The 51,372-nt window shown below is 71.6% G+C and carries 50 protein-coding genes, 1 rRNA gene, 1 pseudogene and 1 riboswitch; of the genes and pseudogenes, 33 read left to right on the top strand and 19 right to left on the bottom strand.

Translation table 11 applies throughout. From position 1 onward, the window contains the following. The 11 genes from rrf to ACWGIS_RS31490 form a co-directional block, all read left to right on the top strand. Positions 1-90: ribosomal RNA gene (gene rrf, locus ACWGIS_RS31540) — 5S ribosomal RNA — on the top strand; the annotation flags it as partial. 150 nt (positions 91-240) lie between these two features. Beyond that, entirely contained in the window at positions 241-849 is a 609-nt protein-coding gene (locus tag ACWGIS_RS31535) for a CDP-alcohol phosphatidyltransferase family protein (RefSeq protein ID WP_453365900.1), read from the top strand. 111 nt (positions 850-960) lie between these two features. Then, on the top strand, positions 961-3,456 hold the full coding sequence (locus ACWGIS_RS31530) for a sugar phosphate nucleotidyltransferase (RefSeq protein ID WP_453365899.1): 2,496 nt from the start codon (positions 961-963) through the stop codon (positions 3,454-3,456). Positions 3,457-3,555: 99 nt separating this feature from the next. Beyond that, positions 3,556-4,449, top strand: coding sequence for a DUF881 domain-containing protein (locus ACWGIS_RS31525; protein ID WP_453365898.1), 894 nt, complete (start codon positions 3,556-3,558; stop codon positions 4,447-4,449). Further along, entirely contained in the window at positions 4,446-4,778 is a 333-nt protein-coding gene (locus ACWGIS_RS31520; protein ID WP_003988855.1) for a small basic family protein, read from the top strand. The genes ACWGIS_RS31525 and ACWGIS_RS31520 overlap by 4 nt, the downstream gene beginning before the upstream one ends. A gap of 5 nt (positions 4,779-4,783) precedes the next feature. Further along, on the top strand, positions 4,784-5,659 hold the full coding sequence (locus ACWGIS_RS31515) for a DUF881 domain-containing protein (protein ID WP_453365897.1): 876 nt from the start codon (positions 4,784-4,786) through the stop codon (positions 5,657-5,659). A 61-nt stretch (positions 5,660-5,720) separates the two neighbouring features. After that, positions 5,721-6,692, top strand: a complete 972-nt coding sequence (locus tag ACWGIS_RS31510) for an FHA domain-containing protein (protein ID WP_453365896.1) — start codon at positions 5,721-5,723, stop codon at positions 6,690-6,692. 38 nt (positions 6,693-6,730) lie between these two features. After that, positions 6,731-7,486, top strand: coding sequence for a transcriptional regulator FtsR (gene ftsR, locus ACWGIS_RS31505; RefSeq protein WP_453365895.1), 756 nt, complete (start codon positions 6,731-6,733; stop codon positions 7,484-7,486). Between the two features lie 84 nt (positions 7,487-7,570). Then, positions 7,571-8,044 (top strand): bifunctional nuclease family protein, encoded by a 474-nt coding sequence (locus ACWGIS_RS31500; protein WP_006123076.1) that lies wholly within the window; start codon positions 7,571-7,573, stop codon positions 8,042-8,044. 215 nt (positions 8,045-8,259) lie between these two features. Beyond that, positions 8,260-8,892, top strand: a complete 633-nt coding sequence (locus tag ACWGIS_RS31495; protein ID WP_453365894.1) for a MerR family transcriptional regulator — start codon at positions 8,260-8,262, stop codon at positions 8,890-8,892. 88 nt (positions 8,893-8,980) lie between these two features. Beyond that, positions 8,981-10,504 (top strand): DNA polymerase IV, encoded by a 1,524-nt coding sequence (locus ACWGIS_RS31490; protein WP_453365893.1) that lies wholly within the window; start codon positions 8,981-8,983, stop codon positions 10,502-10,504. On the opposite strand, the gene ACWGIS_RS31485 is transcribed toward ACWGIS_RS31490, so the two are convergent. Continuing rightward, positions 10,420-10,797 (bottom strand): PRC-barrel domain-containing protein, encoded by a 378-nt coding sequence (locus ACWGIS_RS31485; RefSeq protein ID WP_453365892.1) that lies wholly within the window; start codon positions 10,795-10,797, stop codon positions 10,420-10,422. The two genes, ACWGIS_RS31490 and ACWGIS_RS31485, sit on opposite strands and share 85 nt — an antisense overlap. Positions 10,798-10,913: 116 nt before the next feature. Further along, a riboswitch (glycine riboswitch) is annotated at positions 10,914-11,009 on the top strand. Between the two features lie 183 nt (positions 11,010-11,192). On the opposite strand from ACWGIS_RS31485, the gene gcvP reads away from it, so the two are divergent. After that, the gene (gene gcvP / locus ACWGIS_RS31480) at positions 11,193-14,078 is read left to right on the top strand and encodes an aminomethyl-transferring glycine dehydrogenase (protein WP_453365891.1); all 2,886 of its coding nucleotides are present in this window, start codon (positions 11,193-11,195) and stop codon (positions 14,076-14,078) included. A 98-nt stretch (positions 14,079-14,176) separates the two neighbouring features. Here gcvP and ACWGIS_RS31475 read toward each other — a convergent pair whose 3' ends face one another. Continuing rightward, on the bottom strand, positions 14,177-14,383 hold the full coding sequence (locus ACWGIS_RS31475) for a DUF5999 family protein (RefSeq protein ID WP_453365890.1): 207 nt from the start codon (positions 14,381-14,383) through the stop codon (positions 14,177-14,179). Positions 14,384-14,769: 386 nt separating this feature from the next. Continuing rightward, positions 14,770-15,354, bottom strand: a complete 585-nt coding sequence (locus tag ACWGIS_RS31470) for a hypothetical protein (RefSeq protein WP_453365889.1) — start codon at positions 15,352-15,354, stop codon at positions 14,770-14,772. Between the two features lie 492 nt (positions 15,355-15,846). Between ACWGIS_RS31470 and ACWGIS_RS31465 the strand changes: the two genes are divergently transcribed. Beyond that, positions 15,847-17,364 (top strand): glutamate--cysteine ligase, encoded by a 1,518-nt coding sequence (locus ACWGIS_RS31465; RefSeq protein WP_453365888.1) that lies wholly within the window; start codon positions 15,847-15,849, stop codon positions 17,362-17,364. Positions 17,365-17,440: 76 nt separating this feature from the next. On the opposite strand, the gene ACWGIS_RS31460 is transcribed toward ACWGIS_RS31465, so the two are convergent. Further along, positions 17,441-17,650 (bottom strand): hypothetical protein, encoded by a 210-nt coding sequence (locus tag ACWGIS_RS31460; protein ID WP_453365887.1) that lies wholly within the window; start codon positions 17,648-17,650, stop codon positions 17,441-17,443. A 177-nt stretch (positions 17,651-17,827) separates the two neighbouring features. Here ACWGIS_RS31460 and ACWGIS_RS31455 point away from each other — a divergent pair, with 177 nt between their 5' ends. Beyond that, a complete protein-coding gene (locus ACWGIS_RS31455; RefSeq protein WP_453365886.1) occupies positions 17,828-18,628 on the top strand; it encodes a CPBP family intramembrane glutamic endopeptidase in 801 nt (266 codons plus the stop codon). 114 nt (positions 18,629-18,742) lie between these two features. Here the strand turns inward: ACWGIS_RS31455 and ACWGIS_RS31450 are convergent, their stop codons facing one another. Together ACWGIS_RS31450 and ACWGIS_RS31445 are read right to left on the bottom strand one after the other, a co-directional pair. Then, complete coding sequence (locus ACWGIS_RS31450; RefSeq protein WP_453365885.1) at positions 18,743-19,552, bottom strand: PhzF family phenazine biosynthesis protein; 810 nt, start codon at positions 19,550-19,552, stop codon at positions 18,743-18,745. A gap of 249 nt (positions 19,553-19,801) precedes the next feature. Then, positions 19,802-20,167 (bottom strand): nuclear transport factor 2 family protein, encoded by a 366-nt coding sequence (locus ACWGIS_RS31445; RefSeq protein WP_453365884.1) that lies wholly within the window; start codon positions 20,165-20,167, stop codon positions 19,802-19,804. A 70-nt stretch (positions 20,168-20,237) separates the two neighbouring features. On the opposite strand from ACWGIS_RS31445, the gene ACWGIS_RS31440 reads away from it, so the two are divergent. Both ACWGIS_RS31440 and ACWGIS_RS31435 read left to right on the top strand, forming a co-directional pair. Continuing rightward, positions 20,238-21,113, top strand: coding sequence for a LysR family transcriptional regulator (locus ACWGIS_RS31440; RefSeq protein WP_453365883.1), 876 nt, complete (start codon positions 20,238-20,240; stop codon positions 21,111-21,113). Between the two features lie 308 nt (positions 21,114-21,421). Beyond that, positions 21,422-22,060, top strand: coding sequence for a PadR family transcriptional regulator (locus tag ACWGIS_RS31435; RefSeq protein WP_453365882.1), 639 nt, complete (start codon positions 21,422-21,424; stop codon positions 22,058-22,060). Between the two features lie 154 nt (positions 22,061-22,214). Here ACWGIS_RS31435 and ACWGIS_RS31430 read toward each other — a convergent pair whose 3' ends face one another. Together ACWGIS_RS31430 and ACWGIS_RS31425 are read right to left on the bottom strand one after the other, a co-directional pair. Beyond that, entirely contained in the window at positions 22,215-22,643 is a 429-nt protein-coding gene (locus ACWGIS_RS31430; protein WP_453365881.1) for a type II toxin-antitoxin system Rv0910 family toxin, read from the bottom strand. A gap of 147 nt (positions 22,644-22,790) precedes the next feature. Further along, positions 22,791-22,979 carry a hypothetical protein gene (locus tag ACWGIS_RS31425; protein WP_453365901.1) on the bottom strand — a complete coding sequence of 63 codons (189 nt, stop codon included), beginning with the start codon at positions 22,977-22,979 and terminating at the stop codon, positions 22,791-22,793. A gap of 197 nt (positions 22,980-23,176) precedes the next feature. Between ACWGIS_RS31425 and ACWGIS_RS31420 the strand changes: the two genes are divergently transcribed. The 3 genes from ACWGIS_RS31420 (at position 23,177) to ACWGIS_RS31410 (ending at position 26,347) form a co-directional block, all read left to right on the top strand. Continuing rightward, entirely contained in the window at positions 23,177-23,731 is a 555-nt protein-coding gene (locus tag ACWGIS_RS31420; RefSeq protein WP_453365880.1) for a Clp protease N-terminal domain-containing protein, read from the top strand. A 422-nt stretch (positions 23,732-24,153) separates the two neighbouring features. After that, on the top strand, positions 24,154-25,164 hold the full coding sequence (locus ACWGIS_RS31415; protein WP_453365879.1) for an EamA family transporter: 1,011 nt from the start codon (positions 24,154-24,156) through the stop codon (positions 25,162-25,164). A 220-nt stretch (positions 25,165-25,384) separates the two neighbouring features. Then, positions 25,385-26,347: a DMT family transporter gene (locus ACWGIS_RS31410; protein WP_453365878.1), complete on the top strand. Its 963-nt coding sequence runs from the start codon at positions 25,385-25,387 to the stop codon at positions 26,345-26,347. A 65-nt stretch (positions 26,348-26,412) separates the two neighbouring features. On the opposite strand, the gene ACWGIS_RS31405 is transcribed toward ACWGIS_RS31410, so the two are convergent. Next, a complete protein-coding gene (locus tag ACWGIS_RS31405) occupies positions 26,413-27,102 on the bottom strand; it encodes a pyridoxamine 5'-phosphate oxidase family protein (RefSeq protein ID WP_453365877.1) in 690 nt (229 codons plus the stop codon). A 36-nt stretch (positions 27,103-27,138) separates the two neighbouring features. Between ACWGIS_RS31405 and ACWGIS_RS31400 the strand changes: the two genes are divergently transcribed. After that, on the top strand, positions 27,139-28,470 hold the full coding sequence (locus ACWGIS_RS31400) for an aminotransferase class I/II-fold pyridoxal phosphate-dependent enzyme (protein WP_453365876.1): 1,332 nt from the start codon (positions 27,139-27,141) through the stop codon (positions 28,468-28,470). Positions 28,471-28,734: 264 nt separating this feature from the next. On the opposite strand, the gene ACWGIS_RS31395 is transcribed toward ACWGIS_RS31400, so the two are convergent. Then, on the bottom strand, positions 28,735-29,673 hold the full coding sequence (locus ACWGIS_RS31395) for a DMT family transporter (RefSeq protein ID WP_453365875.1): 939 nt from the start codon (positions 29,671-29,673) through the stop codon (positions 28,735-28,737). A gap of 74 nt (positions 29,674-29,747) precedes the next feature. On the opposite strand from ACWGIS_RS31395, the gene ACWGIS_RS31390 reads away from it, so the two are divergent. Then, positions 29,748-30,653, top strand: coding sequence for a LysR family transcriptional regulator (locus tag ACWGIS_RS31390; protein ID WP_453365874.1), 906 nt, complete (start codon positions 29,748-29,750; stop codon positions 30,651-30,653). Between the two features lie 247 nt (positions 30,654-30,900). On the opposite strand, the gene ACWGIS_RS31385 is transcribed toward ACWGIS_RS31390, so the two are convergent. Continuing rightward, complete coding sequence (locus ACWGIS_RS31385) at positions 30,901-31,368, bottom strand: pyridoxamine 5'-phosphate oxidase family protein (protein ID WP_453365873.1); 468 nt, start codon at positions 31,366-31,368, stop codon at positions 30,901-30,903. A 133-nt stretch (positions 31,369-31,501) separates the two neighbouring features. On the opposite strand from ACWGIS_RS31385, the gene ACWGIS_RS31380 reads away from it, so the two are divergent. Beyond that, positions 31,502-32,152, top strand: coding sequence for a cysteine hydrolase (locus ACWGIS_RS31380; protein WP_453365872.1), 651 nt, complete (start codon positions 31,502-31,504; stop codon positions 32,150-32,152). Between the two features lie 39 nt (positions 32,153-32,191). Here ACWGIS_RS31380 and ACWGIS_RS31375 read toward each other — a convergent pair whose 3' ends face one another. After that, positions 32,192-32,665 (bottom strand): Rieske (2Fe-2S) protein, encoded by a 474-nt coding sequence (locus tag ACWGIS_RS31375; protein ID WP_453365871.1) that lies wholly within the window; start codon positions 32,663-32,665, stop codon positions 32,192-32,194. 157 nt (positions 32,666-32,822) lie between these two features. Here ACWGIS_RS31375 and ACWGIS_RS31370 point away from each other — a divergent pair, with 157 nt between their 5' ends. The 7 genes and pseudogenes from ACWGIS_RS31370 to ACWGIS_RS31340 form a co-directional block, all read left to right on the top strand. Then, a complete protein-coding gene (locus ACWGIS_RS31370) occupies positions 32,823-33,578 on the top strand; it encodes a HipA family kinase (protein WP_453365870.1) in 756 nt (251 codons plus the stop codon). After that, the gene (locus tag ACWGIS_RS31365; protein ID WP_453365869.1) at positions 33,575-33,958 is read left to right on the top strand and encodes a DUF3037 domain-containing protein; all 384 of its coding nucleotides are present in this window, start codon (positions 33,575-33,577) and stop codon (positions 33,956-33,958) included. Before ACWGIS_RS31370 ends, ACWGIS_RS31365 begins: the two co-directional genes overlap by 4 nt. A 206-nt stretch (positions 33,959-34,164) precedes the next feature. Next, a complete protein-coding gene (gene fabG, locus ACWGIS_RS31360; protein WP_453365868.1) occupies positions 34,165-34,926 on the top strand; it encodes a 3-oxoacyl-ACP reductase FabG in 762 nt (253 codons plus the stop codon). 17 nt (positions 34,927-34,943) lie between these two features. After that, positions 34,944-35,705 carry an SDR family oxidoreductase gene (locus tag ACWGIS_RS31355; protein WP_453365867.1) on the top strand — a complete coding sequence of 254 codons (762 nt, stop codon included), beginning with the start codon at positions 34,944-34,946 and terminating at the stop codon, positions 35,703-35,705. Positions 35,706-35,885: 180 nt separating this feature from the next. Continuing rightward, positions 35,886-37,475, top strand: coding sequence for an ABC transporter substrate-binding protein (locus ACWGIS_RS31350; protein WP_453365866.1), 1,590 nt, complete (start codon positions 35,886-35,888; stop codon positions 37,473-37,475). A gap of 83 nt (positions 37,476-37,558) precedes the next feature. Next, positions 37,559-38,242: a uracil-DNA glycosylase gene (ung, locus tag ACWGIS_RS31345; protein WP_453365865.1), complete on the top strand. Its 684-nt coding sequence runs from the start codon at positions 37,559-37,561 to the stop codon at positions 38,240-38,242. A 166-nt stretch (positions 38,243-38,408) separates the two neighbouring features. Beyond that, a pseudogene (locus tag ACWGIS_RS31340) lies at positions 38,409-38,927 on the top strand (hypothetical protein); the annotation flags it as partial. 949 nt (positions 38,928-39,876) lie between these two features. On the opposite strand, the gene ACWGIS_RS31335 reads toward ACWGIS_RS31340, so the two are convergent. Further along, positions 39,877-40,389 carry a DinB family protein gene (locus tag ACWGIS_RS31335; RefSeq protein WP_453365864.1) on the bottom strand — a complete coding sequence of 171 codons (513 nt, stop codon included), beginning with the start codon at positions 40,387-40,389 and terminating at the stop codon, positions 39,877-39,879. Between the two features lie 90 nt (positions 40,390-40,479). Beyond that, the gene (locus ACWGIS_RS31330; protein ID WP_453365863.1) at positions 40,480-41,070 is read right to left on the bottom strand and encodes a TetR/AcrR family transcriptional regulator; all 591 of its coding nucleotides are present in this window, start codon (positions 41,068-41,070) and stop codon (positions 40,480-40,482) included. 135 nt (positions 41,071-41,205) lie between these two features. On the opposite strand from ACWGIS_RS31330, the gene ACWGIS_RS31325 reads away from it, so the two are divergent. Together ACWGIS_RS31325 and ACWGIS_RS31320 are read left to right on the top strand one after the other, a co-directional pair. Continuing rightward, positions 41,206-42,465 carry an FAD-dependent monooxygenase gene (locus ACWGIS_RS31325; protein WP_453365862.1) on the top strand — a complete coding sequence of 420 codons (1,260 nt, stop codon included), beginning with the start codon at positions 41,206-41,208 and terminating at the stop codon, positions 42,463-42,465. After that, positions 42,462-43,367: a Gfo/Idh/MocA family protein gene (locus ACWGIS_RS31320; RefSeq protein WP_453365861.1), complete on the top strand. Its 906-nt coding sequence runs from the start codon at positions 42,462-42,464 to the stop codon at positions 43,365-43,367. The genes ACWGIS_RS31325 and ACWGIS_RS31320 overlap by 4 nt, the downstream gene beginning before the upstream one ends. Here the strand turns inward: ACWGIS_RS31320 and lnt are convergent. Further along, complete coding sequence (gene lnt, locus ACWGIS_RS31315; RefSeq protein ID WP_453365860.1) at positions 43,291-44,865, bottom strand: apolipoprotein N-acyltransferase; 1,575 nt, start codon at positions 44,863-44,865, stop codon at positions 43,291-43,293. The two genes, ACWGIS_RS31320 and lnt, sit on opposite strands and share 77 nt — an antisense overlap. A 316-nt stretch (positions 44,866-45,181) precedes the next feature. Then, positions 45,182-45,706, bottom strand: a complete 525-nt coding sequence (locus ACWGIS_RS31310) for a nuclear transport factor 2 family protein (RefSeq protein ID WP_453365859.1) — start codon at positions 45,704-45,706, stop codon at positions 45,182-45,184. A 195-nt stretch (positions 45,707-45,901) separates the two neighbouring features. Between ACWGIS_RS31310 and ACWGIS_RS31305 the strand changes: the two genes are divergently transcribed. After that, positions 45,902-46,165 carry a hypothetical protein gene (locus tag ACWGIS_RS31305; protein ID WP_453365858.1) on the top strand — a complete coding sequence of 88 codons (264 nt, stop codon included), beginning with the start codon at positions 45,902-45,904 and terminating at the stop codon, positions 46,163-46,165. A gap of 96 nt (positions 46,166-46,261) precedes the next feature. Here ACWGIS_RS31305 and ACWGIS_RS31300 read toward each other — a convergent pair whose 3' ends face one another. After that, the gene (locus ACWGIS_RS31300; RefSeq protein WP_453365857.1) at positions 46,262-48,322 is read right to left on the bottom strand and encodes a restriction endonuclease; all 2,061 of its coding nucleotides are present in this window, start codon (positions 48,320-48,322) and stop codon (positions 46,262-46,264) included. A gap of 369 nt (positions 48,323-48,691) precedes the next feature. On the opposite strand from ACWGIS_RS31300, the gene ACWGIS_RS31295 reads away from it, so the two are divergent. Beyond that, positions 48,692-49,303 carry a DUF4291 domain-containing protein gene (locus ACWGIS_RS31295; RefSeq protein ID WP_453365856.1) on the top strand — a complete coding sequence of 204 codons (612 nt, stop codon included), beginning with the start codon at positions 48,692-48,694 and terminating at the stop codon, positions 49,301-49,303. A 259-nt stretch (positions 49,304-49,562) separates the two neighbouring features. Here ACWGIS_RS31295 and ACWGIS_RS31290 read toward each other — a convergent pair whose 3' ends face one another. Together ACWGIS_RS31290 and ACWGIS_RS31285 are read right to left on the bottom strand one after the other, a co-directional pair. After that, entirely contained in the window at positions 49,563-49,742 is a 180-nt protein-coding gene (locus ACWGIS_RS31290) for a hypothetical protein (protein WP_453365855.1), read from the bottom strand. A 208-nt stretch (positions 49,743-49,950) separates the two neighbouring features. Next, positions 49,951-50,826: an undecaprenyl-diphosphate phosphatase gene (locus ACWGIS_RS31285; RefSeq protein WP_453365854.1), complete on the bottom strand. Its 876-nt coding sequence runs from the start codon at positions 50,824-50,826 to the stop codon at positions 49,951-49,953. Positions 50,827-51,372 lie beyond the last annotated feature (546 nt).

Raw genomic sequence — 51,372 nt, 5'->3', positions numbered from 1 at the left:
CCCGGTTACATTCCGAACCCGGAAGCTAAGCCTTACAGCGCCGATGGTACTGCAGGGGGGACCCTGTGGGAGAGTAGGACGCCGCCGAACAAATTTTATAGCTCCGGCTCTTGGGCATTTCGCCCGAGAGCCGGAGCTTTTTGTTTTCCGGCGGCGCCGACACCCCTCCGCCTCGCTGTGTGAAGGCTGCGGGTAAGGTCAGGGGGCATCGTCGGCTCGTTTCCCACAGGAGGCCCCCGGGTGGAGGTCCAGGAGACCCGCGTCCAGACAGACCGGGTCCTCACCATCCCGAACATCCTCAGCATGGCGCGTCTCGTCGGTGTGCCCGTATTCCTGTGGCTGATCCTCTGGCCGGAGTTCGGCGGCCCCAAGAGCGACGGCTGGGCCCTTCTGGTGCTCATGCTCAGCGGCATCAGCGACTACCTGGACGGAAAGCTCGCCAGGCGCTGGAACCAGATCAGCAGCCTCGGCCGGCTGCTCGACCCCGCGGCCGACCGCCTCTACATCCTCTCCACCCTGGTCGGCCTCACCTGGCGGGAGATTCTTCCGCTCTGGCTGACCGGCGTCCTGCTGGCGCGCGAACTGGTCCTGCTGGTGATGGTGGGCATCCTCCGCCGGCACGGTTATCCGCCGCCCCAGGTGAACTTCCTGGGCAAGGCGGCCACCTTCAACCTGATGTACGCCTTCCCGTTGCTGCTGCTCAGCGACGCGAGCGGCTGGATCGCGTCAGCCGGAGCGATTTTCGGATGGGCGTTCGCAGGGTGGGGTACAACCCTGTACTGGTGGGCAGGAGTCCTCTACGTGGTTCAGGTCCGCCGTCTTGTCACGGCGGACACCATGGCCGATTGAGCTCGCCCATCGGGGCGCTGTAGTGGCTCGTTGGCCCGCCGACGAAATGTGCGGGACAATCTGGACGGGTGAAGTCGGCTAGTCAGTCTCTTCAAGGAGGACGCTTCCGACATGAAGGCCGTCGTGATGGCCGGAGGCGAAGGCACGCGCCTTCGCCCTATGACCTCGAGCATGCCCAAGCCGCTCCTGCCCGTGGCGAACCGCCCGATCATGGAGCACGTGCTACGGCTGCTCAAAAGGCATGGGCTCAATGAGACCGTCGTTACCGTGCAGTTCCTGGCCTCGCTGGTCAAGAACTACTTCGGGGACGGCGAGGAGCTCGGTATGGAGCTCACCTATGCCAATGAGGAGAAGCCACTCGGTACCGCCGGGAGCGTCAAGAACGCCGAGGAAGCGCTCAAGGACGACACCTTCCTCGTCATCTCCGGCGATGCGCTGACCGACTTCGACCTCACCGACCTCATCAATTTCCACAAGGAAAAGGGTGGCCTGGTCACCGTCTGCCTGACCCGTGTTCCGAACCCGCTGGAGTTCGGCATCACCATCGTGGACGAGGAGGGCAAGGTCGAGCGCTTCCTGGAGAAGCCGACCTGGGGCCAGGTCTTCTCCGACACGGTGAACACGGGTATCTACGTGATGGAGCCCGAGGTCTTCGACTACGTCGAGGCCGACGTCTCCGTCGACTGGTCCGGTGACGTCTTCCCTCAGCTGATGAAGGAAGGCAAGCCCATCTACGGCTACGTCGCCGAGGGCTACTGGGAGGACGTCGGCACGCACGAGAGCTACGTCAAGGCGCAGGCCGACGTCCTGGAGCGCAAGGTCGACGTCGAGATCGACGGCTTCGAGATCTCCCCGGGCGTCTGGATCGCCGAGGGTGCCGAGGTGCACTCCGACGCCGTGCTCCGGGGACCGCTCTACATCGGCGACTACGCCAAGGTGGAAGCGGACGCCGAGATCCGGGAGCACACCGTCGTGGGCTCCAATGTCGTCGTCAAGAGCGGCGCCTTCCTGCACAGAGCCGTCGTGCACGACAACGTGTACATCGGCCAGCACAGCAATCTGCGCGGCTGCGTGGTCGGCAAGAACACCGACATCATGCGCGCCGCCCGGATCGAGGACGGCGCCGTCATCGGTGACGAGTGCCTGGTCGGTGAAGAATCGATCATTCAGGGGAACGTACGCGTCTACCCCTTCAAGACCATCGAGGCCGGCGCCTTCGTCAACACCTCGGTGATCTGGGAGTCGCGCGGACAGGCGCATCTGTTCGGCGCCCGCGGCGTCTCCGGAATCCTCAACGTGGAGATCACCCCCGAGCTGGCCGTACGCCTCGCGGGGGCGTACGCGACCACGCTGAAGAAGGGCTCCACGGTCACGACGGCCCGTGACCACTCGCGTGGTGCCCGCGCACTGAAGCGCGCGGTCATCTCGGCGCTGCAGGCCAGCGCCATCGACGTACGCGACCTGGAGAACGTGCCGCTGCCGGTCGCCCGGCAGCAGACGGCCCGGGGCAGCGCCGGCGGCATCATGCTCAGGACGACGCCCGGTGTACCGGACTCGGTCGACATCATGTTCTTCGACGGGGACGGCGCCGACCTCTCGCAGGGGAGCCAGCGCAAGCTGGACCGCGTGTTCGCCCGTCAGGAGTACCGGCGTGCGTTCCCCGGCGAGATCGGCGACCTGCACTTCCCGGCCAGCGTCTACGACTCGTACACGGGCTCTCTGCTGCGCAATGTCGACACGACCGGGATCGCCGAGTCCGGGCTCAAGGTCGTCGTGGACGCCTCCAACGGCAGCGCCGGTCTCGTGCTGCCCAGCCTGCTCGGCAAGCTCGGTGTCGACGCGCTCACCATCAACCCCGGTCTCGACGAGTCGAGGCCCACGGAGACGGCGGACGCGCGCCGCTCGGGTCTGGTGCGGCTCGGCGAGATCGTCGCGTCCGCGCGGGCCGCGTTCGGTGTGCGCTTCGACCCGGTCGGTGAGCGGCTGTCGCTCGTCGACGAGAAGGGGCGCATCGTCGAGGACGACCGGGCCCTGCTCGTGCTGCTCGACCTGGTGGCCGCGGAGCGGCGCAGCGGGCGGGTGGCGCTGCCGGTGACCACCACCCGGATCGCCGAGCAGGTGGCGGCGTACCACGGGACCCAGGTCGAGTGGACGACGACGTCGCCCGACGACCTGACCCGCGTGGGCCGCGACGAGTCGACCATCTTCGGTGGCGACGGCCGCGGTGGCTTCATCATCCCGGAGTTCAGCAGTGTCTTCGACGGCACGGCGGCCTTCGTACGGCTCATCGGGCTGGTGGCGCGGACGCAGCTCACCCTGAGCCAGATCGACGCGCGGATCCCGCGGGCGCACGTGCTCAAGCGTGACCTGGCGACTCCGTGGGCGGTCAAGGGTCTCGTCATGCGGCGGGTCGTGGAGGCGGCCGGCGACCGTTCCGTCGACACGACCGACGGTGTGCGGGTCGTGGAGGCCGACGGCCGCTGGGTGATGGTCCTTCCCGACCCCGCGGAGGCGGTGACGCATCTGTGGGCCGAGGGTCCGGACGACGCGTCCGCCCAGGCCCTGCTCGACGAGTGGGCGGCGATCGTGGACAGCGCCGGCCGCTGAGCAAGCGGCGTGCCGGACAAGTGCCCCTCAAGGGGGCCTGTCCGGCACGCCGGTGGGGCCATTCGGAGGTAGCACCGGCGACGTGGCACGATGTGCGGCATGCCGCAGCCCCCCGTTCGGAGCACCCCCACGCGACCAGCGCGCCCGGACGCCTCCATGTCGCTGCTCAACAACGTCATGGACCACAGTCTCGACGACGGGTATGCCGAGGCGGCCGCGCGCAAGAAGTCCGAGGGTGCCGGCGGACTGCCGAAGACGCTCCGGGCGAAGCTGGGTCTCGCCGCCGGTCTGGTGCTGGCGGGGCTGGTGGTGACGGTGGGAGCGGCGCAGGCGCGTGTCGCGGCCCCCGTGGTCGCCAAGGAGCGCCAGGAGCTCATCGACCGCATCGAGAGCGAGACCAGGACCGCGGACAAGCTGGAGAGCGCCGTCGACACCCTTCGGGACGACGTGAGCGCCCGGCAGCGCGAGGCGCTGAAGCATGACGGGGGCGGTGACCGGGCCGAGCTGGTGGGCATCCTGTCGGGTGCCGTGGCGGTGCACGGGCCCGGCGTGAGGCTGGTCGTCGACGACGCCAAGGACGCCTCCTCGGGAGGCAACGGCGATCCGCGCGAGACCTCCGACTTCTCCGACACGGGACGCGTGCGCGACCGGGACATGCAGCGCGTCGTCAACGGGCTCTGGCAGTCCGGCGCCGAGGCCGTCACGATCAACGGGCAGCGGCTGACCGCCCTGTCGGCGATCCGGGCCGCGGGTGACGCGATACTGGTCGACAACAAGCCGCTGGTGCCGCCGTACACGGTGCTCGCGGTGGGGGACGGCAAGCGGCTGAGCACCCGGTTCCAGAACAGCGCCGACGGGCAGTACCTGCACGCGCTGCACGAGAACTTCGACATCCGGACCAGCATCTTCGTGGAGGACGACGTCCGGCTGCCCGCCGCACCGAGTGTGATCGTACGAACAGCAGAGCCGAGCACAGAGAAGGGCACATCGTGATCGCCGTACTGGGCCTCGTCGTGGGAGTCGTGGCGGGATTGTTGGTCCGGCCCGAGGTCCCGGCCGTCGTCGAGCCGTACCTTCCGATCGCCGTGGTGGCGGCGCTCGACGCCGTCTTCGGAGGTCTGCGCGCGATGCTGGACGGCATCTTCGACGACAAGGTCTTCGTGGTGTCGTTCCTGTCGAACGTGGTCGTCGCCGCGCTCATCGTCTTCCTGGGCGACAAGCTGGGCGTCGGAGCCCAGCTCTCCACGGGTGTGGTGGTCGTGCTCGGCATCCGGATCTTCTCCAACGCCGCGGCCATCCGCCGGCACGTCTTCCGGGCGTGAGACCGATGAGCGACGAGGACAAGACACCCAAGGGCTCCGGGACACCCGCCGGTTCGGAGCACCGCCTGCGCAGGGAACTCCCCGAGGAGGTCCCGGCCGCGCCGTCGGCCTCCGGGCCGGAGCCCGTGCAGGCAGAACAGGGAGAGGGCGAGCCCTCGCTGACCGGCCGTCAGAGGCTGGCGAAGGGACTGTGGCCGCCCCGGGTGACCCGCGCCCAACTGATCGTCGCGCTGCTGCTGTTCGGCCTCGGGTTCGGCCTCGCCGTCCAGGTGGCCTCGAACAGCGACAGCGGCAGCGCCCTGCGGGGTGCCCGCCAGGAGGATCTTGTCCGCATCCTCGATGAACTCGACGACCGTACTCAGCGTCTTGAGGACGAGAAGCAGGGTCTCGAGGACCAGCGCACCGAGTTGCGGAACAGCTCGAACCAGGCCGAGGAGGCCCGCAAACAGACGGTCGAGAAGGAGAAGCAACTCGGCATTCTGGCGGGCACGGTGGCGGCGCAGGGACCCGGCATCACGGTGACCATCGACGACACGAAGGGGACGGTCCAGGCGGACATGCTGCTCGACGCGATCCAGGAGCTGCGCGCGGCCGGGGCCGAGGCGATCCAGGTCAACGGGGTCCGGGTGGTCGCCGACACCTATCTGACGGACTCCGGTGCCGGAGTGAGCGTCGACGGGAACAAGATCACCCAGCCGTATCGTTTCAAGGTCATCGGCAAGCCGCAGGATCTGGAGCCGGCGCTCAACATCCCCGGAGGTGTGGTGCAGACGCTGGAGAAGGAGCAGGCCACCGTCACGGTGGACCGCTCGGCGAAGATCGTCGTGGATGCCTTGCGAGCGGCGAAGCGGCCTGACTACGCTCGGTCGTCCTCCCCGTGAGGCGCGGGCGCATGGCGGCCGCCGGGCCAGGGCATGAGGTTGCGGGGGGTCGGCGCACCGAATGGGTGGTGCGTGGTGGAAACTGTCAGGTGGATACGGACGTTGTGAGGATGTCCGGGTCGACCGGTGTGTTCAATCAGGGTTCGTCCTGCCCCACGGGCGGGTCTGTTTCGGTCAAGGGGAATCGCCCGTGAAGTTGTTTGCGAAGTTGTTCGGCAAGAGCGCACGAGAGGGCAACGAGAACGCGACTGCCCGCCACCGTGCACCGCGCCCCGGGGACGGGGAGGGACAGGGCGACCGCCCGCTGTTCCGGGACCAGGTCGCTGGTCCGGGCGGTGACATTCCCGGTGGTCAGGGCGCGCCGTCTGTTGACCCTGCCGCGTCCGGGCGCATAGGTTTCGGGGATCCGTCGACCTCGGGTGCGGGCGGGGGGTACACCTCCGGTCCGTACGCGTCCCAAGCCCCTGGGGGGCAGCCGCGGCAGGAGGATCCGTCCATGTCGGCCCTGGTATGCACGAGGTGCGGCAACCGCAACGCGGAGAACAGCCGCTTCTGCTCCAACTGCGGCGCGCCGCTTCGGGGCGGAGCGGTGCCGGAGCGCCCGTCGGAGACGACGTCCACGATCTCCATCTCCGGCCTGGAGGCCTACGACTCCGAGGTGACGGGCCAGACGCCGTCGCCGGCGCTCTCCCCGGAGGCGCAGGCCGCCGTCGACGCGCTGCCCCTCGGATCGGCGCTCCTGGTGGTGCGCCGCGGTCCCAACTCGGGCAGCCGGTTCCTGCTGGACGGCGAGCTGACCACGGCGGGACGTCATCCGCAGAGCGACATCTTCCTGGACGACGTGACGGTGTCGCGTCGCCACGTGGAGTTCCGTCGCGCGGCGGACGGCTCGTTCACGGTCGCCGATGTCGGCAGCCTGAACGGCACCTACGTCAACCGGGAGCGGATCGACCAGGTCGCCCTGTCGAACGGCGACGAGGTGCAGATCGGCAAGTACCGGCTGGTCTTCTACGCGAGCCAGCGGGGCGTCTGACCACCCGAACTCCGTCCGGGGGGACCCAGGGAAGGTCCATGCTTCAAACACCGAGCGGCGGTGCCGGCAGCGGCACCGCCGCCGCGGACAGTGGGCTGATGAGCATCGGCACGGTGCTCAACGCGCTGCGCGACGAGTTCCCCGAAGTGACCATCTCCAAGATCAGGTTCCTGGAGGCCGAGGGGCTCATCGAGCCCCGGCGGACGCCTTCGGGCTATCGCAAGTTCAGCGCGCAAGACGTCGAGCGCCTCGGCCACGTCCTGCGGATACAGCGCGACCACTACCTGCCGCTCAAGGTCATCCGGGAGCACCTGGACGCCCTGGAGCGGGGTGACGACGTGCGGCTGCCCACGCTGGGACGCCAGCGCGACGCCGGGGACGGTGAGCGCCTGGGCGACCTCTTCGGGGAGCCGGAGGCGCCCACCGCGGCCCGTATCGGCCGCGACGAGCTGCTGGCCGCCGCCGGGATCGACGAGCGGGAGCTCGCGGAGTGGGAGTCGTACGGGCTCGTCACTCAACTGCCGGACGGGGGCTACGACGCCGAGACGGTCACCGTGGCCGCCCTCGTGGTCGAGCTGGGCCGGTTCGGGATCGAGCCCAGGCACCTGCGCGCCATGAAGGCCGCCGCGGACCGCGAGGCCGGTCTCGTGGAGCAGGTGGTGGCCCCGCTGCGCCGCCACCGCAACCCGCAGACCAGGGCTCATGCCGAGGCCCGCGCGAAGGAGCTGGCGGGGCTCACGGTCAAGCTGCACGCGGCTCTGGTGCAGACGGCGCTGGGTGTCCGGCTGCCCTGAACGAGGGTGTTCGCCGGTGGCGGATCGTCCACCCGTTCTGTGCCCGACTACCCAAACGTCCCGAGCACGGCCTAGGGTTGCTGTGTGAACGAGCTCGATGTCGTAGGTGTCCGGGTCGAAATGCCCTCCAACCAACCGATCGTGCTCCTGCGCGAAGTGGGAGGCGACCGTTACCTCCCCATCTGGATCGGCCCGGGGGAGGCGACGGCGATCGCCTTCGCCCAGCAGGGCATGGCCCCCGCACGGCCGCTGACCCACGACCTGTTCAAGGACGTGCTGGAGGCCGTCGGCCAGGAGCTGACCGAAGTACGCATCACGGATCTGCGTGAGGGCGTCTTCTACGCGGAGCTGGTCTTCGCCAGCGGGGTCGAGGTGAGCGCCCGGCCGTCCGACGCCATAGCGCTCGCGCTGCGCACCGGGACGCCGATCTACGGCAGCGACGGGGTGCTCGACGACGCGGGGATCGCGATTCCGGACGAGCAGGAGGACGAGGTGGAGAAGTTCCGCGAGTTCCTCGACCAGATCTCCCCCGAGGACTTCGGGACCAACAGTCAGTGACGTCCCCGCGCCCGCGGATCCGACCGGCACATGCCGGAGGCCAGTGAGGCGTGTTACGGCCCGCGCGGAGAGCATTCGGCTAGCCTTTCCCCGCGGTGGGGCACGGGAAACCACTCCTAGGGTGATTATCACTCGGCGTGCCGAGTGTGGCGATCGTTGACGCACCCCTGGCGACTGCCTACCGTCGAGAAGGCAGTTCAAGGACGGAGGTCGGCGTGAGAAGCAGCGGCGACGGTACGGCTGGGGGTGCCCACGGACGCAGTCCGGGGGAGAGCGGCCCGTACCCGCTTCACGGCAACGCGGCCGGCCCCGCTCCACAGCGGCCGACAGCGGTGCCGGACGAAGAGGCGGTGTCCGAGGAGATCGGCTACCGCGGTCCCACGGCCTGTGCGGCGGCGGGCATCACCTACCGCCAGCTGGACTACTGGGCGCGCACCGGTCTCGTCGAGCCGAGCGTGAGACCGGCCCACGGATCGGGGACGCAGCGTCTCTACAGCTTCCGCGACGTGGTGGTCCTCAAGATCGTCAAGCGGTTCCTCGACACGGGGGTGTCGCTGCAGAACATCCGCACCGCGGTCCAGCACCTGCGCGAGCGGGGTTTCGCGGATCTGGAGCGGATGACGCTGATGAGCGACGGGGCGACGGTCTACGAGTGCTCCTCGCCCGACGAGGTCCACGCCCTGCTCCAGGGCGGCCAGGGGGTCTTCGGTATCGCGGTGGGGGTCGTCTGGCAGGACGTGGAGGGAGCGCTCTCCCAGCTGCACGGGGAGCGGGTCGACACCGGCGAGACCCTGATCGGGCAGAACCCCACCGACGAGCTGGCCCGGCGCCGCAACCGCGCCGTCTGACCCCGGTGGCGCCCACGTCTCACGTGCGGCGTCACGGGGGCACGCGGCCGGCAGGGCATTGTCAGTGGCGTAGGGCAGCATCGGACCTGTGAGAACCGCGCCCACGATCCTGCATCTCGACATGGATGCCTTCTTCGCCTCGGCGGAGCAGGCCGCCAAGCCGAGCCTGCGCGGCAAGGCCGTGGTGGTGGGTGGGCTCGGGGTGCGCGGCGTGGTCGCCACCGCCTCCTACGAGGCCCGCGTGTTCGGGGTGCACTCGGCGATGCCCATGGCGCAGGCACGCCGGCTGGCTCCGAACGCCGCTTACCTCGTACCGCGCTTCCAGCTCTACCGCGACGTCAGTGAGCAGGTCATGGGTCTGCTGCGTGAGCTGTCGCCGCTCGTGGAGCCGCTGAGCCTGGACGAGGCGTTCGTCGACCTGGAGGCCGGCGGGACGGCCTGGGACGAGACCTCGGCGCGGCTGGTGGGCGCGAAGCTGCGGGCCGACATACGGGCCGTCACGGGACTGACCGGCTCGGTCGGGCTCGCCGCCTCCAAGATGATCGCCAAGATCGCCTCCGAGCAGGCCAAGCCCGACGGGCTGGTGCTGATCGAGCCGGGGACCGAGCGCGCCCTGCTCGGGCCGATGTCGGTGCGGACCCTGCCCGGTGTGGGTCCCGCGACCGGCGACCACCTGCGGCGCGCCGGTATCACCACGGTCGAGGAGATCGCCGAGGCGGGCGAGGACGAGCTGGTGCGGCTGGTGGGCAAGGCCCACGGACACGGCCTGTACGCGATGGCCCTGGCGCACGACGAGCGGCCCGTGGTCGCCGAGCGCGAGTCCAAGTCGGTGTCGGTCGAGGACACCTATGAGGTCGACATCCACGACCGGCTGCGGGTCGCCGCGGAGGTCCAGCGGCTCGCCGACCGGTGCGTGGCGCGGCTGCGGAAGGCCGGGCGCTCGGGCCGGACCGTGGTGCTCAAGGTGCGGCGGTACGACTTCTCCACGCTGACCCGGTCCGAGACCCTGCGGGGGCCCACGGACGACCCCTCGGTGGTGCGCGAGGCCGCCGCCCGGCTGCTGGACTCGGTGGACACGACCGGCGGGGTCCGGCTGCTGGGCGTCGGCGTCACCGGCCTCGCCGACTACACGCAGGAGGACCTGTTCGCGCAGGCCCAGGCCGCCGCGGGCGAACTCCTGGCACAGGAGCAGGCCGAGGACGAGGGCGTGCGGGAGGCGGTCACGGAGGCGGAGGCGCCCGCCGAGCGGCGCTGGCCCGCTGGGCACGACGTGCGGCACGCCGAGTACGGGCACGGCTGGGTTCAGGGGAGCGGCCTCGGGCGGGTGACCGTGCGGTTCGAGACGCCGTACTCGCCGCCCGGGCGCGTCCGCACGTTCCGCACCGACGATCCCGCGCTGGAGCCGGCGGACCCGCTGCCCCTGGTCACGGCGGTCCCGGGGGCCGGCGGTGCGGCGGAGGGCGCGGGGACGGCGGCCGGGACAGCGGCGGTGACGGATGCGGAGGAGGGCGACGGGGGGCGGGGCGGTCAGGCCGGGCCGGGCTCTTCCGTGCCGGCGAGCCGGCCGAAGTCGCGGTCCGGAGGGACGGGCGACGCCAGGTCGAGCCCGTAGTGGTGGTAGAGCTGGAGTTCCTGCTCGGGGGAGAGGTGGCGGCCGACACCGAAATCGGGCGCGTCCTTGATGAGAGCGCGGTCGAAGGGCACCCGCAGGGTCCCCTCCACGACCTCGCTGGGCTCCAGCGGGACGAAGGCGTCCCGGCTGAACAGGCCCGTGCGTATGGCCGCCCACTCGGGCACTCCGGTGGCGTCGTCGAGATACACCTCGTCCACCGTGCCGATCCTGGTGCCCTTGCGGTCGAACGCCTTGCGGCCGATCAGGTTGCGCGGATCGATGTCGGTCTGCACGGTCCCTCCTCTTGGTCGCAAAACTCATCCGTAAGCACTACGAAAGAGCACATTCAGGAAGGCGGCCACTCGAAAGTCCGTGCGTTGTCCTCGCTGGTAGGCTGGCAGACGGCTGCTGACCCCGTGCGGGAGAGTCCTCCGGCGAGATCCGGAGGCGCCGAAGGAGCAAATCCTCCCCGGAATCTCTCAGGCACACGTACCGCTCGGACGAGGTCACTCTGGAAAGCAGGGCGGGTGCGTCGTCGGCTCCCGTCCTCACCGACGGTGAAAGCCGGTCCGTCCGCTGCTGGACGGCCCGGTGAAGCTCTCAGGTTGAGATGACAGAGGGGGAGGCCGTCGGGGTACCCGCGTCGTGGTACCCCCCGAAGGTCGTGTCAGACCAGGAGGCCTCCGCAATGACCGCCCATCGCATTCCGCTCTCCGAGCTCGAACAGGGCATCCCCTTCGAGCAGCGCCACATCGGGCCCGACCACGAGGCCCAGGCCAAGATGCTCGCGCAGGTCGGATACGGCTCGCTCGACGAGCTCACCGCCGCCGCGGTCCCGGACGTCATCAAGAACGCCGACGCGCTGGACCTCCCCGGCGCGCGCACCGAGGCCGAGGTCCTGGCCGAGCTGCGCTCCCTCGCGGACCGCAACCAGGTGCTCGACCCCATGATCGGCCTCGGGTACTACGGCACCTTCACGCCGCCGGTGATCCTGCGCAACGTCATGGAGAACCCGGCCTGGTACACCGCGTACACGCCGTACCAGCCGGAGATCTCGCAGGGCCGCCTGGAGGCGCTGCTCAACTTCCAGACCGTGGTCGCGGAGCTGACCGGCCTGCCGACGTCCGGCGCCTCGCTGCTGGACGAGGGGACCGCCGCCGCCGAGGCGATGGCGCTGTCCCGGCGGATGGGCAAGAACAAGAAGGGCCTCTTCCTGGTCGACGCGGACGCGCTGCCGCAGACCATCGCCGTCATCCGGACCCGCGCCGAGCCGACCGGCGTCGAGGTCGTGGTCGCCGACCTGAGCGAGGGCATCCCGGCCGACGTCGCGGGCCGCGACATCAACGGCGTGCTGCTGCAGTACCCGGGCGCCTCCGGTGCCGTACGCGACATCAAGCCCGTCATCGAGCAGGCGCACGAGCTCGGCGCCGTCGTGACGGTCGCCGCCGACCTGCTCGCCCTGACGCTGCTCACCGCGCCCGGCGACCTCGGCGCCGACATCGCCGTCGGCACCACCCAGCGATTCGGTGTGCCGATGGGCTTCGGCGGGCCGCACGCCGGTTACATGGCGGTCCGCGAGACCTTCGCGCGGAGCCTGCCGGGCCGCCTCGTGGGCGTCTCCGTGGACGCCGACGGGCACAAGGCGTACCGCCTCGCCCTGCAGACCCGCGAGCAGCACATCCGGCGTGAGAAGGCCACCAGCAACATCTGCACCGCGCAGGTGCTGCTCGCGGTGATGGCCGGCATGTACGCCGTCTACCACGGTCCCGAGGGCCTGCGGACGATCGCCCGCCGCACGCACCGGTACGCCACGGTCCTCGCCGCGGGCCTGGAGGCCGGCGGCGTCGAGATCGTCCACGGCGCCTACTTCGACACGCTGACCGCGCGGGTCCCCGGCCGGGCCGCCGCGGTCGTGGCCGCCGCCCGCGAGAACGGGGTCAACCTGCACCTCGTCGACGCCGACCACGTGTCGGTCGCCTGCGACGAGACCACCGGGCGCAAGCAGCTCGGCGCCGTGTGGACCGCCTTCGGCGTCGAGGGCGACATCGAGGCGCTGGACGTGTCGGCCGTCGACACCCTGCCCGAGGCGCTGCTGCGCACCGACGACTACCTGGCGCACCCGGTCTTCCACCAGTACCGCTCCGAGACCGCGATGCTGCGCTACCTGCGCAGGCTCTCGGACCGCGACTACGCGCTCGACCGCGGCATGATCCCGCTGGGCTCCTGCACGATGAAGCTCAACGCGACCACCGAGATGGAGCCGGTCACCTGGCCCGAGTTCGGCCAGCTGCACCCCTTCGCGCCCGCCGAGCAGGCGCAGGGCTACCTCACGCTCATCCGTGAGCTGGAGGAGCGGCTCGCCGAGGTCACGGGCTACGACAACGTGTCGCTGCAGCCCAACGCCGGTTCCCAGGGCGAGCTGGCGGGTCTGCTCGCGGTGCGCGGATACCACCGGGCCAACGGCGACGAGCAGCGCACCGTCTGCCTCATCCCGTCCTCCGCCCACGGCACCAACGCGGCCAGCGCCGTGATGGCCGGCATGAAGGTCGTCGTCGTGAAGACCGCCGGGGACGGCGAGATCGACGTCGAGGACCTGCGGGCCAAGATCGAGCGGTACCGCGACGAGCTGTCGGTGCTGATGATCACGTACCCCTCCACGCACGGCGTGTTCGAGGAGCACGTGGCCGACATCTGCGCCCAGGTCCACGAGGCGGGCGGCCAGGTCTACGTCGACGGCGCCAACCTGAACGCGCTGGTGGGTCTCGCCAAGCCGGGTCACTTCGGCGGCGACGTCTCGCACCTGAACCTGCACAAGACGTTCTGCATCCCGCACGGTGGCGGCGGTCCCGGCGTCGGCCCGGTCGGCGTGCGCGCCCACCTCGCGCCGTACCTGCCGAACCACCCGTTGCAGCCCGCGGCCGGTCCGAAGACGGGCGTCGGCCCGATCTCCGCGGCGCCCTGGGGCTCCGCCGGAATCCTGCCGATCTCCTGGGCGTACGTCCGGCTCATGGGCGGCGAGGGCCTCAAGCGGGCCACGCAGGTCGCGGTGCTGTCCGCGAACTACATCGCCAAGCGGCTGGAGCCGCACTACCCGGTGCTTTACACCGGTCCCGGCGGCCTCGTCGCGCACGAGTGCATCATCGACCTGCGCGCGCTGACCAAGGCGACCGGCGTCAGCGTGGACGACATCGCCAAGCGGCTGATCGACTACGGCTTCCACGCGCCGACCATGTCGTTCCCGGTCGCGGGGACGCTGATGATCGAGCCGACCGAGTCCGAGGACCTGGTGGAGCTGGACCGGTTCTGCGAGGCGATGATCGCCATCCGCGCCGAGATCGAGAAGGTCGGTTCGGGCGAGTGGCCGGCGGAGGACAACCCGCTGCGCGGGGCTCCGCACACGGCCGCGGCGCTGGGCGGCGACTGGGAGCACGCGTACAGCCGTGCCGAGGCGGTCTTCCCGGCCGGTGTCTCGGCGGCGGACAAGTACTGGCCGCCGGTGCGCCGCATCGACCAGGCGTACGGCGACCGCAATCTCGTCTGTTCCTGCCCGCCGCTGGACGCTTACGACGAGTAGTCACCAGGGGGCATACGTCGGGGCCGGTTCGGAGAGTGCGTCTCCGGGCCGGCCCCTCTGGTGCGCGGGCGGCTGTCACAGCCGCCCGGTGGTGCGGCTCAGGCGGCCGTCATCACCTGTCCCGTGCCCATCGGGCGGTGCGGAGCGATGATCCGGCCGTCGGGCAGGAGCTCACCGGTGTCCTCGAACAGGACGACGCCGTTGCACAGCAGGCTCCATCCCTGCTCCGGGTGGTGCGCCACGTGAAGGGCGGCCTCCCGGTCGGCGGAGTCGGCTGTCGGGCACGGTGGCTGGTGCTGGCACATGGATGGAGTCTTTCGCTGGGTCGTGACGTGTGAGCTGGCTGTCGGAACTGTCTTGCGGCTCGGAACGTCGTTCATGGCCGCCCCCCGTTTGATAAGTCGGTCTGGAACCAGTGTTGCCCTACGGGCGTCGATCCGCAGGGATTTGGCAGCAGCACTTCTCACAGGTTGATGACGCATCACCCGTGCGGGCGGTTCATCCCAACTGCACTGTCCCTTCGGGTGGTTCGGGGTGGTCGGATGGGGCTAGTCCGGACGGGTCGGGAGGGTCTCGCCACTCGTACGAGCGCGGGGTGGCACGGGAGAGCGACGTGCCCCGCAGCCGGTCGACGGCTGCGGGGCACGGGCCTGGAAGGAGAGTCGGCCGCCGGGGCGTGTGCGTGTCGTGCCTAGGCGGGCGAGCCGAGCAGGGGAGCGGGCGTCACCCGGTGGGTGAGCACGGGCAGCAGCTCGGCGACGCGGTGCGGGCGGTGGGCCGCGATGCCGGGCGGTGCGGGCGCCAGCGGCACGAGCAGGTCGGTGGCGGCGGGGTGGCCGTCGGCGCCGTCTGCGGTGCAGTCGCCGTGCAGCCAGAGCGTGAGCATGTACAGCTCGGGTACGGACAGGAGTCTCGGCTGGTAGGGGACCTGCATGTTCTCCGCCTGGCGCAGGGCGCGCTCGGTGGCGGTGACGTAGGGGCCCTCGAAGAAGTGGGAGAAGGCCCAGCCGTCGGGGGTCAGCATCGTCTCGGCGGCGGCCACCGCTCGCTCGCCGCTGCGGATCAGGAAGCGCCAGCCGGCGAGCCGGGTGGCGGAGGCGCCGGCGGGCGTGATCCGGTCGAGGACGTACACGGGCAGGGGAAGTTCGGGGGTCACGGGTCCCTGGGCGTTGCGCAGGGACGGGGTTCGCGCCTCGCGGACAGCGGTGGGGGAACCGAGTGCCGTGAGGACAGAGCGCAGGGCGGGCGCGGGAGCCGGGGGGACATGCAGCGGCATGGTGGGTCGCCTCTCATTCGACAGGCACGGTGGCGCGAGGGCGGGGGCGGACGACACTGTCAGCTCTCGGGGTCAGAGGGGCGTGTGCACTGACGGCGAGCGCCGGCTCTCTGCCTCGTTTGCGGAGTTTATACGACACGTGTTCACACAATGTTTCGTCTAGCTGTTCCGCTGATGAAGAACAAGGACCTATTCGGTCGCCGAAAAATGGCGTTCATCCCCGTTTCGCGCGGGGTGCGCGGGGCTGACCTCGATTTACCGTGCCCGAGCGGTCGGCCGATTCTCGTCGGCGTTTTTCACGAGCGCGCAAAGGAGTGAAACTGCGCGCGGCACCATGCCTGGTGAATGTGCCGGGGGGTACTCGTCGTCCAGGGTAGCGGGCCGGACGCCCGCCCGGGACGTTATGGATCGCGTTGCCGGGGCATCATCCACCGTGACCGTGTACCAGAGCGGCCGGAGCATCGGCCTACCCATCCAAGGAGGGAAACTTCGATGGGAGAGAAGGTCGTGGCGGGGTCGTTCGACCTGTCCGATCGGCAGCGCTACCGCAGCAAGCTCCAGCAGTGCCTGACGGGGCTGGAGAGGCTGCTGGAGGAACAGCGCTTCGAGCGTCCGCGGAATCTGATGGGCCTGGAGATCGAGCTGAATCTGGCGGGGCCGGACGGCTCGCCGCGGATGATGAATGCCGAAGTACTCGACCGGATAGCGAGCCGGGATTTCCAAACAGAACTCGCCATGTTCAATCTCGAAGTGAACATCGCTCCCCACCGATTGGGAGGGCGGGTATTCGACCAGCTCTCCGAGGAGCTGAGCACCTCCCTCGCCTATGCGCACCGCAAAGCGAAGGAGGTCGACGCCGGAATCGTGATGATCGGCATTCTGCCGACGCTAGGCCGGGACGACCTCGTCTCCTCGAACCTGTCGGACGTCGACCGCTACACCCTGCTGAACGACCAGATCGTGGCGGCCCGCGGTGAGGACTTCGCGCTCGACATCGACGGCGTGGAGCGCCTGGTCTGCACGTCCAGGTCCATCGCCCCCGAGGCCGCCTGCACCTCCGTGCAGCTGCACCTCCAGGTCACCCCGGCGCGGTTCGCGGACGTGTGGAACGCCGCCCAGGCGATCGCCGCCGCGCAGGTCGCCGTCGGCGCCAACTCGCCTTTCCTGTTCGGGCACGAGCTGTGGCGCGAATCGCGGCCCCCGCTGTTCCAGCAGTCCACGGACACCCGGCCGCCGGAGCTCCAGGCCCAGGGCGTACGGCCGCGGACCTGGTTCGGGGAGCGGTGGATCTCGTCCGCCCACGACCTCTTCGAGGAGAACCTGCGCTATTTCCCGGCACTGCTGCCGATCTGCGACGACGAGGACCCGCTGAAGGTGCTCGACGGCGGCGGCATCCCCAAGCTCTCCGAGCTGGTCCTGCACAACGGCACGGTCTACCGCTGGAACCGGCCGGTGTACGACATCGCCGACGGGGTGCCGCATCTGCGGGTCGAGAACCGGGTGCTGCCCGCCGGCCCCACGGTCACCGACGTCATCGCCAACACGGCCTTCTACTACGGGCTCGTCCGGGCGCTGGCCGAGGAGACGAAGCCGGTGTGGACCCGGCTGCCGTTCGAGGCGGCCGCCGCCAACTTCGAGACCGCGTGCCGCGACGGGATCGACGCGCGCCTCCAGTGGCCCCGCAGGGGCCGCTCGGGCGGGACCGCGGAGGTGGACGCCGTGGATCTGGTGCGTGACGAGCTGCTGCCGCTGGCCGCGGCCGGCCTCGACGCGTGGGGTGTCGAGCCCGTCGACCGGGACTTCTACCTGGGTGTGATCGAGGAGCGGTGCCGGCTGCGGGTCAACGGCGCGAGCTGGCAGGCGGCCACGTTCCACCAGGCGCTGGAGAAGGGGCTCGGACGGGATGCCGCGCTGGCCGCGACCACGAAGCGGTACTCCGAGCTGATGCACGCCGGGGAACCGGTGCACACGTGGCCGGTGGGGCTGCCGGAGCCGGTGCCGCTCGGCTGAGTGGCGCCGGGTGCGCCGACGCCTCCGCGACCGGGTCTCCGGTGGCGCGGCGCACCCGGCGGGCGGTCCGGCCGGATCAGTGCCGGTTGCCCGCCGCGAGGAAGCCTCCAGAAACGCCGAGCGGACGCGTGAGGTTCGCCGACCCGTGGGCCGAGCCGCCGGTCGCCGCCGCGATGCCTCGGCCCCCCTCGTCCTCGCCGCCGGCGCCCACCTCGCCGCGCCGGGCGCGAAGCCGGGGGTCGGCGCCACCCGCTCCGTACCCGTCGGGCAAGCTGTGACGTCCCATGGCGGTGCGATCCTCCCCGCTGAGCCCCGAGCCGTGATCAGCTGTTCGGCAGGACACGGGGAGGTACGCCTCGACGGTGCCCGTCCCCCCGACGGCCTGTCGCGCACGTCCTTCGCCGCAGCCTTCGAGACCCTGGCGGGGCGAGGATGGGGACGGGTTACCCAACTGGAGGCGGGAGTGCAGGTGGAGGCGGGGCCGGCAGCCGGATCCTTTCCCGAGGAGCGGCTTTCACGAAGGATTTACCGGGACGAGACGCTGCTGGTGCTCGGGCTGTCGCTCGGCGCGAGCGGGGTGTCCGCACTGATCAGCTTCGTCGGATCGGTCACCAAGCCGGGCGGCCTCAAGGACCAGGCGGCCACCCTGAACGCCTCGGCCGCGCCGGGACGTCCCTGGCTCGACCTGGCCTGGCAGCTGTTCGGCATCGCCTCGGCGCTGGTCCCGGTGGCGCTGGTGGCGCACCTGCTGCTGCGTGAGGGGGAGGGGCTGCGCACGCTCGGATTCGACCGTACGAGGCCCTGGCCGGACCTCGGGCGCGGGGCCGCGGTCGCGGCGGTGATCGGCAGCACCGGCATCGCGTTCTACCTGGCGGCGCGCGGCCTCGGCTTCAACCTCACGGTGGTGCCCGAGGCGTTGCCCGACGTGTGGTGGAAGTACCCGGTGCTGATCCTCTCCGCCCTGCAGAACGCGATCCTCGAAGAGGTCATCGTCGTCGGCTATCTGCTGCGGCGCCTCGGGCAGTTGGGCTGGACGCCGGGGACGGCGCTCGTCGCGAGTGCGGTGCTGCGCGGGTCGTACCACCTCTACCAGGGCATCGGCGGGTTCCTCGGCAACCTCGCGATGGGTCTGGTCTTCGCCTACCTCTACCGGCGCTGGGGCCGGGTCGGACCGCTGGTGGTGGCCCATTCCCTGCTCGACATCGGGGCGTTCGTCGGTTACGCGCTGCTGGCGGGCAAGGTGGGGTGGCTGCCGACGGCTTGACCGGGTCGTGCGAGCCGTGGGCGTGCGGCGGCGCGGGCTCGCGGGCCGTACGAGAGGGGCGTACCGAGTGCGGTACGCCCCCTTCCGCTGCCCAGGTGCCGTTGCCGGGCGCCGTCAGGTGAGCAGTTCGCCGTCGATGACGGTGACGGCGTGGCCGGTGAGCAGGGTGCGGTCGCCGCGCAGCCGCGTGCGGACGCGTCCCGAGCGCGGTGACGCCTGCAGGCCGGTCAGGTCGGTGCGGCCGAGGCGTTCGGACCAGAACGGCGCCAGGGCCGTGTGGGCGCTGCCGGTGACCGGGTCCTCGTCGATGCCGACGTTCGGGAAGAAGCAGCGGGAGACGAAGTCGTGGCCCGCGTCGGGGTCTTCGGCGCGGGCGGTGGCGATGATGCCGCGCTGGGAGTACCGCGCGAGGGCGCGCAGGTCGGGGGCGAGACCGAGGACGGTCTTCTCATCGGCCAGTTCGATCAGCAGGTCGCCGATGTCCGGCCCGGTGTCGAAGGCGCTGAGGGGCTGGGCCCCCAGCGCTTCGGCGACGCCGTCCGGGATGGCGGCCGCGGTGAGCGGGGCGGTCGGGAAGTCGAGGGTGAACGATCCGTCGTCCTGGGGCGACGCGATGAGCACACCGCTGCGGGTCGCGAACCGGACCGGCCCCGTGTGGGCGCCCGTGCTGTGCAGGACGTGCGCGGCGGCCAGGGTGGCGTGACCGCACAGCGCGACCTCGGTGACGGGCGTGAACCAGCGCAGGGCCCAGTCCGCGTCGCCGCCCTCGGGAAGGGGGTGGGTGAACGCCGTCTCGGCGTGGTTGACCTCGCGGGCGACGTCCTGGAGCCAGGCGTCCTCCGGGAAGGCGTCGAGGAGCAGGACCCCGGCCGGGTTGCCGGCGAAGGGGCGGTCGGTGAAGGCGTCGACGATTCGAATCCGCATGGCCGTGACGCTAGTCGGCGTCCGGAACGGGGGGCCAAGGCCAATTCGGGAACGGCGGCCCCGTTCGGGACGCCGGGCGGGGGTCCGCCGGGCCGCCCGTCGCCGCTGCCTTCCGCGAGGCGGAGGCGGCTGGGCTGCCACGGTGTGTCTCTCCGCCGGGCTTCGCCATCCGAGGTGACTGCCCTGCGGACGGGCGGTGGGACGCGGCACCGGCCTGTCCCAGCGAACGTGCGCCCGGGTGCTCCTCGGTCAGTTCCGCGCCTCGGACCCCGCCAGGAGTGCCCGGGGGTCGAAGGTCACCCGGATCCGGGTGACCTTCCCGTCCTCCACATGCATCCAGTTCGCCGTCGGGGTGGGCGGCGCGACGCTTGTGCACAGGTCGAACCAGGTGATCACTTCACCGCCTTCCGCCACCCGCACCTTCACGTCGATCTTCTCCAGCACCTGACCGAGCCCCTTCAGCCCGGCGAGCGCCTCCTCCACCCCCGACGCCGTTCCCAGCGCGCCGACGAAGTCGACGTTCTCGGCCAGCACCCCCCGCAAGGTGTCGAAGTCGCCCGCCTCCCAGGCGGTGAAGTAGGTCTCGGCAAGCTCTCGCGCGGTCCTCGTCGTCATGCCTCCATCCTTCAAGCACCCGATCCATACGTCCAACAGATGAATCGGATGGCATCTATCATCGTGGGGTATGGAGATGCACCAGTTGCGCTACTTCGCCGCGATCGTGGACGAGGGCACGTTCACCGCTGCCGCCCATCGCCTGCACGTCAGCCAGTCCGGCATCAGCACCCAAGTGGCCAAGCTGGAGCTGGAGCTGGGTCAGCAACTGCTCGACCGCTCCGGCCGCCGGATCCGCCTCACCCCGGCCGGCGAGGCCGTTCTCCCTCTCGCGAAGAACGTTCTCGCCACTCTCGAGGCCATCAAGCACGCCGCCGCCGAGTTCGCCGAGGCCGTCCGAGGCAGGGTCCGTCTCGGCATGATCATGGGCTGCTCCATCCCGGCGTTCCTCGACACCGTCGCCGACCTCGGCCACACCCATCCCGGCATCGAGGTCAGCCTGCACGAGGGCTACTCCGACGACCTCCAGGCCCAGGTCCTCGCCGGCTCCCTCGACCTCGCCCTGATCGGCTACGCGAGCGGCGTCGCCCCCGGCCTGGAGGAGAGCGTCGTCATCGACGAGCCCATCGCCGCGGCCGTCCCCGCCGGGCACCCCCTCGACCGGCCGGGACTGCGCCTCGGCGACCTACGGGGCGAGAGGATTCTCTGCCTCTCCTCGGGCACCGGCATCCGCGCCGCCTACGACGAGTCCTGCCGAAGGATCGGTCTCGGCCCCCGCGTGGACGTCGACGCCAGTTCTCCGGCCACCCTGCTCCGCCTTGCCGAGCGCGGCGCGGGCGTCGCCGTCCTCAGCGCTTCCTCCACAGAAGGCGCCGGCCTGCGGACCGTCCCGCTCACCGACGCCGCCACGCACGCCCGGCTCGGACTCGTCATCCGCCGAGGCCAGCACTCCCCGGCCGCGCAACTCCTGCGATCGAGACTCCTCACCGCGCTCCAGGCCGCCTAGGTACGCGCGGGTCGAATGGTGATCAAGCTGCGGGACTTCCCCTCCCGTCGCAGTTCGCCCCGGTAGGCCGGGCCGCCTGACGCGAGCCCGAGTCGACGGGTCGGGAGTGCGCGGCGCCATTCACCGCGACGAAGGCCGGGCCAAGGGCAGTCGGCAGGAGCCGCGGCACCGCCCACTGGCAGTCCTGCCGCGGCATGCGGAGAGACCGGGGGAAAGTGCGTCACCTCTGTCGGGGTGTTGTCTTCCGTACTGTTCCGATATATCGTTGACGCATCGCGACCGATCAACGATGGAATGGAGTGATGGCGATGCGTTCCCATGGACAGGAATTCGGCTACGAACACGGCCATGGACACCACGGCGGGCCCGGCCATCACGGTCGGGGTGGCTTCGAGGGGCGGCGCGGGGCCTTCGGGCCCTTCGGTCCCGGTGGTCCCGGCTTCGGTGGACCGGGTTTCGGCCCGGGTCCCTGGGGTGGGCGGGGCGGCCGGGGCGGTCCGCGGGGCAGGGCGCGACGGGGCGACGTACGCGCGTCGATCCTGGCCCTGCTCAAGGACCGGCCCATGCACGGCTACGAGATGATCCAGGAGATCGCCGAGCGCAGCGGCGGGGCGTGGAAGCCCAGCCCGGGTTCGGTCTACCCCACCCTCCAGTTGCTGGAGGACGAGGGCCTGATCATCAGCGAGACCGAGGGCGGCAAGAAGCTGTTCTCCCTCACCGAGGCCGGCCGTTCCGCGGCCGCCGAGGGTCCCGACGCGCCTTGGGAAGAGGCCGGGCGCGGGGTCGACTGGGAGGCGCTGAGCGAGATCCGGCAGGCCGGTTTCGGCCTGATGGAGGCGTTCGGCCAGGTCTGGAAGACCGGCAGCAAGGACCAGCGCGACAAGGCGCTGACCGTCATCAACGACGCCCGCAAGAAGCTGTATCTGATCCTCGCCGACGAGGACTGACGGCCCGTGGTGGTACGCCGCCCTCGGGGGTACGGCGGTCGCCCGGCCTTCCGGTCCGGTGGCCGCCCGCCCCCTCGGCGGCCGGAGGAACGGCGCCCCGTGGAGACTTCTCCGCGGGGCGCCCCTTCGTCGTGGCGGCGGACGGCGGCGGCGCTCAGGTCACGAGCCCGGCCAGCTTGCGCAACGACTCGTGCAGCGCGGCCGTCCCCGAGTCCTTGAGCTTGCCCGCCATTAGCGACACGGCGGCGCCGGTGAACTCGCCGTCGATGCGGACCGTGGTCGCGCCCCCGTCGGGGACGAGCGTGTAGCGGGTTGCCACGACGACGGCCATCGGGCCCTTGCCGCGGATGGCGAGGACGCGGGCCGGTTCCAGCTCCTCGATCGTCCAGTCGACCTCGGCGGGGAAGCCCATGAGCCGCATGTTCTCCGTGAACCCGGCGCCGACCGCCAGGACTTCGGGGCCGCCCTTCGGGAAGCCCGTGTGCGTGGAGTTCCACTCGCCGTAGGAGGAGAAGTCCGTGAGCCGCGCCCAGATCTTCTCGGCCGGCGCCTCGATCCGTGCCTCCGCGCTGACTTCGGCCATGCGGCCACCCCTTCGTCTCGGACGCTGCGCCGGGCGCAGCTGCGGTGTCGCGGAACGTAACCCCGGGGCGCGGAACATTCAATACTGATGAACCGTCAGAAATTCTGCCGACTGATGGACTTGGGCGGTCGGTCGGTCGAGGGTGCCTCAGACGAGTCGCCGTATCTCCGCGGCGTCGAAGACGTCCCAGGCGCGCGGCAGGGCGCTCTCGTCGTGGCAGTGCCACGCCTCCCAGAACAGGTCGGCGAGCAGGGCGTGCTCGGGCGCGTACACCCGGTACACGTACTGCCTGCCGTCGACCGCAGGCAGGGCCACCAGCCAGCCCTCGCTCTCCATGTCCGTATCGGACGTGGTGCGGGGCGGCCCGGTTGCGGGCGGGGCGCGGCGCAAGGCGGCGCGCGCCCCTCGGGGGAGAACGGCGCGATGTCATCCGTAGGGAGGAGGCGCGGGGCGGGGATGCCCACCCTGTGTCGGAGGGCAAGATGCTTCCCATCGGGGATGTCCGGAACCGGGGTGGCTGATGGGGTGAGGGGGTGCCATACGGTCCTCTCCAGCAACCGGCCGCCGAACAAGGGCCGAGCCGTTCCGACCCCGACGCCGGCCTCAGCGCCGAACTGGCGTCGGTGGTCGCCGGCGCGCGCAGAAGGGCGCTGCGGGACGGGGACCGGCAGATCGACACCGCCCATCTGCTGCACACGCTGCTGGAGTCCGACCCCGAGGTGCGCGCCGCCTTCGAGAGCGGTCCGCAGCTCGCGCGGCTGCTCGGTTACCTGGTCCAGCGCAGCATCGGCTACGGGCTGCGCTGGCAGAACTCGGTCGAGGACTCGGGTGCCCTTCCCGTGAGCGGCCCCGAGGCGGCGGGCTGGTCGCCGGTCGCGGCCGGGGCGATGGGCGGTGCCCGTGCCCGCGCCGGCCTGCGCGGGGACGTCGCGGCCCGCGGCCGGGATCTGCTGGCCGCGATCGTCGCCGACCCGGACGCGCGCGCCGTCGAGGTGCTGGGGCGCGCGGGCGTCGATCCGCGGGCGCTGCTGCTGCGCGTCGACGCCGGTGCCGGGTGCGAGGAGTGCGTCGGCGACGGCACTCGCTGAGCGGACGGCACTCGCTGGGCGGGCGGCACTCGCTGGGCGGGCGGTCGCGCCCGCGTCCTGAGCGCGGGTGCCGTGAGCCTCGTTGGTCCCTCGGGTCGGTCGGATCAGTCGGGTCGGTCAGGTTCGTCGGGTTCGCGGGTCGGTCCGGTCCCTCGGGTCGGTCGGGTCCGTCGGGTCGTTGCGTCCGGACCGGTCGGCGTCCGGCCGGATCCGTCCGCGATCGCCTCGACCTGCCGGGACCGGTGCCAGGACGTGCTCGCGGGACCGCGCCGCACTTCCAGGGATCGCCCAACTCCCGCCATGCGAACGAGCCTTGCCATCGCGCCGCGCCCTCCCGCCCCGGAGTTAGCGTGCCGTCGCCGGGTCCAGCGTATGAGACAGGTGTCATCGGGGGTGACGCTCATGACCGCGCCTGTCATCATGTGCCGGTGCGTACGTCTCGGAGCAGTGAGAGTCACCCCGGCAGGGGAGTCGGGCTGGGCCTGGCCCTCGTGTCGGCGGTCGCCTTCGGCGGGTCGGGTGTCGCGGCCAAGCCGCTGATCGAAGCGGGCCTCGACCCGCTCCACGTCGTGTGGCTGCGCGTCGCGGGAGCCGCCCTCGTGATGCTGCCCCTGGCGGTACGCCATCGCGCCCTGGTCCGCCGGCGCCCCGCCCTGCTCGCGGGCTACGGCCTCCTCGCGGTGGCCGGCGTCCAGGCCTGCTACTTCGCCGCGATCTCCCGCATCCCGGTGGGGGTCGCCCTGCTCGTCGAGTACCTCGCGCCGGCCCTGGTGCTGGGCTGGGTGCGCTTCGTGCAGCGCCGCCCCGTGACGCGGGCCGCCGCCCTCGGCGTCGTCCTCGCCGTCGGCGGTCTCGCGTGCGTGGTCGAGGTGTGGTCGGGGCTGAGCTTCGACCTGCTCGGACTGCTGCTCGCGCTGGGCGCGGCCTGCTGCCAGGTCGGCTACTTCGTCCTGTCCGACCAGGGGAGCGACGCCGGCGCCGAGGCCCCGGACCCGCTCGGCGTCATCGCGTACGGGCTGCTCGTCGGCGCCCTCGTCCTGACCGCCGTCGCCCGCCCCTGGACCATGGACTGGTCGGTGCTCGGCGGCGGCGCGGACATGGACGGCACGTCCGTGGCGGCGTGGCTGCTGCTCGGCTGGATCGTGCTGATCGCCACCGTCGTCGCCTACGTCACCGGCGTGGTGTCCGTGCGCAAGCTGTCGCCGCAGGTCGCCGGGGTCGTGGCGTGCCTGGAGGCGGTCATCGCGACGGTGCTCGCCTGGGTCCTGCTCGGCGAGCACCTGTCGGCGCCGCAGATCATCGGGGGTGCCGTCGTGCTGGTCGGTGCGTTCATCGCGCAGTCGTCCGCGCCCGCGAAGGCCCCGCAGGGGCCGGTCGCCGGTGGCGCGGGCGGCGGCGAAAGGGAGTTGTCCGCGCGGGGAACGGCGGCCTAAGGTGCCGATCATGTACGCGCACGCACTCGTTCTGCCGCCTCCCGTCGCCTGAGGCGGGCCCCCGGACCCACGCCCGGCGCACCGCCGGGCGGTGCGGTGCTGCCCGCGGAAGAAGTCCGAGGACCCTTGCGCACGTCCACGCCGTGCCCGCCCGTCCGGGTGGAGCGCCGGTGGCGTCGCAGGTCCTTCCCGAGCTTCTGCGACCTCGCGGAGAGAACACGTGTCGAACGCTTCCATCGGCCTGCCCGTCGGGCGGGGCCTGCTCTATCTGATCGTCGCCGGTGCCGCATGGGGCACCGCGGGCGCGGCCGCCTCACTGGTCTACCAGGTCAGTGACATGGGGCCCGTCGCCCTGTCCTTCTGGCGGTGCGCGGGCGGGCTCGTCCTGCTGCTCGCCGCTCGTCCCCTCCGGCCGCGGGTGACGCCCGCCGTCCGGGAACCGCTCGGCCGCAAGGCGCTGCGGGCCGGTGCCACCGGTCTCGGTCTCGCCGTCTTCCAGACCGCCTACTTCGCGGCCGTCGAGTCCACCGGGCTCGCGGTGGCCACCGTCGTCACGCTCGGCGCCGGTCCGGTACTCATCGCGCTGGGCGCCCGCCTGACCATGGGCGAGCGGCTCGGCCGCGGGGGCGTCGCCGCCGTCGCCGGGGCGCTCGCCGGACTCGCGGTGCTCGTGCTCGGCAGCGGGGGAACGGCCGTACGGCCCTGGGGAGTCGTGCTCGCGGTCCTGTCGGCGGCCGGGTACTCCCTGATGACGCTGCTCACCCGCTGGTGGGGGCGGTCCGGCGAGGTCGACGCGTCCGGGACCACGGTGTGGGCGTTCGCTGTGACGACCGTGTGCCTGCTGCCCTTCGGGCTGGCCGGGGGACTGGTCCCGCAGACCGGCCATCCCGCCCACGTCCTGGCCCTGCTGGTGTACATCGCCGCGGTTCCCACGGCGCTCGCGTACGCCCTGTACTTCGCGGGCGCGGCCGTGGTCCGGTCGGCGACCGTGTCGGTGATCATGCTGCTCGAACCGGTGAGCGCGGCCGTCCTCGCGGTCGCCCTGCTCGGTGAGCACCTCACGACGGCGACCCTCGTCGGCACGCTGGTGATGCTGGCGTCGGTCGCGGCGCTCGCGGTGGCCGAGACACGGGCCGCGAGCCCGGAGGGCCGCCCGGTCCCGGAGGAGACGGCACCGGTCTGACACGGGAGGCGGCCGGGGCCCCGACCAGGCCCCTGCCACCCGTACGCCTCACCGGTCGGCGCGCCTCACAGGGCCGCCAGATAGCCGGGCAGCTCGATGCCCGGGGCGAGGTCGGCGGCCGGGACCGGGGTGTCGTACCCCTTGGCCAGAGGGACCACGCCGGTCCAGTGGGGGAGGTGCAGGTCCTCGGGCTCGTCGCTGGGGCCGCCGGTGCGCAGCTTCGCCGAGACCTCGTTCAGGTCGAGGCGGATCACGGCGGTGGCGGCCAGTTCCTTGGCGTTGGCCGGCCGGGAGTCGCGGGAGCGGCCCGGGACGACGTGGTCCACCAGCGCGTCCAGGGCCTCCCGCTTCTCGTCGGGGTCCGTCACCGTGCGGGCGACGCCGTGCACCACGACGGAGCGGTAGTTCATCGAGTGGTGGAAGGCGGACCGGGCGAGCACCAGGCCGTCGACGTGGGTGACCGTCACGCAGACCGGCAGGCCCGGGTCCGTCCCGCCCGCCATCCGCAGCGGGCGCGAACCGGTCGAGCCGTGCAGGTAGAGCCGCTCGCCGACGCGTCCGTAGAGCGTGGGGAGGACGACGGGGGCGCCGTCGCGGACGAAGCCGAGATGGCAGACGTACCCCTCGTCGAGTATCGAGTGCACCAGCTCGTGGTCGTAGGCCGCGCGCTCCCGGGAGCGGGTCGGGACGGTGCGGTCGGTCGGGGTGTAGGCGGCAGGCTGCGCCGTCCCCGGCTGGGTGCTCGTCTCCGTCATTTGCGGCCTCCATTGCACTAGTGCATAATCAACTTTGTGCTAGGAGAGTATCGGATCGAGGGCCGCCGCGCAGCCGACATCGCCGCCGGTGTGGAGCGCGCGGTGGGTGCCGGCGAGCTGGAGCCGGGTCAACTGCTGCCGCCGATGCGGCAGTTGGCCGCCGATCTCGGCGTCAATCCCAACACCGTGGCGGCCGCCTACCGCACGCTGCGGGAGCGCGGTGTGATCGAGACGGCCGGGCGCCGCGGCAGCCGCGTGCGCTCCAAGCCCGCCACCACCGGACGCGAGCACATCGGGGTCCGCGTGCCGCCGGGCGTGCGGAACGTGGCCGCCGGCAATCCCGACCCGGCGCTGCTGCCGGGCCTCGCGGAGGCGTTCGCGGTGGCCGCCGCCCGCGCGGACCGGGAGCCGGTGATGTACGGCGAGGACGCCGTGGAGCCCGAGCTCGCGCGGCTGGCCCGTGCCGACCTCGACGCGGACGGGGTGCCGGACGGACCCGTGGTCGTGGCCTCCGGGTCGCTCGACGCGATCGAGCGGGTGCTGGCCGCGCACCTGAAGCCGGGGGACGCGGTCGCCGTCGAGGACCCCGGCTGGGGCAGCCTGCTCGACCTCGTGCCCGCGCTCGGGCTGCGCACGGTCCCGGTGCGGGTGGACGACGAAGGCCCGGTCCCCGAGGACGTACGGCGTGCGCTGGAGGGCGGCGCGCGCGCCCTGGTCGTCACGGACCGGGCGCAGAACCCCACCGGCGCCTCGGTGACCGCGGCCCGGGCGCGTGCCCTGCGCTCGGTGCTCCGGGCGCATCCGGGGACGCTGCTGGTCGAGGACGACCACGGCCACCGGATCGTCGACCTGCCGTTGCACCCGCTGGCCGGGGTGACGCACCACTGGGCGTTCGTCCGCTCCGTCGCCAAGGCCTATGGGCCCGACCTGCGGATCGCCGTCCTCACCGGTGACCGGGTCACCGTCGACCGGATGCACGGGCGGCAGCGGCTCGGGCCCGGCTGGGTCAGCCTCCTGCTCCAGCGGGCCGTGGTGCACCTGTGGACCAGTGGCGCGGTGGACGCCCCGGCCGTGGCGGGGGCCTACGGGCGACGCCGTGACGCGCTGATCGCGGCGCTGGCGGAGCGCGGTGTCGAGGCGCACGGGCGCAGCGGGATGAACGTGTGGATTCCCGTCCCGGACGAGACGGGCGTGGTCGCGCGGCTGCTGCACGCGGGCTGGGCCGTCGCGCCCGGAGCGCGCTTCCGGATGAACGCGCCGCCGGGCATCAGGATCACCGTCTCGACGTTCACCCCGGACGACATCGTCCCGGTGGCCGACGCCGTCGCCTCGGCGATCGGCCCGGAGGCGGTGCGGCGGTACGTGTGAGGCGCGGACGGCCGCGTGCCGGGCGCGGTCACGCCGTCAACGCCGGTCGGAGGCCGGTGCGGAGGGGGCCCGGCGTGGGGGTGACGCCGTAGCCGTGCCCTGCGCCGGGCTCATCCGGAACCTTCGCCGAAGTCGGCCGGACGCTGCGACACCTGCGCCGTGCGGAGGGAGCCCGGCGTGCGAGTGGCTCCGTCGCCGTGTGCCCGTGCCGGGCTCGTCGCGAGCCTGCACCGAACCGGCCGGGCGCTGCGGAGTGGGCCGCCGTCACGTCACCCGTCGTGGTCTCGCCTGGGTCAGGGCCGCCCCCGCGAGGACGATCACCGCGCCGACCGGCGTCGACCACGCCAGCGACTCGCCGAGGACGGCGACGCCCGCCGCGGTGGCGATGACCGGGATGAAGTACGTGACCATCTGCGCGGTCGTCGGCCCCACTTCGGCGACCAGGCCGTACTGGATGAGGACGGCGATGCCCGTGCCGAGCGCGCCCAGCGTGGCGATCGCGAGCAGTGGCACCAGCGGGAACCGCGTCGGTAGTGTGGTGAACAGCGGCGTCACGAAGGCGAGTTGAACGGTGGCGAGGAACAACTGCGCCCCCGTCATCGACAGATGCGAGTTCCCCGTACCCGCCAAGGTGCGCCGGACGTAGATCCAGCCGACGGGGTAGCTGAGCGAAGCGGCCAGCGCCATCGCCGTGCCCCCGGCGTCCAGGCCGTTGAAACCCTGCCAGGCGCCGAGCACCGTCAGCACGCCCAGGAAGCCGATGCCCAGTCCGGCGACCCGGACCCGGGTCGGCCGGTCCTCGGAGAGGGCGACCATCGACAGGGCCATGCCCCACAGCGGCGAGGTCGCGTTGCAGATGCCCGCGAGCGTGGACGGGATCGTCAGCTCCGCGTAGGCGAAGAGCGAGAACGGCAGCGCGTTCAACAGGAAGGCGGCGACCGTGAGATGGCCCCAGGTGCGGGCGCCGCGCGGCAGCCGCTCCCGCTTGACCGCCATCGCCGCGGCCAGCACCGCGGTGCCGAACACCAGCCGCCCGAGGGTGACCTGGAACGGTGCGTACCCGTCGGTGCCGACCTTGATCAGGAGGAAGCTGAAGCCCCAGACCAGGGAGAGGGCGCCGAAACGAAGCCGCCAGTCGAGGGCCGCACGGCCGGTGGGCGCGGTGGCGGGGGCGAGGGGGCGCGGGCTGGTGACGCTGCTCATGGAGGCAACGATGGAGCAGACGATCTCGTAGCACAAGCGAGAATTCGCGACCCACATCTCGTAGCATCACTTACATGTTGAACCTGGAGCGCCTGCGCACCCTGGACGCCCTCGCCCGGCACGGTTCGGTCAGCGCCGCCGCCGAGGGGCTGCACGTCACGACCTCGGCGGTCTCCCAGCAGCTGTCCAAGCTGGAGCGCGAGGTGGGACAGCGGCTGCTCGCCAAGAACGGGCGCGGGGTGCGTCTCACGGACGCGGGACGGCTGCTCGCCGACCACGCCGCGCGCATCCTGTCCCAGGTCGAGCTGGCCCAGTCGGACCTGGAGGCGCAGCGCGGGCAGGTGGCCGGTGAACTGCGCCTGTCGGCCTTCCCGACCGCCGCGCGCGGGCTGTTCCCGGCCGCGCTGGCCGCCCTGCGTGCCGGACACCCCGGGCTCAGGGTGCGCTCGTGCGAGCTGGAGCCGGAGGCCGGCGTCGCGGGAGTCGTGCGCGGCGACCTCGACCTCGCGGTGGTCCTCGACTGGTACAACAAGCCGATGCCGCTGCCCGACGGCCTGGTCAAGGCGTCCGTGCTCGACGACCCGGCCGACGTGGCCATCCCGGCCGGGCACCGCTTCGCCGACCGCGCGGAGGTGGACCTCTGCGAGTTCGCCGACGACGAGTGGATCACCTGGGGCCAGGGCGAGTTCTGCCACGAGTGGCTGATGTTCACCCTGCGCTCCAAGGGCGTCGAGCCGCGCATCGGCCACCGCGCCGGGGAGACGCACACCCAGCTCGGCCTGGTCGCCGCGGGCCTCGGCGTCTGCATCGCGCCCCTGCTCGGCCGCCACCCGGTGCCGCGGGGCGTCGTCATGGTCCCGGTGAAGCAGCGGGTGCGGCGGCACGTGTACGTCGTCTGGCGGGCGGACGCCGACCGCCGCCCGTCGATCCGGGCGGCGGTGGAGGCGCTGCGGACGGCGGGCCGGGCCGTCGCCTCCTGAGCGGCCGCAGGCAGCCGCCGGTGGCCTAGGGCCTGTCGTCTGGATCATGCCGGCGTCGCGGGGTCTGGCACGCACATCTGCGGCGTTGTCGTCGGTCGCCGACTCCCCCACTCTCGGCTTCGCTCGAGCGGGGGGACCCCCATCGCGTCGACTCCCTCCTCCGCCTTGCAGCTGCACGCACCAGACCCCGCTCGGGTCGGCCAAGACGAACCGTCCGTCAAGGCCGGCCTGATCCAAACGACAGACCCTAGGGCTGCGCCAGCTTCCGGAAGTCCCAGGACGCGACCGCCTCGGGGGTCAGCCGCATCCACGCGTGCCGGCCGTCGTGCGGCAGCTCGTCGATGCCGAAGTTCTTCCGCGCGAACAGCCGCTCCACCGCGTCCAGTTCGGGACACGGCTCACCCGTGCGCGGCGCCTCGCCGACGAACTCGACGGTGCCGGACAGCTCGGCCCCGCGCAGTTCGCCGTACTCCTCACCGGCGTCCACGACCACCGCGAGCCGCGGGTCCCGGCGCAGATCGGCCCAGCGCCTGCTGCGGGTGAGCGAGTACAGCCAGAGGGAGGTGCCGTCCCAGACGAACCAGAGGGGGCTCACGTGCGGGGCGCCGTCGGCCGACACCGTGGCGACGCGGCAGGTGCGCCGGACGGCCAGGAACTCGTCCAGTTCCTCCGGTGTCATCATGATCCTCCGGCCCCGGCGCTGAGTGACGGCCATACGGTCCCCTCGTCTCGACGTCCGCGCCCGCCATGGTGGCTGACGGCGCGTCAGGAAAGCATGAGGCGTCTTCCGTCCGCACGCAATGGTCGTTAGTCTCGCCCGCTCCGGCCGTCCGTGACCAGGGGGAGCCATGCCGTCGTACGAACAGCTCAGCGAACTCCTCGATCCCGCCACCACCGTGCTGCTCACCGTCGAATGCCAGCAGGGCGTGGTGGGTCCGGACAGCGCGCTGCCCGAACTGGCCAAGGAGGCTCGCTCGTCGGGGGCGCTCGTGAACGTGGCACGACTGGTCGCCGCAGCGCACGGGAGCGGGGTGCAGGTGATCCACGCGCTCGCCGAACGCCGGCCCGACGGCCGGGGGGCCAACCGCAACGCCCGGCTGTTCCGGGCGGCCGAACGACTGCCCGTGCAGCAGCTCACCGGCACCACCGCCGTGCGCGTCGCGCCGCCCGTGGAGGTGGCCGAGGAGGACATCGTCGTACGACGGCTGCACGGCCTGTCGCCGCTGTCGGGCACCGACGTCGACCCGCTGCTGCGCAACCTCGGCTGCCGCACCCTGGTCGTCACGGGCGTCTCCGCCAACGTGGCGGTGCCCAACGCCGTGTTCGACGCCGTCAACCGCGGCTACACCGCCGTCGTGCCCGCGGACGCGATCGCGGGGGTGCCCGCCGACTACACGCCCGCCATGATCCGCCACACGCTCGCCCTGGTCGCCACGATCACCACCACCGACGACGTGCTCGCCTGCCTCGGAGCGCCGCGCCGCCGGCAGCGCGCCTGACCGGGGCGCGGCCCGCCCCCCGACGGGCCGCGCGCCCGGTCAGACGAGCCTGATCGAGTCCCCTTCCACGGAGATCCGGGCGGCGGGCAGCGGCTTGGTCGCGGGACCCTTCTCGACGCCGCCGTTGGCCGCGGAGAACCGGCTGCCGTGGCAGGGGCAGGCGATCAGGCCGTCCGAGACGTCCTTCACCGCGCACCCGGCGTGGGTGCACTTGGACGAGAACGCCTTGAACGTGCCGGCGACCGGCTGCGTCACCACCACGCCCTGGTCCGCGAAGACCTTGCCGCCGCCCTCCGGGATGTCGGCCGTCCTGGCCAGGACGGGCCCTGTGGCGGCGCCGCCGCCCGATCCGCCGTCCTGGCCGCCGGGCTTCACCTCGGAGGAGCCGGACGACGCGTCCTGCGACCCGCACGCGGTCAGCGCCACGGCGATCCCGGCCGCGCCGACCGCCGCCACGACGGTGCGGCGGGCCGGTCCCGTCACGGGGGCGGGCTCAAGCGATTCGCTGGTCATGCTGACGTTCCCTTCACCGGACACGGCTTCGTTCCACCCAGGGGTACGGGCCGCCGTCGCACCCTGTTCAGCCGGGCGCGTGCCGGAACCGGACGCGGACCCCGCCGCACCCCACGGGCTCGCCCGGCGTCCCGGACCACCCCAGTAGCCTGGGGCGATGCTCAAGGAAGTCATCGCGACCCGCTACATCACGCCCCTGCGTGAGGGCGGCTCGCTCCCGGGGCTCGTCGAGGCCGACGATCTCCGGACGTACGTCATGAAGTTCACCGGCGCCGGCCAGGGGCGCAAGACGCTCGTCGCGGAGGTCGTCTGCGGTGAACTCGCCCGCCGGCTCGGCCTGCGGGTGCCCGGCCTCGTCACCGTCGACCTCGACCCGGTGCTCGGCCTCGGCGAACCCGACCCCGAGGTGCAGGGGCTCCTCAAGTCCAGCGGCGGCCCCAACCTCGGCATGGACTTCCTGTCCCGCGCCCTCGGCTTCGACGCCCTGGCCTTCGAGGTGAGCCCCGGGGAGGCCGGCCGGATCGTCTGGTTCGACGCGCTGGTCAACAACGTCGACCGCTCCTGGCGCAACCCCAACCTGCTGGTCCGCGGGGGCGAGCTGTGGCTCATCGACCACGGCGCCACCATGATCTGGCACCACAACTGGCCCGGCGCCCAAGCCTCCGCGGCCAAGCCCTACGACGCCTCGGACCACGCCCTCGCCCCCTTCCGCCCGGACATCGCCTCCGCCGCGGCGGACCTCGCCCCCCTCGTCACCCAGGACCTGCTCGCCGAGGTGACCGCCGAGATCCCGGACGCCTGGCTGGCCGGGGAACCCGGTTTCGACTCGCCGGACGCCCTGCGCCGCGCCTACGCGGAGCCGCTGCTGGCCCGTGCCGCCGACATCCACGAACGCGTCAAGGGGGACAAGTGAGCGAGCGGGACGTCTTCGAGTACGCGCTGCTGCGCGTGGTGCCGCGCGTGGAGCGCGGCGAGTGCATCAACGCGGGCGTGCTGGTGTACTGCCGCGCCAGGTCCTTCGTCACCGTCCGCACCCATCTGGACGAGGCCAGGCTGCGCGCCCTCGACCCCGAGGCGGACGTGGCCGGTGTGCGGGCGGCGCTGCGTGCCGTCGAGGGGGTCTGCGCCGGCGGGACGTCCGCGGGCCAGGCGGCGCACGACGATGCCGGGCGCCGTTTCCGGTGGCTGATCGCGCCCCGCTCCACCGTCGTGCAGCCGGGCCCGGTGCACACCGGGCTGACCGCCGATCCGGGGGCCGAGGCGGACCGGTTGCTCACCCTGCTGGTGAGGTAATGGATCACATGCGGGCGGTGTGCCGTTGACACCGGGTGCCAGGGCTTCTAGCGTCACGTCTGCTGAGGGTACTAAGCGGTCGCTCACCGGACGGGCGTACCGTGTGAGCCGCAGGCTCCTCAGGACTCCCGAGGCCTCCGCAAGGGTGCCGAGGTTGCCGAGACAGGCATGACGACAGGCTTTTCCAAGGGCGAGGAGAACCAGCAATGTCCACCACTGAGCAGCGCGTCGCCGTGGTCACCGGTGCCGCGCGCGGCATCGGCGCCGCGACCGCCGTACGACTGGCGGCCGAGGGCCGTGCCGTCGCCGTGATCGACCTCGACGAAGCCGCGTGCAAGGACACCGTGGAGAAGATCACCGCCGCCGGTGGCAAGGCCATCGCCGTCGGCTGCGACGTCTCCGACGAGGCCCAGGTCGAGGCCGCCGTCGCGCGCATCGCCGCGGAGCTCGGGGCGCCGACGATCCTGGTGAACAACGCGGGCGTGCTCCGCGACAACCTGCTGTTCAAGATGGACGTGTCCGACTGGGACACCGTCATGAACGTGCACCTGCGCGGCGCCTTCCTGATGTCCAAGGCCTGCCAGAAGCACATGGTGGACGCCAAGTTCGGCCGCATCGTGAACCTGTCGTCCTCCTCCGCGCTCGGCAACCGCGGGCAGGTCAACTACTCGGCCGCCAAGGCCGGTCTGCAGGGCTTCACCAAGACCCTCGCCAAGGAGCTCGGCAAGTTCGGCGTCACCGCCAACGCCGTCGCCCCCGGCTTCATCGTCACCGAGATGACCGCGCAGACCGCCGCGCGCGTGGGCATGGACTTCGACGACTTCCAGGCCGCCGCCGCCACCCAGATCCCGGTGCAGCGCGTCGGCCGCCCGGACGACATCGCCAACGCGATCGCCTTCTTCACGGGCGAGGCGGCCGGGTTCGTCTCCGGCCAGGTCATGTACGTCGCCGGCGGACCCCTCAACTGAAGCCCGGAGACACGGACATGACCACACTTCCCGAACTCTCCGGCAAGGTCGCGCTCATCACCGGCGGCAGCCGCGGCATCGGCTACGGCGTCGCCGAGGCCCTGATCGCGCGCGGCGACCGCGTGTGCATCACGGGCCGCAACGAGGACTCCCTCAAGGAGGCCGTCGAGGCGCTCGGCTCCGACCGCGCCATCGGCGTGGCCGGCAAGGCCCACGACGAGGCGCACCAGGCCGCCGCCGTCGAACGCACCATGGAGGCCTTCGGCCGCGTCGACTACCTCGTCAACAACGCCGGTACGAACCCCGTGTTCGGGCCGATCGCCGAGTTGGACCTGAACGTGGCGCGGAAGGTCTTCGAGACCAACGTCGTCTCCGCCCTCGGCTTCGCCCAGCAGACCTGGAAGGCCTGGCAGAGCGAGAACGGCGGCGCGATCGTCAACATCGCCTCCGTCGCGGGCCTCGCCCCCTCGCCGTTCATCGGCGCGTACGGCATCAGCAAGGCCGCCATGATCAACCTGACCGTGCAGCTCGCGCACGAGTTCGCGCCGAAGGTCCGGGTCAACGCCATCGCCCCGGCCGTCGTCAAGACCAAGTTCGCCCAGGCGCTGTACGAGGGCCGCGAGGCGGAGGCGGCCGCCGCCTACCCGCTCGGACGGCTCGGCGTCCCCTCCGACATCGGCGGCGCCACCGCCTTCCTCACCTCGTCGCAGTCGGACTGGGTGACCGGCCAGACCCTCGTGGTGGACGGCGGTATCTTCCTCAACGCCGGAGTCGCCTGACGGCTCACTCGACGCGGGCGCACTGGACAGAACCAGCGCCCGCGTCGACCTCCGCACCCCGCTCAGCCGGATGACAACGTAGTCACATACGTGCTGATCAAGAGCCCCGCCGCAACCCGGTTCCATCGGCGTGGCTCTGCGGTATCGTCTGCCGACCCTTGGTACGGCAGATCGAGGAGCGTGCGCGTGTTCAACCGGAACCGATTGCTGCGTGAGCTGGCGGCGGTCACGTCCATATCCCTGGTGGCCGGGTGCGGCGTCCTGTCCTCGGACTCGTCCGGCGACCAGGGGCCGATCGTCGTCGGTACCACCAGCGCCCCGAGCACGCTCGACCCCGCCGCCTCCTGGGACGGTTCGTGGGAGCTGTTCCGCAACATCTACCAGACCCTGCTGAGCTACCCCTCGGGAGCGACCGCGCCCGAGCCCGACGCCGCCGAGAGCTGCCGATTCACCGACGACGCCAAACGCGTGTACCGGTGCGTGCTGCGCAAGGACATGAAGTTCTCCGACGGCGACAAGCTCGACGCGCAGGCGGTGAAGTACTCGATCGACCGGATCCGCAAGATCAACGTGCGCGGCGGCCCGGCCGGACTGCTCGGCAGCCTGGAGCGCATCCAGGTACTCAGCGACCGCGAGATCGTCTTCCACCTCAACAAGCCGGACGCCACCTTCCCGTTCGTCCTCGCCACGCCCGCCATGTCGATCGTCGACCCCGACGACTACCCGGCCGACTCGCTCCGCAAGGACGGCAAGGTCTTCGGGTCCGGGCCCTACAGCCTGCGGTCCTACGAGGAGGGCAAGGAGGCCGAGCTGGTCAGGAACGACCACTACGACGGCTTCGCCGAGCGCAAGAACGACGCGGTCACCATCCGCTACTACCAGGACTCCGCCCAGATGGTCGCCGCCCTCCGGGCCGAGAAGATCGACGTCACCTACCGCGGCCTCGCCGCCGAGGACGTCGTCGGCCTCCAGCGGCAGCGGGCCAAGGAGGAGGGCCTCCAGCTGGTGGAGGGCTCGGGAACCGAGATCAGCTACCTGGTCTTCAACCCCAAGGACCCCTGGGCCAAGAAGCCCGCGGTCCGCAAGGCCGTCGCGCAGATCGTCGACCGGGCCGCCATCGCGCACAAGGTCTACAAGGACACCGTCGATCCGCTGTACTCCATGGTCCCCAGGGGCCTGGTCGGGCACACCACGGCCTTCTTCGACGACTTCGGGGACCCCAGCTCCTCCAAGGCCCGCAAGATCCTCGTGGACGCCGGCATCACCGAGCGCGTGCCGCTCACCCTCTGGTACACGACCGACCGCTACGGATCCGAGACGGCACCCGAGTTCCAGGAGCTGAAGAACCAGCTCAACGCCTCAGGCCTCTTCGACGTCACCGTCAAGGGCCGCCCCTGGAAGACGTACGAGGCGGGCTACCGCAAGGGTGAGTACCCCGCGTTCGGACGCGGCTGGTTCCCCGACTTCCCGGACGCCGAGAACTTCATCGCCCCCTTCGTCGGCGAACAGAACGCGCTCGGCACGCCCTACGCGTCGCCCAAGATCACCGGGGTGCTGCTGCCCGAGTCCCGCCGGGAGAGCGACCGCGGGGCCGTGGTCAAGCAGTTCGAGGAGGCGCAGCAGATTCTGGTGGACGACGCGCGGCTGCTGCCCCTGTGGCAGGGCAAGCAGTACGTGGCCGCGAGCGAGGAGATCGCCGGCGGTGAGCGGGCGCTCGACCCGTCGACCATCATGACGATGTGGGAGCTGCACCGGAAGACCAGCTGGTGACGCGTCGGGGGCGCGGGCCGGTTGTCAGTGGTCGCCTGTAGGTTCTGAGACCTGGAAGTGACCGCACATCGGAGGAAGTTGACGTGACCGACATCGCCATGCTGCCCGAGTCCTGGCGCGACGTCCTGGGCGAGCAGCTGCAGCAGCCCTACTTCAAGGAGCTCACCGAGTTCGTTGAGGAGGAGCGCGACCGGGGTCCCGTCTACCCTCCGCGCGAGGAGGTCTTCGCCGCGCTCGACGCGACGCCGTACGAGCGGGTGAAGGTGCTCATCCTGGGCCAGGACCCCTACCACGGCGAGGGCCAGGGCCACGGCCTGTGCTTCTCCGTCCGCCCCGGCGTGCGCACCCCGCCCTCGCTCCGCAACATCTACAAGGAGATGAGGGAGGAGCTGGGCACGCCGGTCCCGGACAACGGCTATCTCATGCCGTGGGCCGAGCAGGGCGTGCTGCTGCTCAACGCGGTGCTCACCGTGCGTGCCGGAGAGGCCAACTCGCACAAGGGCAAGGGCTGGGAGAAGTTCACGGACGCCGTGATCCGCGCCGTGGCCGAGCGTCCCGACCCCGCCGTCTTCGTGCTCTGGGGCAACTACGCGCAGAAGAAGCTGCCCCTGATCGACGAGGAGCGGCACATCGTGGTGAAGGGCGCCCACCCGTCGCCGCTGTCCGCGAAGAAGTTCTTCGGCTCGCGTCCGTTCACGCAGATCAACGCCGCGGTCGCCGCCCAGGGCCACGAGCCGATCGACTGGCGCATCCCCGACCTCGGCTGACGGGGATCCCCGACCTCGGCTGACGGGGGGCGCGCCGGTCGCGCCGGCACGAGCGGTTCCCCGGGCGTCACCGTCGCTGACCGGGTCCGTACGGAGCCGCCTGACCGTGAATGCCGGTGCCTGCGGTTAGCGTCGTGGACGACGGGCGACGAGCTTGGAGGACGCGGTGGCGGAGCAGCAGGAGCAGGCGGCGCCGGACGCCATGATGACCAGGATCGGCCAGGCCGTCATGCTGCATCACGGCGGCGACCGCGAGGAGGCCCGGGGGCGCTTCCTGGACCTGTGGGCGGAGATCGGCGAGGACGGCGACCCGCTCCACCGCTGCACGCTGGCGCACTACATGGCGGACACCCAGGACGACCCCGCGGACGAACTGGCCTGGGACCTCCGGGCGTTGTCGGCGGCCGAGGAGCTCACCGACGGCCGGATCGCCGAGCACCACGAGTCGCTCGCGGTGCGGGCCCTCCGCCCATCGCTGCACCTGAATCTGGCCGCCGACTACGTGAAGCTCGGCCGCTCCGGGCCCGCGCGCGGCCATCTGCGCCGGGCCCGGAGCGCGGCCGAGGTGCTCGGGGACGACCCGTACGGCGACGGGGTGCGGGCGGCGATCGCCCGCCTGGAACTGAGGCTGGGCGAGGAGGGGGAACCGGAGGGCCACCCGGACTCCCCTCCGGACCCCGGCCCCTCCGGGCCCGCCTTCCCGCGTGAGCCCGGTCCCTCACAGGGCTCCGGCCGGCCCCCCGGCACCGGGGCCGCTCCGGGGACCGGCCCTTCCGGCGGTGGCGCGGGGGAGACCTTGGGACCTCCCCGGCGGGAACGGCCGTAGCGCGGAGTCCGCGGCGCCGGGAGCGGGTGGCCCGCTGGATGTGGACGGGTGTCCCGCAGCCACGGCCTGCCCTGGCCCCAGGCTCTGGTGCGTCGGCGATCCACGGGACGGCTCGCCCGCGCGCGGACCCGGTGAGCAGGGGTTCGGCGCGCTCGGTGGCCTCTCGACGGCGGGGCGCGGTGGCGCCCGCCTTCGTCAACGGCCGTACGCTCCCTTGCAGATGACCGCTTGCGGACTGTCCGGTGCCCAGCCGCCGTACGTCCTGCCCAGCGCGCACACGTCGGCGTTCTTCCCGCCGCCGCGAGGAGCGGGCGGGACGGCGGCCCGGGCCTCGGGCCGGTGACGTCGCGGCGCCGGGGCCTCGTGCCGGGGACGCGGAGGTGCGGGCGGCGGTGCCACGGGTGCCGGCGGCGCGGCCGGCCGGTGCGGTGCGGGTGCGGGTGCGGGGTGCCGGGACGGGCCGACGCGTTCCAGCGCCTCCCGGGCCGGAGCCTGCACGACACGTGGATCCGCGCTGCCGTCGGGACGGGGCGCCACCGGTAGGGACGGCGAGGGCGGCGGGCCGGGCGCGGGCGACCGCGGGACCGTCATACAGCCGGCGAGGGCCGAGACGGCCACGGTGACCAGGAGCGTTGCGGTGGTCGTCGTTCGATGCACCCGCGCAACTCTGCTGCGTGCGGACCCGCTTGGGGAGCGGACGGGCGGAGGATGCCCCGCACGGGTGAACGACCGGCCGCCGGGAGGGCAGTCATCCGGTGCGGCACGCTCCGGCTCGACGACCCTCTCCAGGACAGGCAGGCGTGCGGTGTCAGTCGCCGGTGGTGCCGTCGAGGCGTTCCCGGATCAGGTCCGCGTGCCCGTTGTGACGCGCGTACTCCTCGATCATGTGGAGGTAGATCCAGCGCAGGGTGATCGGGGCCTCGGTCAGCCTGCTCCTGCCCTTCGAGACGTCGTCGAGTCCGAGGAGGGCCGCGTTGCGTCCGGCGATGACGATCTCCTCCTGCCAGGTCGCGTGGGCCTCTTCCCAGGTGTCGGCCTCGGTGAGGTGGAACTCGCCGTCGGGGTCCTCGTCGCTGAAGTAGATCGGCCCCGGGTCGTCGGCCACCAGCACCTTGCGGAACCAGATGCGCTCCACCTCCGCCATGTGCCGGACGAGACCGAGCAGGGAGAGGTCGGAGGGGGCCGCCGACGCGGTCCTGAGCTGCGTGTCGCTCAGCCCCTCGCACTTCGCCGCGAGGGTCCGGCGGTGGTACTCCAGCCAGCCTTCGAGCATGGACCGCTCGTCGCCGTCGGTCGCGGGCACGGTGCGCTCGATCGTCATACGGCCATCTTCCCGGACCCCGGACGGAGAGGGCACGCCCTTTTCTCGTGCGCGCCCGGCATCCCACGCCGTGGCCCACGGCGGGACGGCTCAGGCGTCCAGCATCCCGCGCAGCAACTCCCGCAGGCTCGCGCGCAGTTCGTCCTCGGTCGGCACCGACGCGTGGAAGGCGCCCGCCACGCACGAGAACATCAGCCCGTCGCACCAGGCCGCGAGGGACAGCACGTGCCGGGCCGGGTCCGCTGAGCCGGCGTCGGTGACCAGCGCTCTCAGCGGGTCGCGGAAGCGCTGCCCGGCGGCGTCGAAGAACGTCCGCAGCTCGGGGCGCCGGGTGGCCTCCAGCGCCAGCTCGTAGCGGGCGATCAGCAGGTGGTGGTGACGGGTCAGGTACCGGTGCAGGGTGCGGGCCAGTCCGTCGGCGAGGGCGTCCGGACCGCCGCGGGGGTCGGGCAGGTCCTCGGGCCCGAGGACCTGAGCCTCGCGCTCCGCCAGCCTCCGGACGGCGCTCTCCAGCAGGGCCAGCCGGGTGCGGGCGTGGTTCGACGTCGAGCCCTGGGGGAGCCGGGCCGCCTCGTCGACGGCGCGGTGGGTGAGTCCCCGCATGCCGCGCTCGGCGAGGAGCCGGAGCGCGGTGTCGGCGACGAGGTCGGCGCGGGCGGGGCCGGTGCTGCGTACGGACATGGGGTCCAACCTACCCGGCTCACTACATCTGTAGTATCGTCGAGCCGCCCGGTCACTACAGGCGTAGTGACCGGGGGAGTGGCCGGAGTGGTCGAGTCCCGAGGGGTGATGCCCGCGGGGAGTCGAGGAGGAGACATGGCACGGTCCACGCACGCCGTCGTGGTCGGAGGCGGAATCGGGGGTCTCGCCGCCGCGGTGGCCCTGCACCGGCGCGGATGGCGGGTCACCGTGCTCGAACGGGCCGCCTCACTGGCCCCCGTCGGCGCCGGCATCACGCTCGCGCCCAACGCCCTGCGCGCCCTCGACGTGATCGGACTCGGCGAGGAGATCCGCGATCTCGCCGCCTGGCAGGGTGACGGAGGGCTGCGTACGCCCGGTGGCCGCTGGATCTCACGGGTCGACGCCACCGCCCTGGCCGAGCGCTTCGGCGGCCCCCTCGTGGTGCTGCACCGCGCGACCCTCATCACGAGCCTCGCCGCCCGTCTCCCCGAGGGCAGCATCCGGACCGCGTCCGGGGCGACCCTGCTCGACCCCGGCGACAGCGCCGGCGGCCCGGCCCGCATCGGCACCCCGGACGGCGAGCTGGAGGCCGGTCTCGTCGTCGGGGCCGACGGCATCAACTCCGCCGTACGCGGCGCCCTGTTCCCCGGACACCCCGGCCCCGTCTACGCGGGGTTCACCAGCTGGCGCCTGCTCATCCCGGTGCCGGGCCTGCGCTTCGCCTCCCACGAGACCTGGGGCCTTGGGCAGTTGTGGGGCACGCATCCGCTGAAGGACGGCCGGGTCTACGCGTACGCCGCCGCCCTGGCCCCGGCGGGACAGCGCGCCCCCGACGACGAGAAGGCCGGACTCCTGCGCCGGTACCGCGACTGGCACGACCCGATCCCCGCCGTCCTGGACGCCGCGAGCCCCGCCGACGTCCTGCGGCACGACGTCCACCACATCGCCGAGCCCCTGCCCGCCTTCCACCGCGGCCGGGTCGCCCTGCTCGGGGACGCCGCGCACGCGATGCCGCCCACCCTCGGCCAGGGCGGCAACCAGGCCGTCGAGGACGCCGTCGTGCTCGCCCACCACGTCGGAGCGCCCGGCACCGGCTCCGGACGCGAGCTGCCCGGCCTCGCCGCGTACAGCGCGGACCGCGGACCCCGTACGACCGCCATCGCCCGCCAGGCCGTCCGCGTCGCCCGGCTGAACATGACGCGCAACCGCGTCGGCGCCGCCCTCCGAGACACCGCCGTCAGCGCCCTGTCGAAGGCCGCACCCGCGTTCTTCCTGCGCGGCTTCGACGGCATCGCCGACTGGCGGCCGCCGGGGCCGCCGTATGCTTCCGACGACGTGAGGAGCCCCGAACGGACTCCCCGAAACCCCGCACACCCGTCGAGGAGACTCCCGTGAAGGTCGGCTGCATCGGACTCGGTGACATCGCGCGCAAGGCGTATCTGCCGGTGCTGTCCACCCTGCCGGGGATCGAACTGCACCTGCAGACCCGGACGCCCGCGACGCTCGCCGAGATCGGGGACAGCCTCCACCTGCCGCCCGCGCAGCGCCACACCGACCTCTCCGCACTGCTGGCCCAGGACCTCGACGCGGCCTTCGTGCACGCGGCCACCGTCGCCCACCCCGAGATCGTCACCCGGCTCCTGGAGGCGGGAGTGCCGACGTACGTCGACAAGCCCCTCGCCTACGAACTCGCCGACTCCGAGCGCCTGGTACGGCTCGCCGAGGAGCGGGGTGTGAGTCTCGCGGTGGGCTTCAACCGGCGCCACGCCCCCGGGTACACGCAGTGCGCCGACCACCCGCGCGAGCTGATCCTGATGCAGAAGAACCGCGTGGGACTGCCCGAGGAACCGCGCACCATGATCCTCGACGACTTCATCCACGTGGTCGACACGCTGCGGTTCCTGGTCCCGGGCCCGGTCGACGACATCACGGTGAGGTCCCGCACCGAGGACGGGCTGCTGCACCACGTCGTGCTCCAGCTCGCCGGCGAGGGCTTCACGGCGCTCGGCGTCATGAACCGGCTCAGCGGCTCCACCGAGGAGATCCTGGAGGTCTCGGGCCAGGACACCAAGCGGCAGGTGATCAACCTCGCCGACGTGATCGACCACAAGGGCCAGCCGACGGTGCGGCGGCGCGGCGACTGGGTACCGGTGGCCCGGCAGCGCGGCATCGAGCAGGTGGTGCTGGCCTTCCTCGACGCCGTACGGGCGGGGAAGGTGCTCAGCGCCCGGGACGCGCTGGCGACCCATGAACTGTGCGAGCGGGTGGTACGAGCGGTGCAGGAGCCGTCCGCCTGAGCCGCGGCGACCGTACGCACTCGGTGGCGCCGAGCGCGGCCAGCACCAGCAGCGCCGCGTGCACGGGCCAGTCACCGAAGCGGACGTACGGCGTGACACCCCGGGCCGTCGGCACGTCGTACACCGCCGCTCCGCCGGCGCCGGTGCCGAGCCGCGAACCGATCGCCTCACCGCTCGGACCGTAGACGGCGGACACCCCGGTCAGTGTCGCGTGCAGCATGGGACGGCCGGTCTCGGCGGCCCGCAGCGCGGCGAGCGAGGCGTGCTGGGCGGGCGCCCAGCTGTGCTGGAACGTCGACGTCGACGACTGCGCGACGAGCACCTCCGCACCGTCCTCGGCGAGACGGCGGCTCATGTCGGGGAACGCCGACTCGAAGCAGACCATCGGGCCGACGCGCAGCCCGTGCCCGACGTCCATCACCACCTGCTCGCGGCCGTTGTGGCGGTCCTCGCCGGCCGCCTTGCCGACGGAGGTGGCCCAGCCGAGCAGGGACCGCGCCGGTATGTACTCGCCGAAGGGCACCAGGCGCATCTTGTCGTAGCGGTCGCCCGTGGGTCCCCCGGGGCCGACGAGGACCGAACTCTTGTATATGCCGGGGCGGTCGGAGCGCCGGGCGTCCACGTTCACCAGGATGTCGGCGCCGGTGAGCCGGGACAGCGCGGCGATGCGGTCGGCCACGTCGGGCCGGTCGGCCAGGTCGAAGCCGACGCTGCTCTCGCCCCAGACGATCAAGTCCGGGTGCCTCTCGGCGAGTTGCCGGGTCAGGTCCTCCTCGCGGGCGAAGCGCCTCTCGATACTGCCGTCGCCGTCGACGACGCCCGGCTGCACGACGGCGATCCGGACCCCGCCGTCCATGTCGGGGCGCGGCGACCACACCCAGGCCGCGGAGGTCGCGGCGGCCGTGGCCACCAGCCCGGCCAGCGCCGGAACCCGCGACTCGCGCACCGAGACCAGCACGGCCACCGCGACGTTGACCGCCACCACCAGGAAGCTCAGCAGCCACACCCCGCCCACCGAGGCCAGCCGCAGCGCCGGTTCCACCTGCCACTGGCTCGAACCGAGCAGACCCCACGGTCCGCCCAACCCCTGCCAGGAGCGGACCAGTTCGACCATCAGCCAGCCCGACGGCAGCACCACGAGCGCGCCCGCCACCCGGCCGCGCGCGGGTACTCCGGACAGGAACCGCCGCACCAGCCAGCCCCACGGAGCCCACAGCGCGCCCAGCAGTGCCGCTATCACGATCGTGAAGACGTGCAGGCTCGGCAGCAGCCAGTGGTGCACGGCCACCATGAAGCCGAGTCCGCCCAGCCAGCCGTCGTACGCCGCACGGCGGCCGGTCGGCGCCGAGCGGATCAGCAGGATCCAGGGCACCAGGGCGACATACGCGAACCACCACAGCGAGGGCGCCGGGAACGCGAACACGGGCAGCGCGCCCGCCGCGAGCGCGGCGGCGCCCCGCCACCAGCGGGAGCCGAGCCGATCGTCGCCCCTGCTCATACGGCGTCTCCTCCCGGTAGGTGCCCTCCCAGTCTGCCCGCCGGAATGGATCTCAGACAGTGGGGAGGACGGGGCCGCGGTGCCGGAGGATCACACCGGCCGGTCGGGCGGGCCCCGGCGTCCGAGGGCCCGCCGCCGTTCCTGTCCTCATGCCTGGCGGGCCCCGGATGTCGTGGGTGACGGCGGGGCCGAGACATCGAGGTGCGAGCCGTGCGGAGACGCTCGCCAAGCTCCCGATGTCCGGACCCGGCAGTGGTGTTCGCCGGCCCGGACCGGCGGAGGTGCTCGCCGGCCCGGACCGGTGGCGGCCGACCGGTCAGTGACCGTGCAGCGGGGCGGACGGTGGGGCCTCGTCGGCGGGCCGGGCGGTGAGCGTGCGCCACTTCTCCTGAACGACCACCTCGCGCAGACGCCAGCCCTCGGTCGTCCGCAGCAACCCGAAGGCGTAGCGGCCGCCGCAGACGAAGTCCGGTGCCGTGGACGCCGGGGAGGCGGCGGCGCCGTCACCGGGCCCCGCGAACCTCATGGGGTTGACGTAGTCGGCCCGCACCCGGGCCGTGTCGCCGGTGTCGCCTTCCAGCAGACCGAACCGCACCCGCCGGTTGACGATCAGGTGCTGCCGTATGGCGAACAGCCCGAGGCTCCGCGTGAGCCAGCCGGCGATCTGCTCGGCGTCCCCCTCGACGCCCCCGGCCGAGCGGTAGTCGGCGCGGCCGTCGGGTGCGAACAGACCCCGGTACGCCTCCCAGTCGCCGTCGTCCACCGCCACGGCGTAGTCGGTGATCAGTTCGTCCACGGCAAGCCGGTCCATCACGGTCGCGAGCTCCACACGCTGCGTCATCGGCTCAGTGTTGGCCACCGAAGGGGATCAGCCAAGAGGCGTGCGGCGATATTCGCTGGCCCTGGCGGGCATCCGCGGCGGACCCTGTTCCCGTGAACGATCAACACGCGCCCCGGAGGGGGCTACACCGATCTCGAATCCTCAGAGCTGGTTGTCCGCCTGCTCTCGTTTGATGAACCGGTCACGGTCAAAGGCTTGTTCTCAGGCGAGGGAGCAGCAGACGAGGTGGGCCAGAACCCTCTCGGAGACGAGATCGACGGCTACGAGCTGACGTCGTCGGCAGCGGGCTGGGCAGGCCGAGGGCTCTACGTGCGGCAGGGGGCTGTCATCGTGAAGGTCGAGTACGCCTGGACCAAGGGCAGTGAGGTACCCGACCGGCTGATGGACAGCACCAGGATGGTCGTCGAGCGGGTGCGACAGGCCCAGAGGGGAGACAACCCAACCGCTTCCATGAGGTAGCCCGAGAAGGACCGCCGCCGACCGTGCGTGGCAAGGAACCCTCCAAAACTGCGTGTACCCCCTCATTCAGCGCAGCAGCTCCGGACCGGATGGGCTCTACTCCACGTCGATACCGAAATCCTGAACGAGTGCCTCCAGGCCGCCCGTGTAGCCCTTGCCGCCCAGCACGAAGTCCCAGTCTCCGTTTGGCCTTCGACGGAAGGAGCCGAGGACAAGGGCGGTTTCGCGCGGCTGGCCGTCGGAGACGTCAAGTTGCCCCATCTCGATGAGCCCTGGGTCGCGTAGGCGGATGCAGGCGTCCGTGAAGCCGGAGAGGTCGGCGTCCGGGTTGACCTCCGGGTCGATGGCGGCCACGAGTACGAACCGGTCAGCCTCCTCGGGCAACCCGTCGAACGAGACGCAGATCGCGGCCTTGTCGGGTGCTGTCGGGGGAAGGGTGCGCACTGAGCCGTCCGGCGTCTGCGGGTTGTTGTAGAAGACGAAGTGGTCGTCACTGAGGACCCGGTTGCCACGGCAGACGAGAGCACACACGTCCAAGGCGACACTTCCGGTCCACGACATACCCAAGACGTTGTAGTCGTCGGGCAGCCGAGTGTTCGGCCTCGAGGGCGTCCCCTGTGCTGTGTCCTGCTGATCACGCTCCCCCAGTCGCCCACGCAGCCCATGGCGATGCAACAGATCGACGAGTTCAGCGCCGGATATGAGTTCCAACGGCTTGCCGTTGGCGAAGGTGTGTGAGCCGGGCCCGAATCCCGACGTCGTCACGAGGACACCCTTGTTGGCGCCGGCGTCCTGAACGGTCCCGTACAAGTCCCGCACAGCGGTGGGCGGCACCGTGTTGCGGTATCGCTTCACCTGCACCACGATCTTGCCGCCTCGGATCGGCGTCGGATCCAGCGCGTCGACGTCCACACCGCCGTCGTTGGACCGCTGGGTGGTCACCGCCTGCATCCCCATGGCACGGAAAAGATCGGCAACGAGATTCTCGAAGGCGATCGGATCCATGGCGAACAGGTCTGGCTCCTCATCACTGCCGTGGGAGACAACGCGGTTTCCGACCTCTTGTGGTCGCCTGCTCGGCCGCACTGGCGTGAGCTGGTCCGGTCGCGCCGAGACCTGCCCGCGCAGTGCATCGGCCAGACAACTACCTGCGTCGACCTGCGCCAGGTGCAAGTCATGGAACGACGAGCGCGAGGCCATGACGGTTGCGAGGAAAATATGCCCCGGCCGGCCCGTCGTAGGGTCATGCCCATCGACGAACCCGTTCAAGGCCACTGACTCAAGCGCACCCGACTCATCTGCACCGAACAGCTCGTGCAGAACAAGAAGCATGCACTGGGCCAACACCTCCCCATACAGAGCCCGGCGCTGGCCTATCGGGCGAGGAGTCTCCTTGTCCTGGTCGACCCCGGACATATACCGAACGGCTTTGACCTCCGGCACGATGCTGTAAGCGGGCAACTCCCAGTCCAGCACCAACTGCCGTGCTGCCGGGTCGTAGGCAGCTGCCACCTGCCGCGGAAAACCTTCCGGCCATGCCGTCGAGGCGTAGAGGGCGGCAGTGAAGTACTCGATCACGGAATCGGGATCCTGGCGCCCTACGCCGTCGGTCATCGCACCGATGCCGGCATTGTGCAGCCGCACCTCTGCCAGCTGGGCATCAACCCATTGCCGGTACTCGCGCTGATACGAAGCCAGTTGTTGCTGCCGCTGAGCCTCCGCCGCCTGGGCAGCCTGCCAATCACGCTCGAAGCGCGCTCGTGCTTCCGCCTGCGCCTGGGCCCTGCGACTCGCCGTCCAGCCGCTCTGTGTCTGGTAATGACTGAAATCCGGCATGGGCACCGGCTGTGCCAACGGCCCTGGAGCGAAGGGCTGGACGTCCTCAGGTCGCATGAGAGAGGCAGCCCTGAAAGCTGGAGCCCGGCAGCCCGAGGCGAGTAGACCTTGCAACGACGCGACCTGAGCGTTCAACTCTTCCGTGCGTCGTAGAGCCTCTGCCTGTCGGTACTCACGATGACTCTGGGCGGCTCGCCGCTGATAGGCCCGCGCTTGCTGTTCCTGCTGCCTACGGTGTCTGGCTTCAGCTTCCATCTGACGTTGTTGCTGCCGCTGCATTTCAGCCCAGACGCCGACAGAACCAGTAGAACGACGACTCATGTGCTGCAGGCCCTCCCCAGGACGGGGGCAGCCGAATGGCACTTGGTTGTCCCCGCAACCAACTGTAACGAGACGACTCTATCCAGCAATCGCCATCTCGCATATCCACTCGTCAAAGATGGCCCGCTCCCGCTGTTCTCGCAGGTCAACGTGACTGGAGGCCAACCAGAACCGCCGTTGGGGCGCTGGGCCCAAGCCGGCACTTTCCCTCGCGCCTGTCCCGATGTGTGCACCCGCGGCAGAAAGGCCCGTGAATGCGGCTTGACCTGGATCAAACCGTCGTTCCTTTGGCCACGGAAGGGGATCAGCCAAGAGGCGTGCGGCGATATTCGCTGGCCCTGGCGGGCATCCGCGGCGGACCCTGTTCCCGTGAACGATCAACACGCTTCCACCCCACCCAAGTTCGAAGTCCGTGCCCGGCACACTCCGTCCACCGTCACCGTCTACCAGGCCTACCGCCCCGGGATCGGCGGACCGGCCGCCCGGGCGGGACGGTTCCCGTCGACGTGGAAGCGCGACCGGATGACCTGGATCAAACCGTCGTTCCTCTGGATGATGTACCGCTGCGGCTGGGGCGCGAAGGAGGGCCAGGAGACCGTGCTGGCCGTCGAGATCGACCGTGCCGGCTTCGAGTGGGCGCTGCGCAACGCCTGCCTCTCGCATTACGTTCCCGCGCTGCACGAGGACCAGCAGGCGTGGAAGCGGCAGTTGCGGCAGGCCCCGGCGCGGGTGCAGTGGGACCCGGAGCGGGATCTGCGGCTGGCTCCGCTGCCGTACCGCTCCCTCCAGTTGGGGCTGGCGGGCGAGGCGGCGGCGCGGTACGCGGACGAATGGATCGTGGGCATCGAGGACGTGACACCGCTCGCTCACGAGGTCCACGCGCACGTGCGGGCCGGTGAACTCGACCTGGCCGCGGCGCTGTTGCCCGAGGAGCGGCCCTACCCCCTCGACGAGCCGGTCCTCGCGCATCTGCGGGCGTAGGGGAGTCCTGGGCCGGCGAGACCTTGTAGGTGAAATCCCCGGTGCGGGCCGGGGCGGCCGGAAGTCGCATGTGCAGGGAAGCGTGGCTTGCGGATGGGCCCGAGGTGGCGGGAGCCGCAGGTTCGGGCAGCCCGGCTCGCGGGTGCGCCGGGTGTCCGGCAGCCTCGGGTTCAGGCAGGTGTGGGTTACGGGCCGGGCGTGGCCGGGAGTCGCAGGTCTGAGTGAGGCGTGGCTGCCCGGAGGGCTATGCGCCTCGTGGTCAGGCGGCCTCGATGACCTCTCCGCGGATCGCGGCGGCCCACTTCACGACGAGCAGCTCGTACTCCGCACGCTCCTGCGCCGACAGCGAGCCGCCCGTACGCATCCAGAGCGCACGAATCTGCTCATTTAACGCGGCCGCAGACCGCACGGAACCAGGGGGCACGGAATCTGGGGACATGCGGAACAGCCTAGGCGCAAGGACTGACACTGCGCTACCGGACGGCTACGCACGCCGTATGTGGTTGCTCACGGTGGATCCTGGTGGAACGTGTCGATCGCGCTGCGGCGCAGCGTCCCTCGCCTGCCGGCTCCGGTGAGGCGCCGGTTCGGAGGGCGGTCCTCGTACCGCCGCCCTCCGGCGCAGGGGCCTCGGGCGCGGGCCCCGGTCAGCCCGCGGACTCCGCCGCGTGCGGGCTCAGCGCCCCCGTGGCCACCAGCGCGATGATGACGATGCCGAGCGCGATCCGGTACCAGACGAACGGCATGAAGCTCTTGGTGGAGATGAACTTCATGAACCAGGCGATGACGGCGTAGCCCACCACGAACGCGATGACCGTGGCGAAGATCGTCGGTCCCCACGACACGTGGCCGCCCTCGCTGGCGTCCTTCAGCTCGAACGCGCCGGAGGCGAGGACGGCGGGGACGGCGAGGAGGAAGGAGTACCGGGCCGCGGCCTCACGGGTGTAGCCCATGAGCAGGCCGCCGCTGATGGTGGCGCCGGACCGGGAGACGCCGGGGATCAGGGCCATCGCCTGGCAGACGCCGTAGATCAGGCCGTCCTTGACGCTCAGCTCCTGGAGCGACTTGCGCTCCTTCGCGGCGCGGTGCCGGCCGCCCGTCTCGTCGCGCGCGGCCAGCCGGTCGGCGACACCGAGGACGACGCCCATGACGATCAGCATCGTCGCCGTCAGCCGCAGGTCCCGGAAGGGCCCCTCGATCTGGTCCTTGAGTGTCACGCCGAGCACGCCGATCGGGATCGAGCCGACGATCACGAGCCAGCCCATCTTGGCGTCCTGGTCGTGCCGCATCGCCTTGTTCGTGAGCGAGCGGAACCACGCCGAGACGATCCTCGCGATGTCCTTCCGGAAGTAGATCAGCACCGCGGCCTCCGTGCCGATCTGGGTGATCGCCGTGAAGGCCGCTCCCGGGTCGTGCCAGCCCGCGAACGCCGCGGTGAGGCGCAGGTGCGCGCTGGACGAGACGGGAAGGAATTCGGTCAGCCCCTGGACGAGTCCGAGGACGAGGGATTCAAACCAAGACATGGAATTTCGTGGTCCAAGTGCTGATCGTGGAAGGGGTGATGGGACGTCGCCGCGCGCACCGGCCGTCAAGGCACGGTGATCACGGGTGTTGAGGGGCAGCGTAGCGTCCCGCGCCGACAGCCCGACCACAGGGTCTTCGCACGACGTTCGAAACACCGGCGCCTCGGGCAGGGGTTCCCCTGGCTCCGGCCCGCCGCCCGGCCGCCGCCTGCGGTCCGGCGCGGAGAAGAGGCGCAGCGGTCCGCCGGTCCCGGCGGCCCGGTGACCGGCGGAGGTGAGGCGGGGGCTGCTCGGGATCGTTCGCGGACGGGCTGTTCGAGGGAGGCGGTGTTCCGACGCCAGGCTGCCGGACCCCGGACCCCGGACCCTGGCCCCCGGACCCCGGACCCTGGCCCCCGGGTACCCGTTACCCGGCTCCGGCCGGACCGAGTTGGCGGTGCGTCAGGAATCCTGCGCCGCCAGCCGCCAGCCGCCAGCCGCCAGCCGCCAGCCGCCAGCCGCCACCGCCAGGCAGAGCAGCACCACCCACACGCTGGAGAACCAGCC

The sequence above is a fragment of the Streptomyces sp. NPDC054842 genome (genome assembly GCF_053611025.1).
The sequence above is the reverse complement of the archived record's forward strand: the minus strand, read 5'-3'. Positions and strand labels throughout refer to the sequence as shown.

Excerpts from the sequence above, each read along its gene's own strand:
- ACWGIS_RS31530 (WP_453365899.1), top strand. The coding sequence starts at position 961 with ATGAAGGCCGTCGTGATGGCCGGAGGCGAAGGCACGCGCCTTCGCCCT.
- ACWGIS_RS31525 (WP_453365898.1), top strand. The coding sequence starts at position 3,556 with ATGCCGCAGCCCCCCGTTCGGAGCACCCCCACGCGACCAGCGCGCCCG.
- ACWGIS_RS31515 (WP_453365897.1), top strand. The coding sequence starts at position 4,784 with ATGAGCGACGAGGACAAGACACCCAAGGGCTCCGGGACACCCGCCGGT.
- ACWGIS_RS31510 (WP_453365896.1), top strand. The coding sequence starts at position 5,721 with ATGGGTGGTGCGTGGTGGAAACTGTCAGGTGGATACGGACGTTGTGAG.
- ftsR (WP_453365895.1), top strand. The coding sequence starts at position 6,731 with ATGCTTCAAACACCGAGCGGCGGTGCCGGCAGCGGCACCGCCGCCGCG.
- gcvP (WP_453365891.1), top strand. The coding sequence starts at position 11,193 with ATGACCGCCCATCGCATTCCGCTCTCCGAGCTCGAACAGGGCATCCCC.
- ACWGIS_RS31475 (WP_453365890.1), bottom strand. The coding sequence starts at position 14,383 with ATGTGCCAGCACCAGCCACCGTGCCCGACAGCCGACTCCGCCGACCGG.
- ACWGIS_RS31470 (WP_453365889.1), bottom strand. The coding sequence starts at position 15,354 with ATGCCGCTGCATGTCCCCCCGGCTCCCGCGCCCGCCCTGCGCTCTGTC.
- ACWGIS_RS31465 (WP_453365888.1), top strand. The coding sequence starts at position 15,847 with ATGGGAGAGAAGGTCGTGGCGGGGTCGTTCGACCTGTCCGATCGGCAG.
- ACWGIS_RS31460 (WP_453365887.1), bottom strand. The coding sequence starts at position 17,650 with ATGGGACGTCACAGCTTGCCCGACGGGTACGGAGCGGGTGGCGCCGAC.
- ACWGIS_RS31450 (WP_453365885.1), bottom strand. The coding sequence starts at position 19,552 with ATGCGGATTCGAATCGTCGACGCCTTCACCGACCGCCCCTTCGCCGGC.
- ACWGIS_RS31445 (WP_453365884.1), bottom strand. The coding sequence starts at position 20,167 with ATGACGACGAGGACCGCGCGAGAGCTTGCCGAGACCTACTTCACCGCC.
- ACWGIS_RS31440 (WP_453365883.1), top strand. The coding sequence starts at position 20,238 with ATGGAGATGCACCAGTTGCGCTACTTCGCCGCGATCGTGGACGAGGGC.
- ACWGIS_RS31435 (WP_453365882.1), top strand. The coding sequence starts at position 21,422 with ATGCGTTCCCATGGACAGGAATTCGGCTACGAACACGGCCATGGACAC.
- ACWGIS_RS31430 (WP_453365881.1), bottom strand. The coding sequence starts at position 22,643 with ATGGCCGAAGTCAGCGCGGAGGCACGGATCGAGGCGCCGGCCGAGAAG.
- ACWGIS_RS31425 (WP_453365901.1), bottom strand. The coding sequence starts at position 22,979 with ATGGAGAGCGAGGGCTGGCTGGTGGCCCTGCCTGCGGTCGACGGCAGG.
- ACWGIS_RS31405 (WP_453365877.1), bottom strand. The coding sequence starts at position 27,102 with ATGACGGAGACGAGCACCCAGCCGGGGACGGCGCAGCCTGCCGCCTAC.
- ACWGIS_RS31395 (WP_453365875.1), bottom strand. The coding sequence starts at position 29,673 with ATGAGCAGCGTCACCAGCCCGCGCCCCCTCGCCCCCGCCACCGCGCCC.
- ACWGIS_RS31390 (WP_453365874.1), top strand. The coding sequence starts at position 29,748 with ATGTTGAACCTGGAGCGCCTGCGCACCCTGGACGCCCTCGCCCGGCAC.
- ACWGIS_RS31385 (WP_453365873.1), bottom strand. The coding sequence starts at position 31,368 with ATGGCCGTCACTCAGCGCCGGGGCCGGAGGATCATGATGACACCGGAG.
- ACWGIS_RS31380 (WP_453365872.1), top strand. The coding sequence starts at position 31,502 with ATGCCGTCGTACGAACAGCTCAGCGAACTCCTCGATCCCGCCACCACC.
- ACWGIS_RS31375 (WP_453365871.1), bottom strand. The coding sequence starts at position 32,665 with ATGACCAGCGAATCGCTTGAGCCCGCCCCCGTGACGGGACCGGCCCGC.
- ACWGIS_RS31370 (WP_453365870.1), top strand. The coding sequence starts at position 32,823 with ATGCTCAAGGAAGTCATCGCGACCCGCTACATCACGCCCCTGCGTGAG.
- fabG (WP_453365868.1), top strand. The coding sequence starts at position 34,165 with ATGTCCACCACTGAGCAGCGCGTCGCCGTGGTCACCGGTGCCGCGCGC.
- ACWGIS_RS31355 (WP_453365867.1), top strand. The coding sequence starts at position 34,944 with ATGACCACACTTCCCGAACTCTCCGGCAAGGTCGCGCTCATCACCGGC.
- ACWGIS_RS31335 (WP_453365864.1), bottom strand. The coding sequence starts at position 40,389 with ATGACGATCGAGCGCACCGTGCCCGCGACCGACGGCGACGAGCGGTCC.
- ACWGIS_RS31330 (WP_453365863.1), bottom strand. The coding sequence starts at position 41,070 with ATGTCCGTACGCAGCACCGGCCCCGCCCGCGCCGACCTCGTCGCCGAC.
- ACWGIS_RS31325 (WP_453365862.1), top strand. The coding sequence starts at position 41,206 with ATGGCACGGTCCACGCACGCCGTCGTGGTCGGAGGCGGAATCGGGGGT.
- lnt (WP_453365860.1), bottom strand. The coding sequence starts at position 44,865 with ATGAGCAGGGGCGACGATCGGCTCGGCTCCCGCTGGTGGCGGGGCGCC.
- ACWGIS_RS31310 (WP_453365859.1), bottom strand. The coding sequence starts at position 45,706 with ATGACGCAGCGTGTGGAGCTCGCGACCGTGATGGACCGGCTTGCCGTG.
- ACWGIS_RS31300 (WP_453365857.1), bottom strand. The coding sequence starts at position 48,322 with ATGAGTCGTCGTTCTACTGGTTCTGTCGGCGTCTGGGCTGAAATGCAG.
- ACWGIS_RS31290 (WP_453365855.1), bottom strand. The coding sequence starts at position 49,742 with ATGTCCCCAGATTCCGTGCCCCCTGGTTCCGTGCGGTCTGCGGCCGCG.
- ACWGIS_RS31285 (WP_453365854.1), bottom strand. The coding sequence starts at position 50,826 with ATGTCTTGGTTTGAATCCCTCGTCCTCGGACTCGTCCAGGGGCTGACC.